General features: G+C 67.0%; 51 protein-coding genes, 1 other RNA gene and 3 pseudogenes (1 of these 55 running past the window's edge). 21 read left to right on the forward strand and 34 right to left on the reverse strand.

All coding sequences use genetic code 11. The features are described 5' to 3' along the window. Positions 1 to 389: FAD-dependent oxidoreductase (locus CDN99_RS05465; protein ID WP_158218764.1), on the reverse strand; the 389-nt coding region annotated here is incomplete at its 3' end. 169 nt (positions 390 to 558) lie between these two features. Here CDN99_RS05465 and CDN99_RS05470 point away from each other — a divergent pair. From CDN99_RS05470 to CDN99_RS05490, 5 genes are all read left to right on the forward strand, one after another. Then, positions 559 to 1,227, forward strand: coding sequence for a Crp/Fnr family transcriptional regulator (locus CDN99_RS05470; protein WP_088383470.1), 669 nt, complete (start codon positions 559 to 561; stop codon positions 1,225 to 1,227). A gap of 116 nt (positions 1,228 to 1,343) precedes the next feature. Then, positions 1,344 to 3,713: a DNA translocase FtsK gene (locus CDN99_RS05475; protein ID WP_088383472.1), complete on the forward strand. Its 2,370-nt coding sequence runs from the start codon at positions 1,344 to 1,346 to the stop codon at positions 3,711 to 3,713. A gap of 245 nt (positions 3,714 to 3,958) precedes the next feature. Further along, the gene (gene lolA, locus CDN99_RS05480) at positions 3,959 to 4,561 is read left to right on the forward strand and encodes an outer membrane lipoprotein periplasmic chaperone LolA (protein WP_088384378.1); all 603 of its coding nucleotides are present in this window, start codon (positions 3,959 to 3,961) and stop codon (positions 4,559 to 4,561) included. 67 nt (positions 4,562 to 4,628) lie between these two features. Next, on the forward strand, positions 4,629 to 6,005 hold the full coding sequence (locus CDN99_RS05485) for a replication-associated recombination protein A (protein WP_088383474.1): 1,377 nt from the start codon (positions 4,629 to 4,631) through the stop codon (positions 6,003 to 6,005). Between the two features lie 6 nt (positions 6,006 to 6,011). Then, positions 6,012 to 7,025, forward strand: a complete 1,014-nt coding sequence (locus CDN99_RS05490; protein ID WP_088383476.1) for an amino acid ABC transporter substrate-binding protein — start codon at positions 6,012 to 6,014, stop codon at positions 7,023 to 7,025. On the opposite strand, the gene CDN99_RS05495 is transcribed toward CDN99_RS05490, so the two are convergent. Continuing rightward, entirely contained in the window at positions 6,940 to 7,986 is a 1,047-nt protein-coding gene (locus CDN99_RS05495) for a LysR family transcriptional regulator (RefSeq protein WP_088383478.1), read from the reverse strand. The genes CDN99_RS05490 and CDN99_RS05495 overlap by 86 nt on opposite strands. Positions 7,987 to 8,131: 145 nt before the next feature. Between CDN99_RS05495 and sugE the strand changes: the two genes are divergently transcribed. Then, a complete protein-coding gene (gene sugE / locus CDN99_RS05500; protein WP_088383480.1) occupies positions 8,132 to 8,452 on the forward strand; it encodes a quaternary ammonium compound efflux SMR transporter SugE in 321 nt (106 codons plus the stop codon). A 59-nt stretch (positions 8,453 to 8,511) separates the two neighbouring features. After that, positions 8,512 to 8,844 (forward strand): hypothetical protein, encoded by a 333-nt coding sequence (locus CDN99_RS05505; RefSeq protein WP_088383482.1) that lies wholly within the window; start codon positions 8,512 to 8,514, stop codon positions 8,842 to 8,844. Positions 8,845 to 8,862: 18 nt separating this feature from the next. Here the strand turns inward: CDN99_RS05505 and CDN99_RS05510 are convergent, their stop codons facing one another. The 5 genes from CDN99_RS05510 to rpsU all read right to left on the reverse strand — a co-directional run bounded on the left by CDN99_RS05510 (position 8,863) and on the right by rpsU (position 12,451). Beyond that, complete coding sequence (locus CDN99_RS05510) at positions 8,863 to 10,443, reverse strand: TRAP transporter large permease (RefSeq protein WP_088384380.1); 1,581 nt, start codon at positions 10,441 to 10,443, stop codon at positions 8,863 to 8,865. Continuing rightward, complete coding sequence (locus CDN99_RS05515) at positions 10,443 to 11,051, reverse strand: TRAP transporter small permease subunit (protein WP_088383484.1); 609 nt, start codon at positions 11,049 to 11,051, stop codon at positions 10,443 to 10,445. Before CDN99_RS05515 ends, CDN99_RS05510 begins: the two co-directional genes overlap by 1 nt. Before the next feature lie 196 nt (positions 11,052 to 11,247). Further along, positions 11,248 to 11,589, reverse strand: coding sequence for a protein tyrosine phosphatase family protein (locus CDN99_RS05520; protein WP_088383486.1), 342 nt, complete (start codon positions 11,587 to 11,589; stop codon positions 11,248 to 11,250). A gap of 53 nt (positions 11,590 to 11,642) precedes the next feature. Then, positions 11,643 to 12,089 carry a GatB/YqeY domain-containing protein gene (locus CDN99_RS05525; RefSeq protein WP_088383488.1) on the reverse strand — a complete coding sequence of 149 codons (447 nt, stop codon included), beginning with the start codon at positions 12,087 to 12,089 and terminating at the stop codon, positions 11,643 to 11,645. 149 nt (positions 12,090 to 12,238) lie between these two features. Continuing rightward, positions 12,239 to 12,451, reverse strand: a complete 213-nt coding sequence (gene rpsU / locus CDN99_RS05530; protein ID WP_012346814.1) for a 30S ribosomal protein S21 — start codon at positions 12,449 to 12,451, stop codon at positions 12,239 to 12,241. Positions 12,452 to 12,894: 443 nt separating this feature from the next. Between rpsU and CDN99_RS05535 the strand changes: the two genes are divergently transcribed. After that, positions 12,895 to 13,911 (forward strand): GGDEF domain-containing protein, encoded by a 1,017-nt coding sequence (locus CDN99_RS05535; RefSeq protein ID WP_088383490.1) that lies wholly within the window; start codon positions 12,895 to 12,897, stop codon positions 13,909 to 13,911. Between the two features lie 50 nt (positions 13,912 to 13,961). Here the strand turns inward: CDN99_RS05535 and CDN99_RS05540 are convergent, their stop codons facing one another. The 8 genes and pseudogenes from CDN99_RS05540 to CDN99_RS05575 form a co-directional block, all read right to left on the reverse strand. After that, positions 13,962 to 14,399 carry an EVE domain-containing protein gene (locus CDN99_RS05540; protein ID WP_238139417.1) on the reverse strand — a complete coding sequence of 146 codons (438 nt, stop codon included), beginning with the start codon at positions 14,397 to 14,399 and terminating at the stop codon, positions 13,962 to 13,964. Positions 14,400 to 14,607: 208 nt separating this feature from the next. Beyond that, positions 14,608 to 14,786: non-coding RNA, 6S RNA (ssrS, locus tag CDN99_RS05545), on the reverse strand. A gap of 30 nt (positions 14,787 to 14,816) precedes the next feature. Beyond that, a complete protein-coding gene (locus CDN99_RS05550; protein WP_088383494.1) occupies positions 14,817 to 15,170 on the reverse strand; it encodes a cell division protein ZapA in 354 nt (117 codons plus the stop codon). Positions 15,171 to 15,280: 110 nt separating this feature from the next. Next, positions 15,281 to 15,469 (reverse strand): annotated as a pseudogene (zapB, locus tag CDN99_RS05555) (cell division protein ZapB); the annotation flags it as partial. 165 nt (positions 15,470 to 15,634) lie between these two features. Next, positions 15,635 to 16,273 (reverse strand): endonuclease III, encoded by a 639-nt coding sequence (gene nth, locus CDN99_RS05560; protein ID WP_088383496.1) that lies wholly within the window; start codon positions 16,271 to 16,273, stop codon positions 15,635 to 15,637. Between the two features lie 14 nt (positions 16,274 to 16,287). Continuing rightward, positions 16,288 to 16,977, reverse strand: coding sequence for an electron transport complex subunit RsxB (gene rsxB, locus CDN99_RS05565; RefSeq protein ID WP_375134417.1), 690 nt, complete (start codon positions 16,975 to 16,977; stop codon positions 16,288 to 16,290). Then, complete coding sequence (locus CDN99_RS05570; RefSeq protein WP_088383497.1) at positions 16,974 to 18,287, reverse strand: polyhydroxyalkanoate depolymerase; 1,314 nt, start codon at positions 18,285 to 18,287, stop codon at positions 16,974 to 16,976. Before CDN99_RS05570 ends, rsxB begins: the two co-directional genes overlap by 4 nt. A gap of 266 nt (positions 18,288 to 18,553) precedes the next feature. Further along, positions 18,554 to 19,756 (reverse strand): amino acid aminotransferase, encoded by a 1,203-nt coding sequence (locus CDN99_RS05575; RefSeq protein ID WP_088383499.1) that lies wholly within the window; start codon positions 19,754 to 19,756, stop codon positions 18,554 to 18,556. A 166-nt stretch (positions 19,757 to 19,922) separates the two neighbouring features. Between CDN99_RS05575 and uvrB the strand changes: the two genes are divergently transcribed. After that, positions 19,923 to 22,091, forward strand: coding sequence for an excinuclease ABC subunit UvrB (gene uvrB, locus CDN99_RS05580; RefSeq protein ID WP_088383501.1), 2,169 nt, complete (start codon positions 19,923 to 19,925; stop codon positions 22,089 to 22,091). A gap of 138 nt (positions 22,092 to 22,229) precedes the next feature. On the opposite strand, the pseudogene CDN99_RS05585 reads toward uvrB, so the two are convergent. The 5 genes and pseudogenes from CDN99_RS05585 to CDN99_RS05605 all read right to left on the reverse strand — a co-directional run. After that, positions 22,230 to 22,601: pseudogene (locus CDN99_RS05585) on the reverse strand (helix-turn-helix domain-containing protein); the annotation flags it as partial. A gap of 3 nt (positions 22,602 to 22,604) precedes the next feature. Next, on the reverse strand, positions 22,605 to 22,913 hold the full coding sequence (locus tag CDN99_RS05590; protein ID WP_088383503.1) for a type II toxin-antitoxin system HigB family toxin: 309 nt from the start codon (positions 22,911 to 22,913) through the stop codon (positions 22,605 to 22,607). Between the two features lie 213 nt (positions 22,914 to 23,126). Beyond that, positions 23,127 to 23,447 (reverse strand): hypothetical protein, encoded by a 321-nt coding sequence (locus tag CDN99_RS05595; RefSeq protein WP_088383505.1) that lies wholly within the window; start codon positions 23,445 to 23,447, stop codon positions 23,127 to 23,129. A gap of 174 nt (positions 23,448 to 23,621) precedes the next feature. After that, a complete protein-coding gene (locus tag CDN99_RS05600; protein WP_088383507.1) occupies positions 23,622 to 24,665 on the reverse strand; it encodes an AraC family transcriptional regulator in 1,044 nt (347 codons plus the stop codon). A 56-nt stretch (positions 24,666 to 24,721) separates the two neighbouring features. After that, positions 24,722 to 25,543: an SDR family oxidoreductase gene (locus CDN99_RS05605; RefSeq protein WP_088383509.1), complete on the reverse strand. Its 822-nt coding sequence runs from the start codon at positions 25,541 to 25,543 to the stop codon at positions 24,722 to 24,724. A 253-nt stretch (positions 25,544 to 25,796) separates the two neighbouring features. On the opposite strand from CDN99_RS05605, the gene CDN99_RS05610 reads away from it, so the two are divergent. Beyond that, positions 25,797 to 26,102: a cyclic-phosphate processing receiver domain-containing protein gene (locus CDN99_RS05610; protein ID WP_088383511.1), complete on the forward strand. Its 306-nt coding sequence runs from the start codon at positions 25,797 to 25,799 to the stop codon at positions 26,100 to 26,102. A gap of 334 nt (positions 26,103 to 26,436) precedes the next feature. On the opposite strand, the gene CDN99_RS05615 is transcribed toward CDN99_RS05610, so the two are convergent. The 3 genes and pseudogenes from CDN99_RS05615 to CDN99_RS28090 form a co-directional block, all read right to left on the reverse strand. Further along, positions 26,437 to 27,303, reverse strand: a complete 867-nt coding sequence (locus CDN99_RS05615; protein WP_238139392.1) for a dienelactone hydrolase family protein — start codon at positions 27,301 to 27,303, stop codon at positions 26,437 to 26,439. Between the two features lie 168 nt (positions 27,304 to 27,471). Then, positions 27,472 to 27,792, reverse strand: a pseudogene (locus CDN99_RS05620) (SDR family oxidoreductase); the annotation flags it as partial. Positions 27,793 to 28,025: 233 nt separating this feature from the next. Beyond that, positions 28,026 to 30,236 carry a hypothetical protein gene (locus CDN99_RS28090; protein WP_141100655.1) on the reverse strand — a complete coding sequence of 737 codons (2,211 nt, stop codon included), beginning with the start codon at positions 30,234 to 30,236 and terminating at the stop codon, positions 28,026 to 28,028. 325 nt (positions 30,237 to 30,561) lie between these two features. Between CDN99_RS28090 and CDN99_RS05630 the strand changes: the two genes are divergently transcribed. Then, positions 30,562 to 31,755 carry a DUF2252 domain-containing protein gene (locus CDN99_RS05630; protein ID WP_375134422.1) on the forward strand — a complete coding sequence of 398 codons (1,194 nt, stop codon included), beginning with the start codon at positions 30,562 to 30,564 and terminating at the stop codon, positions 31,753 to 31,755. Next, positions 31,748 to 33,403 carry a SulP family inorganic anion transporter gene (locus tag CDN99_RS05635; RefSeq protein ID WP_088383519.1) on the forward strand — a complete coding sequence of 552 codons (1,656 nt, stop codon included), beginning with the start codon at positions 31,748 to 31,750 and terminating at the stop codon, positions 33,401 to 33,403. Before CDN99_RS05630 ends, CDN99_RS05635 begins: the two co-directional genes overlap by 8 nt. Positions 33,404 to 33,477: 74 nt before the next feature. Here the strand turns inward: CDN99_RS05635 and CDN99_RS05640 are convergent, their stop codons facing one another. Further along, positions 33,478 to 34,350: a LysR substrate-binding domain-containing protein gene (locus CDN99_RS05640; RefSeq protein ID WP_088383521.1), complete on the reverse strand. Its 873-nt coding sequence runs from the start codon at positions 34,348 to 34,350 to the stop codon at positions 33,478 to 33,480. Positions 34,351 to 34,521: 171 nt separating this feature from the next. Here CDN99_RS05640 and phnD point away from each other — a divergent pair, with 171 nt between their 5' ends. The 6 genes from phnD to phnY are packed head-to-tail and all read left to right on the forward strand — an operon-like array spanning position 34,522 to position 40,892. After that, on the forward strand, positions 34,522 to 35,400 hold the full coding sequence (gene phnD / locus CDN99_RS05645) for a phosphonate ABC transporter substrate-binding protein (RefSeq protein WP_088383523.1): 879 nt from the start codon (positions 34,522 to 34,524) through the stop codon (positions 35,398 to 35,400). Then, a complete protein-coding gene (phnC, locus tag CDN99_RS05650) occupies positions 35,397 to 36,215 on the forward strand; it encodes a phosphonate ABC transporter ATP-binding protein (protein WP_088383525.1) in 819 nt (272 codons plus the stop codon). Before phnD ends, phnC begins: the two co-directional genes overlap by 4 nt. Then, positions 36,215 to 37,030, forward strand: a complete 816-nt coding sequence (gene phnE, locus CDN99_RS05655; protein WP_088383527.1) for a phosphonate ABC transporter, permease protein PhnE — start codon at positions 36,215 to 36,217, stop codon at positions 37,028 to 37,030. Before phnC ends, phnE begins: the two co-directional genes overlap by 1 nt. After that, positions 37,030 to 38,274 (forward strand): phosphonoacetate hydrolase, encoded by a 1,245-nt coding sequence (gene phnA / locus CDN99_RS05660; protein ID WP_193531689.1) that lies wholly within the window; start codon positions 37,030 to 37,032, stop codon positions 38,272 to 38,274. Before phnE ends, phnA begins: the two co-directional genes overlap by 1 nt. 9 nt (positions 38,275 to 38,283) lie before the next feature. After that, the gene (gene psrA, locus CDN99_RS05665) at positions 38,284 to 39,441 is read left to right on the forward strand and encodes an iron-containing alcohol dehydrogenase PsrA (protein ID WP_088383531.1); all 1,158 of its coding nucleotides are present in this window, start codon (positions 38,284 to 38,286) and stop codon (positions 39,439 to 39,441) included. Next, the gene (gene phnY, locus CDN99_RS05670; RefSeq protein WP_088383533.1) at positions 39,438 to 40,892 is read left to right on the forward strand and encodes a phosphonoacetaldehyde dehydrogenase; all 1,455 of its coding nucleotides are present in this window, start codon (positions 39,438 to 39,440) and stop codon (positions 40,890 to 40,892) included. The genes psrA and phnY overlap by 4 nt, the downstream gene beginning before the upstream one ends. A 13-nt stretch (positions 40,893 to 40,905) precedes the next feature. On the opposite strand, the gene CDN99_RS05675 is transcribed toward phnY, so the two are convergent. Beyond that, the gene (locus CDN99_RS05675) at positions 40,906 to 41,388 is read right to left on the reverse strand and encodes a GNAT family N-acetyltransferase (RefSeq protein ID WP_088383535.1); all 483 of its coding nucleotides are present in this window, start codon (positions 41,386 to 41,388) and stop codon (positions 40,906 to 40,908) included. Positions 41,389 to 41,579: 191 nt separating this feature from the next. Between CDN99_RS05675 and CDN99_RS05680 the strand changes: the two genes are divergently transcribed. After that, complete coding sequence (locus CDN99_RS05680; protein WP_088383537.1) at positions 41,580 to 42,128, forward strand: hypothetical protein; 549 nt, start codon at positions 41,580 to 41,582, stop codon at positions 42,126 to 42,128. 238 nt (positions 42,129 to 42,366) lie between these two features. Here CDN99_RS05680 and olsE read toward each other — a convergent pair whose 3' ends face one another. The 3 genes from olsE to CDN99_RS05695 form a co-directional block, all read right to left on the reverse strand. Next, positions 42,367 to 43,302: an ornithine lipid hydroxylase OlsE gene (gene olsE / locus CDN99_RS05685; RefSeq protein WP_088383539.1), complete on the reverse strand. Its 936-nt coding sequence runs from the start codon at positions 43,300 to 43,302 to the stop codon at positions 42,367 to 42,369. Positions 43,303 to 43,309: 7 nt separating this feature from the next. Continuing rightward, positions 43,310 to 44,602, reverse strand: coding sequence for a sensor histidine kinase (locus tag CDN99_RS05690; protein ID WP_238139418.1), 1,293 nt, complete (start codon positions 44,600 to 44,602; stop codon positions 43,310 to 43,312). A gap of 74 nt (positions 44,603 to 44,676) precedes the next feature. Beyond that, a complete protein-coding gene (locus CDN99_RS05695) occupies positions 44,677 to 45,351 on the reverse strand; it encodes a response regulator transcription factor (protein WP_088383543.1) in 675 nt (224 codons plus the stop codon). Between the two features lie 888 nt (positions 45,352 to 46,239). Between CDN99_RS05695 and CDN99_RS28095 the strand changes: the two genes are divergently transcribed. Both CDN99_RS28095 and CDN99_RS05705 read left to right on the forward strand, forming a co-directional pair. Beyond that, on the forward strand, positions 46,240 to 47,028 hold the full coding sequence (locus CDN99_RS28095) for a hypothetical protein (protein WP_141100656.1): 789 nt from the start codon (positions 46,240 to 46,242) through the stop codon (positions 47,026 to 47,028). 175 nt (positions 47,029 to 47,203) lie between these two features. Continuing rightward, on the forward strand, positions 47,204 to 47,590 hold the full coding sequence (locus tag CDN99_RS05705; RefSeq protein WP_088383547.1) for a DUF6869 domain-containing protein: 387 nt from the start codon (positions 47,204 to 47,206) through the stop codon (positions 47,588 to 47,590). An 84-nt stretch (positions 47,591 to 47,674) separates the two neighbouring features. Here CDN99_RS05705 and CDN99_RS05710 read toward each other — a convergent pair whose 3' ends face one another. The 6 genes from CDN99_RS05710 to CDN99_RS05735 form a co-directional block, all read right to left on the reverse strand. Further along, on the reverse strand, positions 47,675 to 48,718 hold the full coding sequence (locus CDN99_RS05710) for an ABC transporter substrate-binding protein (protein WP_375134418.1): 1,044 nt from the start codon (positions 48,716 to 48,718) through the stop codon (positions 47,675 to 47,677). An 83-nt stretch (positions 48,719 to 48,801) separates the two neighbouring features. Then, positions 48,802 to 50,061: a sigma-54 interaction domain-containing protein gene (locus CDN99_RS05715; RefSeq protein ID WP_088383551.1), complete on the reverse strand. Its 1,260-nt coding sequence runs from the start codon at positions 50,059 to 50,061 to the stop codon at positions 48,802 to 48,804. Positions 50,062 to 50,294: 233 nt separating this feature from the next. Next, positions 50,295 to 51,020 carry a class II aldolase/adducin family protein gene (locus CDN99_RS05720; RefSeq protein ID WP_088383553.1) on the reverse strand — a complete coding sequence of 242 codons (726 nt, stop codon included), beginning with the start codon at positions 51,018 to 51,020 and terminating at the stop codon, positions 50,295 to 50,297. Between the two features lie 112 nt (positions 51,021 to 51,132). After that, on the reverse strand, positions 51,133 to 51,723 hold the full coding sequence (locus CDN99_RS05725; RefSeq protein ID WP_088383555.1) for an NAD(P)H-dependent oxidoreductase: 591 nt from the start codon (positions 51,721 to 51,723) through the stop codon (positions 51,133 to 51,135). 110 nt (positions 51,724 to 51,833) lie between these two features. Next, positions 51,834 to 53,462 carry an ABC transporter substrate-binding protein gene (locus CDN99_RS05730; protein ID WP_088383557.1) on the reverse strand — a complete coding sequence of 543 codons (1,629 nt, stop codon included), beginning with the start codon at positions 53,460 to 53,462 and terminating at the stop codon, positions 51,834 to 51,836. A gap of 20 nt (positions 53,463 to 53,482) precedes the next feature. Continuing rightward, positions 53,483 to 55,757 carry the 3' portion of a TonB-dependent receptor gene (locus tag CDN99_RS05735; RefSeq protein ID WP_141100657.1) on the reverse strand. 407 nt of this gene lie beyond the right edge of the window, so only the last 2,275 of its 2,682 coding nucleotides appear in the window; the start codon falls outside the window, past its right edge — the gene reads right to left on this strand; its stop codon occupies positions 53,483 to 53,485.

Here is a 55,757-nt window from a genome sequence, read left to right on the forward strand (position 1 = left end):
ATGAAGGCCTCTTCCGACGGCAGGCCCAGGTACTGGGCCGAGGCGCCGGTGGCCAGGACCACCGCGTCGGCGGTGTAGACGGCGCTGTCGCCGGTCAGCGTGAACGGGCGCTTGGAGAAGTCGACCGAGTTGATGTGGTCGAAGACGATCTCGGTCTGGAAGCGCTCGGCATGTTCCTGGAAGCGCTGCATCAGCTCCGGGCCCTGCACGCCCATCACGTCGGCCGGCCAGTTGTCGACTTCGGTGGTGGTCATCAACTGACCCCCTTGCGCCATGCCGGTAACCAGCAGCGGCTTGAGGTTGGCGCGGGCCGCGTAAATCGCGGCGGTGTAGCCGGCGGGGCCGGAACCGAGAATCAGCAGTTGGGCGTGGCGGGTGTTTTGGCTCATGGCGGACAGATGGGGATGCGCACGGTCGGCGCAAGGGTCGGAAGACTACGGCCTAGACCCTATGAACAACCGTGAACAAATTGGCACAATGCATCCATTCTAGGTGGCGGGCCCTCTGCCATCCTGACAAGCACGATTGACCCCAACCCCCGACAGGAGGTGCCTCTTCATGGCCATGTTGTCCAATCTGGATCTGATCCGCAGGGTTCCCTTGTTCTCCTTGCTGACCGCCGACCAGGCCCAGTCCATCGCGGACAGTGTCGTCAAGCGGCGCTTCAAGCGCGGCGAACTGATCGTCGAGCAGGGCACCAAGTCCAATGCGCTCTTCATCCTGCTCAACGGCCGTGCCCGCGTGCTGACCGCGGACAGCCGCGGCCGCGAAGTGATCCTCGCCGTGCTGCAACCCGGCGACTACGTCGGCGAGATGAGCCTCATCGACAACGAACCCCACTCGGCGACCGTGCGCGCCGAGGTCCAGACCGACATGCTGGTGCTTGGCCGCGCCGATTTCGGGCGTGGCCTGCCGGAGTCGTCCAGCCTGGCCTACGGCATCCTGCGCGGACTGGTCGCGCGGCTGCGCAATGCCGACCGTCAGATCGAGTCGCTCGCGCTGCTGGACGTCTATGGCCGCGTGGCGCGCACGCTGCTGGACATGGCCGAGGAAGAGAAGGGCGTGAAGATCATCCGCGGCAAGGTGTCCCGTCAGGACATGGCCAAGGTGGTGGGCGCGTCGCGCGAGATGGTCAGCCGCGTCATGAAGGACCTGGAGGACAAGGGCGTCATCGAGACGCTCGAGAACGGCTCCGTGGTCATCAAGGAACGACTGCAGCACGACTGACGGCCGCGCCGGCGTCGGTGCGTCGCGGCGCCGGCGTCGCCGCCGCGTCAACGTTTCTTCACCATGCCGCCCCGGTCCGGGACTGAAGCCGGGGGCTTGTGCGTCACAATCGCGGGATGAGTTTTCCCGGTTCTTTGCTGGGCGGCGACGATGCCGCCACCGAGCGCCCCGCGCCCGTTCGCAAGTCCAAGAAGGCGGCCGCCCCGGCTGCCGCGCCAACGCCGCCCAGTCCGCTGCGCACGCCCCTGTGGCTGCTGGTCAGCGGGCTCGTGTGGGGTCTGGTCTTGCTGGCGTTGATCAGCCATGACCGCGCCGACGCCGCGTTCACCACCGCCGGCGGCCAGGACCTGACGCACAACCGCGTTGGCAGCCTCGGTGCCTGGATCTCCGACCTGCTGCTGTTCGGCTTCGGCTACTCGTGCTGGTGGCTGATGCTGGTCTCGCTGCGCAGCTGGCTCGGCGGGCTGGCGCGCTTGCTTCGCGCCGATGGCGGCCACGTGACGACCCTCAAGAGCCGCCTGCCCACGATCGGCGGCGTCGCGCTGCTGATCGCCGCTAGCTGCGCGCTCGAATGGACCCGGCTGTACGGCTGGGAGTCGCGCTTGCCCGGCCACGCCGGCGGTGTCGTCGGTTATCTGCTGGGGCCGCTCAGCATGAAGTTGCTGGGCTTCGCGGGTTCCGGCGTGGTGTGGATCGCGGCCCTGGTGGCCGGCGTGTCGCTGGCGCTGAAGTTCTCGTGGCTGCGCGTGGCCGAGCAGGTCGGCACCTGGATCGAAGGGCTGCGCGAGAAGCGCGAGGTCCGCCGCGAGATCGCCGAGGACAAGCGCGTCGGCAAGGAAGCCAAGCGCGAGCGCGAGGCGGTCGTCGAGGTCGAGCGCCACATCGAGGAAGAGCACCACATCCCCATCGTCATCGAGCCGCCGGTCGTCGAGGTGCCGAAGTCGACGCGCGTCATCAAGGAGCGCCAGCAGACGCTGTTCACCGATCCGACCGACGCCAAGCTGCCGCAGGTGGACCTGCTGGACGCGCCGCCGCCGCGCATCGAGACGGTCACGCCCGAATCGCTGGAAATGACCAGCCGCATGATCGAGAAGAAGTTGAAGGACTTCGGCGTCGAGGTGCGGGTGGTGGCGGCCTCGCCCGGCCCGGTGATCACGCGCTACGAGATCGAGCCCGCCACCGGCGTGAAGGGCTCGCAGATCGTCAACCTGGCCAAGGACCTGGCGCGCTCGCTGAGCCTGACGTCGATCCGCGTCGTCGAGACCATCCCGGGCAAGAACTTCATGGCGCTGGAGCTGCCGAACGCGCGGCGCCAGACCATCCGACTGTCCGAGATCCTCGGCTCGCAGGTCTATGCCGACGCCTCGTCGGCGTTGACCATGGGCCTGGGCAAGGACATCGTCGGCCTGCCGGTCGTGGCCGACCTGGCGAAGATGCCGCATTGCCTGGTGGCCGGCACGACCGGCTCGGGCAAGTCGGTGGGCATCAACGCGATGATCCTGAGCCTGCTCTACAAGGCCGAGGCGCGCGACGTGCGCCTGATCCTGATCGACCCGAAGATGCTGGAAATGAGCGTCTACGAAGGCATCCCGCATCTGCTGGCGCCGGTCGTGACCGACATGAAGCAGGCGAGCAACGCGCTCAACTGGTGCGTCAACGAGATGGAGCGGCGCTACAAGCTGATGTCCAAGCTCGGCGTGCGCAACCTGGCCGGCTACAACAAGAAGATCGCCGACGCGGCCGAACGCGAGGAGAAGATCCCCAACCCGTTCAGCCTGACGCCGGAGGAGCCCGAGCCGCTCGACCGCCTGCCTCACATCGTCGTCGTCATCGACGAACTGGCCGACCTCATGATGGTGGTCGGCAAGAAGATCGAGGAACTGATCGCGCGCCTGGCGCAGAAGGCCCGCGCGGCCGGCATCCACCTGATCCTGGCCACGCAGCGCCCGTCGGTCGACGTCATCACCGGCCTGATCAAGGCCAACATCCCGACGCGCCTGTCGTTCCAGGTCAGCAGCAAGATCGACAGCCGGACCATCCTCGACCAGATGGGCGCGGAGGCGTTGCTGGGCATGGGCGACATGCTCTACATGCCCTCGGGCACCGGGCTGCCGGTGCGCGTGCACGGCGCCTTCGTCAGCGACGACGAGGTGCACCGCGTCGTCAGCTACCTGAAGGAGCAGGGCGGCGAGCCCAACTACATCGAGGGCATCCTGGAGGGCGGCGTGCTCGACGGTGACGGCGGCGGCGACGGCCTGCCCGGCCTGGCGGCCGGCGGCGACGGGGAATCCGACCCGATGTACGACCAGGCCGTGTCGGTCGTGCTGCAGCACAAGCGGGCGTCGATCTCTCTCGTGCAGCGGCACTTGCGCATCGGCTACAACCGGGCAGCCCGTTTGCTGGAGCAGATGGAAAAATCCGGGCTGGTGTCGTCGATGGCCACCAACGGGAACCGCGACATCATCGTGCCCAAGCGCGAGGAATGAGCGGCCCGGTGATCGGTGTCAACCGGCGCCGTGACGCCGACCGTTCCAACCCGAAGATGTTCGCCGGATCGCTTCCCGCCAGAACGTTTCCCGCGAGATCCTCCCCGTTTCTGCAGGACTCCCCCACGCTCATGAGCCAGCCGATGATTTCCTCGACCGCATCGTTCACCGCGTTGTCCACCTCCGCCACGCCGCCGTCCGCGCACGAGGCGCCGCGGCGCTCGGTCGGCCGGGCCGTCGCGCGCATGGCCGCCGGGCTCGCGCTGCTGGGCGCCGCCGCGCTCGCGCAGGCTGATGGGCTGAGCGCGCTGAAGAGCTTCGTGACCGAGGTCAAGAGCGGGCGCGCCACGTTCACGCAGACGGTGACGTCACCCGATGGCAAGCGCAAGAAGAGCACCGCCGGCACCTTCGAGTTCCAGCGCCCCAACCAGTTCCGCTTCAGCTATGCCAAGCCGGCGGAGCAACTGATCGTCGGCGACGGCAAGGAAGTCTGGGTCTACGACCCCGACCTGGCACAGGCAAGCGTGCGCGGCATGGACCAGGCGCTGGGTGCGACGCCGGTGTCGCTGCTGGCGGGCGGGGACTTGACCAAGGACTTCACGCTGACGGCGCAACCGGCCTCGGGCGGCATCGACTGGGTCGAGGCCACGCCCAAGCGCAACGACAGCGGCCTGCAGAGCCTGCGGCTGGGTTTCAAGGGCCGCGAGCTGGCGGCGCTGGAGATCGTCGACGGCTTCGGCCAGCGCTCGCTGATGCAGTTCAGCGCCGTCGAGGTCAACGCCAAGGTGGCGCCCGAGCGCTTCCGCTTCACGCCGCCGGCCGGCGTGGACGTGGCGCGGCAGCCCTGAGCGTCGGGCCCCGCCTCATCCCCCTCAGCCCATCAGATCCCGAGGCGCCGAGTCCGCGGTTCCCGACATGAGCAACGCTTCCCTGTTTCCGGACGAGTTCCAGCCCGTTCCCAGCGGCGGTTCCGCCGCGGCGCCGAGCGCGCACGCGCCGTTGCCCGAACGGCTTCGGCCGCGCAAGCTCGACGAGGTCGTGGGCCAGCGTCATCTGCTGGGCGAGGGCATGCCGCTGCGCGTCGCGCTGGAGAGCGGCCGGCCGCATTCGATGATCCTGTGGGGGCCGCCGGGCGTCGGCAAGACGACGCTGGCGCGGCTGATGACGCAGCACTTCGATGCGCAGTTCATTGCCATCTCCGCGGTGCTGGGCGGCGTCAAGGACATCCGCGAGGCGGTCGAGCGCGCGCAGGCCGCAGCCGGCCAGGGGCGGCGCACGATCGTGTTCGTGGACGAGGTGCATCGCTTCAACAAGGCGCAGCAGGATGCCTTCCTGCCGCATGTCGAGTCGGGGCTGTTCAGCTTCATCGGCGCGACGACGGAGAACCCGTCCTTCGAGGTCAACTCGGCACTGCTGTCGCGGGCGACCGTGCATGTGCTCAAGGCGCTCGACGAGCAGGACATGCGCGAACTGCTGGCGCGTGGCAGCGCCGCGCTCGGCGCGCCGCCGATGACCGATACCGCGGCGCTGCGCATGATCGGCTACGCTGACGGCGACGCGAGGCGGCTGCTCAACACGCTGGAGACGGTGGCCCAGTTGACCCCCGCGGGCACCGCGCAGATCGACGAGGCGCTGCTGGAGCGCACGCTCGGCGAGCAACTGCGCCGCTACGACAAGGGCGGCGACCAGTTCTACGACGTGATCTCCGCGCTGCACAAGTCGGTGCGCGGCTCCAACCCGGACGCGGCGCTGTACTGGCTGGTGCGCATGCTCGACGGCGGCGTCGACGCGCGCTACATCACGCGCCGCCTGATCCGCATGGCCAGCGAGGACATCGGCAACGCCGACCCGCGCGCGCTGCGGCTGTGCCTGGACGCGGCGGAAACCTACGAGCGCCTGGGCTCGCCCGAGGGCGAGCTGACGCTGGCGCAGGCCGTGGTCTATCTGGCGATCGCGCCCAAGTCCAACGCCGTCTACAACGCCTACAACCAGGTCCGAGCGCTGATCAAGCAGGACAACTCACGACCGGTGCCGGTGCACCTGCGCAACGCGCCGACCCGCCTGATGAAGGAGCTCGGCTACGGCAAGGCGTATCGATACGCGCATGACTTCCCCGGTGCCTACGTGGCGGGCGAGCAGTACCTGCCCGACGGGCTGGAGGATCAGCGCTTCTACGAGCCGGTACCGCGCGGGCTCGAACTGAAGATCGGCGCTCGCCTGAACGAGTTGCGGCAGCTCGATGCCGAGGCGCGCGGCGCGGGCGGCGAGCAGGCCGGCGACACCGAGGACTGAGCCGTGATGACGAAGCCCGCAGCGGAATCATTGGGGTGCCAGGGCGGCCGCTTGCGACGCCTTGCGGCGCGGATGGCGGGCGTGGCCGTCGCCGGGGTGCTGGCGCTGGCGGCGGTGCCGTCGATCGCGGCGCCTGCCTCGGCGTCCGGCCCGGCGCGGGGTGCCCAACCGGCCGAAGGCCCGACGCTGACGCGCATCCGTGAAACCGGCGTGGTCGTCATCGGCTACCGACCGGCCTCGCTGCCGTTCTCCTACCTCGACGCGCAACTGCGCCCGACCGGTTACTCGGTGGAGCTCTGCGAGCGCGTCATCAACGCCTTGCGCGTCCGGCTGAAGCTGCCCGACCTGGAAGTCCGCCGCGTGGCGGTCGGCTCGGCCACGCGCATGCCGATGGTCACCAACGGCACGCTCGACATGGAGTGCGGCATCACGACCAACACCGCCGAGCGGGCGCGCAACCAGTCCTTCTCGGTGACGATCTTCGTGGCCGAGACCAAGCTCATGACGCGCCATGGCGAGCGCGTGCAGAGCCTCACCGACCTGCAAGGCCGGCCCGTCGTCAGCACCATCGGCACGACCAGCATCCAGCATCTGGCCAAGGTCAACGAGCAGCAGGGGCTGGGCATCCGCATCGTCGCCGGGCTGGACGATCCGGACGCGTTCCAGCTGCTGCGCAGCGGCCGGGCCGACGCGTTCCTGATGGACGACGTGATCATCCGCAGCCTGCTCGCGCAGCAGGGGGCGGCGGTCTCGGCGGACGACTACGTGATCTCGGACCGGGCGCTGACCGTGGAGCCCTACGCGATCGGGCTGAATCGCGACGATCCGCTGTTCAAGTCCATGGTGGACGAGGTGCTGATCGGCCTGTACCGCAGCGGCGAGATCAACGCGATCTACCGGCGCTGGTTCGAGTCCCCGCTGCCGCCGTCGGGCATCAACCTGAAGTTGCCGATGAGCGCCGCTTTCCGGCGCGTGGTCGCGCAGCCGACGGACTCGCCGGACCCGGAGCGTTACCGTTGAGCGCGGCGCAGCCGGCGCCGCGACCCTCGTCGGCCGAGGATTCCGCGGTGGCCGCGGCTTCGACCTTCCGGCGCTTCAGCGCTTGCAGCAGATCGACGAAACGCCGCGCGGCCAGTCCCAGGGGGCGCTCGTGCGTCCACACCACGTCGACGTAGAGCTGCAGCGCGTTGGTGAAGTTGCCAGCCGGCAGCCTCACGAGCGCGCCTGACGCCAACGCGGCGCGCACGAAGCCCAGCGGCAGCCACGCCCAGCCCAGACCCTGCTCCACCAGTCGCAGCGCCGCCAGCGGGCTGTCCGTGCGCCATTGCAGCCGTGAGATCGCGAGCCGCTTGTCGACCTCGGCGGCGTCTCGCCCGGCCACCAGGATCTGCCGCTCGGCGATCAGGTGCTCGTCGCGCAGCGGCTCGTCATGGGTTCGCGCGAGCATCGGATGGGAGGCGGCGGCGACGGCCACCAGCGTTTCCCGGCCGACTTCCTGAAAGCTCTCGCGCGGGTCCAGGCCGAAGCGCTCGAACACCAGCGCCAACTGCGCGCGGCCGCTCTGCACCAGCGCCAGGGCGTCGGCCTGCGGGGCGGTCAGGACTTCGACCTCCAGCAGCGGGTGCTCCGCCGACAGCGTGCGCAGCGCCTCATGCCACGGCGTGTCGGCAAGCAGTTCCGGCGCCACCGCGAGCGTCAGCGACGGCTCCAGCCCCTGCGTCAGCGAGAGCGCATGGCGGTTGAGCTGCTGCAGCTGCTCGGCCAGGCGCCGCGCTTGCGGCACCAGCGCGAGGGCCTGTGCCGTGGGGACGGGCTCGCGCCCGGTACGGTCGAACAGCGGCAGGTCGAGCTGCGCCTCCAGGTTGGCGATCGCCATGCTGACGGCCGAGGGCACCCGGCCCAAGGCCCGAGCCGCGGCCGAGAAGGAACCGCCATCGACGGCGGCGAGGAATACGCGGAGGTTGTCGAGATCGAAGGCCATGGGTGAGGGGGCTCGGTGGATCCAGCGTCCAACGGATTTTATCTATCACCGATACTGAAGGAATCTGACTTCAAGTATCAGATCGATGCACATACAGTGCAAGCCATCGATCATCAACGGGCCGAGGCCCACGAGGAGTCATGTCATGGTGTGGGGTGTCTTGTTTCTGGCCGGCCTGTTCGAAATCGGTTGGGCCGTCGGCCTGAAGTACACGGAAGGGTTCACGCGGCCCTGGCCGACGGTCGGCACGGTCGCCGCGATGGTGGTGAGCGTGGTGCTGCTGGGCTGGGCGCTCAAGCACTTGCCCGTGGGCACGGCCTACGCGATATGGACGGGGATCGGCGCCGTCGGCACGGCGATCGCCGGCATCGTGCTGCTGGGCGAGTCGGCTTCGCTGGCGCGCTTGGCCTGCATCGGACTGATCGCCGCCGGCATCATCGGCCTGAAGCTGGCGACGCCGCAGTGAAGCCGGTCGGCGAGGCATGACGCTTGCCGATCTGGGTCTCACCCTTCCAGGAGACGCCCATGACCGACTTCAGCAAGCTGCGCGGCGAAACCCGCCCCGCCAACCTCGATCCCGTCGCCGAGGCCGCCTACTGGCGCGAGCACTACGCCAAGCGCCCCTACATCGAGCCCGGCGACACGCACGACGACTTCGGTCCCGCCTATGCCTACGGCGTCGATGCCTTCGCGCGCTTCCCCGATCGGGACTTCGACGACTTCGAGTCGGAGCTGCACCGTGACTGGGGCAGTCAGCGCCAGGGCTCGTCGCTCGAGTGGGCGCGCGCCAAGCCGGCGGTCAAGGATGCCTGGCAGCGCATCAAGGAAGCGTCCAACATGCCGCCGTCGACGCGCTGAGGTCGACGGTCCCGGCGGTCACTTCTTCTCGTCCAGCGCGCGACGGACCGCCTCCATCGGATCCTCCGCCTCCGACGCGGGGGCGGAGGCGCCCGACGCCGCACCCGAGGCCGCTTCGGGCAGGCCGAACAGCTGGTTCGTGTCCGCGTTGGGCTCCTGGCCCCGGTCCGACTGGCCGGCATCGATGCCTTGCAGCATCTCGGTCGCCTTGTTCAGGTCCACCGCCTCTTCCTTGTCCAGGAAGGCGGTCACCGTGACCGGGAAGAAGATGACGATCGCCACCAGGATCAACTGCATGCCCACCCATGGGATCGAGCCCATGTAGATGTCGCTCGACAGCACGCGACGGGGCAGGGAGCCGTTCTTGTGCAGCGTGTCCGCGATGCCGCGCAGGTAGAACAGCGCGAAGCCGAACGGCGGATGCATGAAGCTGGTTTGCATGTTCACGCAGAGCATCACGCCGAACCACACCAGATCGATGCCCATCTTCTGGGCCACCGGGCCCAGCAGCGGCAGGATGATGAAGGCGATCTCGAAGAAGTCGAGGAAGAACGCCAGGAAGAAGATGAACAGGTTGACGACGATCAGGAAGCCGATCTGGCCGCCGGGCAGGCCGGTCAGCAGATGCTCGATCCACTTGCCGCCCTCGACGCCCTGGAACACCAGCGAGAAGGTCCGCGAGCCGATCAGGATGAACACCACCATGGCGGTGATGCGCATCGTGCCGATCATTGCCTCGCGGGTCACCGACCAGTTCAGGCGCCGATGCAGCGCCGCCAGGATGAAGGCACCGATCGCGCCCATCGCGCCGGCCTCGGTCGGCGTGCAGATCGCCGTGTCGATGCCGGGCAGGCCGCCCATCGACCCGAGCACCGCGAAGATCAGGATCGCCGACGGGATGATGCCGCGCAGGCACTTGGCCCACAGCGCCCAGCCGTTCAGCGTGCGGGCTTCCTTGGGAACGCCGGGCACGTACTCCGGCTTGATGCGCGCCAGCAGGAAGGTGTAGAGCGCGAAGATCAGCACCTGCAGGATCGACGGTCCCCAGGCGCCCTTGTACATGTCGCCGACCGACCGCCCCAGCTGGTCCGCCAGCACCACCAGCACCAGCGACGGCGGCACCAGCTGCGTGATGGTGCCGGACGCCGCCAGCACCCCCGTCGCGTAGCGCATGTTGTAGCCGTAGCGCATCATGACCGGCAGCGAGATCATCGCCATCGCGATCACCTGGCCCGCCACCGTGCCGGTGATCGCGCCCAGGATGAAGCCGACGATGATCACCGAGTACCCCAGCCCGCCGCGCACCGGGCCGAACAACTGGCCCATCGAATCGAGCATGTCCTCGGCCAGCCCGCATTTCTCCAGCAAGGCGCCCATCAGCGTGAAGAACGGGATCGCCAGCAGCAGGTCGTTGGACAGGATGCCGAAGACGTTCTGCGGCAGCGCCGACATGAACTCGGGCGGGAACCAGCCCTGGCTCACCGCGAAGAAACCGCAGGCCAGGCCCAGTGCGGCCAGCGAGAACGCCACGGGGAAGCCGATCAGCATGACCACGATCAGCCCCGCGAACATCAGCGGGGGAAACTGCTCCATCGTGATCATTGCAGCGGCCTCTCGTAATGCGTGTCCATCTCCACGCGATGGGCCAGGTAGCCGATCCGCTTGATGATCTCCGACAGCCCCTGCAGGCTCACCAGCGCGAAGCCCAGCGGCAACGTGAGCGCCACCGGCCAACGGATCAGCCCGCCTGCGTTGCCGGACACCTCGCCGCTGCTGATCAACTTCCACAGGTAGCCGCCCAGGCCGAGCGACGCGATGGTGTCGTCGGCGCGCATGCCGGTGGTGAGCTTCACGAGGAAGAAGTCCCACGACAGCCAGCCGGCGTAGATCATCACCGGCAGCAGGAACACGATCAGCCCGAACAGGTCGACGTAGACCTTGCCGTGGCCGCGCAGCCGGGTGTAGACGATGTCGACGCGCACATGCTCGTTGAGCCGCAACACCTGCGCCGCGCCCAGCATCACGCAGGCCGCGAACAGGTACCACTGGATTTCGAGGAAGGCGTTGGAGCTGATGTCCAGGCCGTAACGGATCACCGCATTCGCGGCGCTGATCAGGCACGACAGCAGGACAGCCCAGGCGGCAAGCGCGCCGAATCGGTCCGTCAGCCAGTCGATGCCCTTGGCGAAAGCAAGCAGGGCGTTCATCGACGAGTCCAAGTCTCCATTGAGCCCGCGACGGAAGGGCTCGTTTTTTGTGTAGACGTGGACTGTAGCCAGCGGGCGCTGACCGGGGGCTGAATTCAGGGGGCGTCTGGGGAAAGCCCTGAGGGGCGTCGAGCGGGTGGGGCTTGGCGACTCGGACCGAACGCTTCGGTCCGGGTGCCAGGGGTCCCGCTCGGGGTCAGAGCTGGGTGGCGGCGGCGAACAGCTTCGTCGAGCGCCCGCCGGAGCGGCAGAATGCCAGCACCGGCGTGGGCACTTCGTCCAGGATCGCGCGCATCGCGGCGATCTCTTCGGGCGACTGGTAGTTGCCCTGCACCGGCAGGTGCCGGTAGACGAGGCCCGCCGCTTCCGCCGCCTGGCGGACCTGCTCGCTGGTCGGCTGGTCCGGGCCGCCCTCGAAGTCCGGGCGGTTGTTGATGACGGTCTTGAAGCCGGCCGCGGCCAGCGCGGCCATCGTGTCCGGCGTGAGTTGCGGCGCGACGCAGAAGTCGGGCGTCAGTTGGTTGACGGTCAGTTCCATGAGAGCTCCTGTCTTTCCGTTGTCCGATCTGTCGGGAAGGGCCGGGAGGGCGCTCAGCCCGCCAGCGCCGCCTTCACCGCCGCGGAGACCAGGCCCATGTCGGCCTTGCCCGCCAGCTTGCCCTTGACGGCGCCCATCACCTTGCCCATGTCGGCCGGGCCCTTGGCGCCCAGCTCGGCGACGATGGCGGCGACCTCGGCCTGGATCTCGTCCGCGCTCAGGCGCTGCGGCAGGTAGGCCTCCAGCACCTGGAGCTCGGCGGCTTCCTTGTCCGCCAGGTCCTGGCGGCCCGCGGCCGTGAACTGGCTGATCGAGTCCTTGCGCTGCTTGATCAGCTTGTCGACGATGGCCACCAGCATGACGTCGTCGACCACGACGCGCTCGTCCACTTCCTTCTGCTTCACCGCCGCCAGCAGCAGGCGGATCGTGCCCAGGCGCTCGCTGTCCTTGGCGCGCATCGCGGACTTCATGTCTTCGGTGATCTGGTCCTTCAGGCTCATGTGGGGCTCCTTGCTTGATCTCGCGTAATCATCTGGATTCTGAAAACGAAAAAGCCCGCGGCAGCGTCCTGCGCGGGCTTTCTGTGCTGTCGGGCGGTGGGGACGGTCAGCGACACGATCCCCGGCGCCGAAGCGGTCCGATCAGGCGATCAGTACAGCTTCTTCGGCAGCTGCATGCTGCGCACGCGCTTGTAGTGACGCTTCACGGCGGCAGCCTTCTTGCGCTTGCGCTCGGCCGTCGGCTTTTCGTAGAACTCGCGGGCGCGCAGCTCGGTGAGCAGGCCCAGCTTTTCAATGGTGCGCTTGAAGCGGCGCAGGGCCACGTCGAACGGCTCGTTTTCTTTGACGCGAATGGTGGTCATGAAAAAAGAATTCCTTCAAATAGCGCTCGGTGTTCGCAAAGTAAGTCCACGGACCAGTGACGGCCGTGACCTTCGAAGCGGAGTATCCGGAGTCCACTTCCGAATCGACGCGCAGGGTTTGCCAGCAAAACGAGGATTCTAGCCTTATTTTCGACAGGTCGCCACATTGGGAAGTTGCACATGACCACCCACCCGAAATCGGCGGGTCGTTGGCAACCAGTCGTGACATTTTCACGCACTGCTCCCACGCGCGGTCGAGCGGGCTGCTCTCATCAGAAAGGCAGTCCATGTGCCACCCCGCGCCGAAGTAGGATGCCTGGCCCCAAGCTTAGGGGGAGGGGGGCGAGAACTCCGTCCGCGGCACTTGCCGCCGCCAGGGGCCGCCATCTACATTCGCTCATCCACCATTCGATCGCCAGGGAATCTCTGGCCCGGCCCGCCACATGGAATTACAAGCCGCCGCGATCCCTGCGCCAGCCAGTTTCGATGCCTGGCTGGCATCGCTGGGACCGCAACATGCGCCCGTCGCGGCCGGCCTGCTCGGCTTGCTGGAGCCCACGGGCGCCTGCCTGACGGTCAAGTCCATGGCCACCGGTCGTTATGTCTTCGCCAGCGCCGGCATGAGCGAGCTCTTCGGCCGCGTGGAGTCCGGCATCGTCGGCAACGCCGACGCGGACCTGATGCGCGGCGACGAGGTCCAGGCCATGCGGCGCTCGGAGCAGGCCACGCTGGCGCAGCGGGGGGTCGTGAGTTCGGAGCATCGCCTCGAACTCGCCGGCCGCCGCCGCGAGTTCATGGTCACGCGCATCCCGCTCGGTCAGGAGCACGTGATGGCCCTGTGGAGCGACAAGACCGAGGAGCGCCACCGCGAGACCCACCTGCAGCGCGCGTTGCAGCAGCTGGAGCAGCAGCAGAAGTCGCTCGAGCAGATGCGCCGCGAACTGCAGCAGGGCAGCGGCCGTGACGAGACCTCCGGCCTCTACATGCGCGCGCAGTTCGACGACCAGTTGCTGCGCGAGATCGATCTCTCCACCCGCGAGCATCGCGAGTTCACGCTGGTGCTGATTGCGCTCGATCCGTCCGCGGCCGAGGCCGAGCTCGGCGCCGAGGCGCGCCAGAGCCTGCTCGAGGGCCTGGGCCGCATGCTGCGCGCCAATACCCGCGCGATGGACGCGGCCTGCCGCATCGGCGACGACCTGTTCGCCGTGCTGCTGTCAGGCGTCGGCCTCGCGACCGCGCATGCGCGGATGGAGCAACTGCGCCGGCAATGCCATGCCCAGATCGTCGTGCTGCAAGGGCAGGACCTGGGCCTGTCGCTGTCGATGGGCGTGGCCAGCTTCCCGCACACCGCGTCACGGCAGGAAGAGCTGCTGGGCGCCGCCGAGATGGCGGTGAAGGAGGCGCAGCGCCGTGGTGGCAATCAGGTCGTGCTGGCGTCGATTCCGTTCGGCATGGGCTGAGGTCGGTCCTTCGCGCCCCAGCCGACCCTCGGCGCCCCTGGGCGAGGTGGTCAGCCCAGCAGTTGCTGCAGATGCGCCCACTCCGCGGGCGTCACCGGTGTGATCGACAGGCGATTGCCCGGTTGCAAGGTGCGCATCCCCGACAACGCCGGATCGCGCTTCATCTCCGCCAGGCTCAGCAGGCGCGTCTTGCGCACGAAGCGCACGTCCACGTGTTGCCAGCGCGGCTCCTCGCGCTTGGACTTGGCGTCGAAGTAATGGCTCGCCGGATCGAACTGGGTCTCGTCCGGATAGGCCGTGCTGCTGACCTCGGCCAGGCCGGCGATGCCGGGCTCGGGGCAGGAGGAGTGATAGAACAGCACGCCGTCGCCGACACGCATCACGTCCCGCATGAAGTTGCGCGCCTGATAGTTGCGCACGCCGGTCCATGGTAACTCGCCCGCGGCCTGCAGGTGATCGATGGAGGCCTCGTCCGGCTCGGACTTCATGAGCCAGTACTGGCGCGCGCCGGGGTCGATGGTGGAGCGTGGAGTCACGGTGCCTTCCTCGTCGCTGGTCGATCGCTGGTCGACGCGCATCGCCAATGAAAAGACCGCGTCCGAGACGCGGCCTGTGCGGTGCGATGGCGCTGTGATGTCGCAGCGGTCTCGCGGTGGTGTCGCGGCGACATCGGGTGCCGCGACCGGGGGTGTTGGGGTGTCCACGGCGAACCGTGAGCCGCATTCCTGAACCCTAGGGGTACAGGTGGGCGAGGTCAGCAAAGCTTCGGGTTCATCTGACGCGAGACGCTCACACCAGCCTTGCAATGTTCCAAGCCCTTGCTCGCGAAAGCATCGGTTCAAGGAAATATAAAACTCACGCGAACGCAGTGGACGGTTTGGATTCTACGCGCCGACGCGCGTCGATCACAGCAGTTGCCCGTCTTGGACAAGGGCTTCGTCGAGCCGCTTCATCAACGCGTCAAGATCGGGTAGCGCCTCATTCGGCGTGCCCGCCGCGCCGCCCGCGCCACGCGTGTCACCGGCGCTTGCATCGGTTGCATCGCCGATCGGCGCGTTCGACGTGTCGCTGAGCGAATACGCCAGGTTCAGCGCCGCCAGCACCGCGATGCGCTCGCGGGCCTTGATGCGGCCGGCGTCGCGGATCGCGCACATTTCCTTGTCGACGCGCGACACGGCCTTGGCCAGCGCGGCCTCGCCGCCCTCGGGGCAGCCGAGCAGGTAGCTCTGGCCCATGATCGTGACTTCCATTTGCTTCATGCGCCGGTCTTTCGGGAATCGGGGGTATCGGTGCGGCCACCGTTGACATCGGCCTTGTCGGCCTTATGGGGCTTCTCCGCCGCCTCGGCGCCGTCGACCAGATCGACGACTTCCAGCGGCAGTCGGTCGAGCAGGGCATCCACCCGCGAGCGCGCCGCGGACAAACGCGAGCGCAGGCTGTCGCGCTCCAGCGTGAGTCCCTGCACCTGCTGTTCCAGCAGCGCGTTGGTGCGCTTCAACTCTTCGTGGCGCACCAGCAGGCGCTCCACGCGGTCGACGAGGTCGTTGATGCTAGACATGGCTTCCCAGGCAGGACGAAACGCGGAGATTGTAGGGGCCCGGTCCTGGCGCGCCCGGCGGGGTCGTAGCTGAAAGTAGCGCGTCGACCTCGTGATACGCGGGATGCACGCCTCGATTCGAGGAACGCGGCGACGGTGCCCGTCAGGCGTTCGTCGGCGGTTTCGTCAGAAGGCGGCAGTCATCGGCGCGCTGTCGCATTGGGCGACGACGGCGCAGCGCTCGCACAGCGGGCGGCGCGCCTGGCACACGTAGCGGCCATGCAGGATCAACCAGTGATGCGCGTCGACGAGGAACTCCGGCGGCACGCGCTTGAGCAGTTGCTGCTCGACCTCCAGCACGTTCTTTCCTGGCGCCAGTCCGGTGCGGTTGCCAACGCGGAAGATGTGGGTGTCGACGGCCATCGTCGCTTCACCGAAGGCGACGTTGAGCACCACGTTCGCCGTCTTGCGCCCGACGCCGGGCAGTGCCTCGAGCGCCTCGCGGCTGCGGGGGACTTCGCCGCCGTGTTGTTCGATCAGGATGCGGCAGGTTGCGTAGAGATTCTTCGCCTTGGTCCGGTACAGGCCGATCGTCTTGATGTAGTCGGCCAGGGTTTCCTCGCCGAGCGCCAGGATCTTGGCCGGTGTGTTGGCCACGACGAACAGCCGTCGCGTCGCCTTGTTGACGCCGACATCGGTCGCCTGCGCGGACAGCAGCACGGCGGCCAGCAGCTCGAAGACGCTGGCGTACTCCAGCTCGGTCTGCGGCGACGGATTGGCGGCGCGCAGGATCTCGAAGAACTCGCGGATCTGGGTTTTGTTCATGGCGAGCGAAGGTCTCAGGCGCCGCGTTTGGCACGGGCGCGGGCGAGCGCGGCCTCGATGACCGCGCGCTTGCGGTCGAGCTGGGCGGGCTCGGTGATGCGGGACGCTTCTTCCAGGTGGTCCAGCTTGTCCTGCGCCTTGGCCTGGAGGCGCTCGTCGTTCTCGCGCAGGTCGCGGGCGACGCGGATCTCGTGCCAGCGATATCGATCACGGGCGCGCGCGGCCTGCGCCTCGCTCCAGGCGGACCAGCCGGTGCGGCCGGGGGTGACGTCGGTCAGCGAGATGCAGTCCACCGGGCACACCGGGATGCACAGCTCGCAACCGGTGCAGTCGGCGTCAATGACGACGTGCATCAGCTTGTTGCTGCCGACGATCGCATCGACCGGGCAGGCCTTGATGCAGAGCGTGCAGCCGATGCACCAGTCCTCGTCGATGACGGCCAACTGGCGCGGGCCCTCGGCGCCGTGCTCGGGGTTGAGCGGCAACGGCGCGCGGGCCGTGAGCGCGGCCAGCCGCGCCACGCCCTCGGCGCCGCCGGGCGGGCACTGGTTGATGGCGGCCTCGCCGCGCGCGATCGCGTGGGCGTAGGAGTGGCAGTCTGGATAGCCGCAGCGCGTGCACTGCGTCTGCGGCAGGACCTGGTCCAGGCGCTGGACCAGGGTGTCGATGTCGATGGAGTCGGGCGGAAGGACGGTCGGATTCACTCGGACGATTTGCGCGATCGACGGGCCGGGCTGGCGGCACGTTTCGGCGCGGCTTGCTGGTGCAACGGGGCCGCATCGTACTTGGCGATGAAGTCGCGGACCACCGGGTAGACCTTCTCGCGCCAGCGACGGCCCGAGAAGATGCCGTAGTGGCCCGCGCCGATCGCGTCGTAGTGGAACTGGTCCTTCGCGCCGATGCCGCTGCACAGCTCGTGCGCCGCGCGGGTCTGGCCGGCGCCGGAGATGTCGTCCAGCTCGCCCTCGACCGTCAGCAGCGCTGTCTGGTGGATGTCCTGCGGGCGCACCAGCTGGCCGCGCACGTCCCAGGTGCCGTTGACCAGCGCGAAGTCCTGGAAGACCGTCTTGATCGTGTCGAGGTAGTACTCGGCCGGCATGTCCAGCACGGCGTTGTACTCGTCGTAGAAGCGGCGGTGGGATTCGGCGCTGTCGTCGTCGCCGCGGATCAGGTCGAGGAAGTAGTCGTAGTGCGAGGTCAGGTGGCGGTCCGGGTTCATCGCCACGAAGCCGGTGTGCTGCAGGAAGCCGGGATAGACCTCGCGGCCGGCGCCCGGGTAGGTGGTCGGGACGCGGTAGATGACGTTGTTCTCGAACCAGCTGTAGCTCTTGTTCATCGCCAGGTTGTTGACCGCCGTCGGGCTGCGGCGCGCGTCGATGGGACCGCCCATCATGGTCATCGAGCGCGGCGTGGTCTCGCCGTTGCTCGCCATCAGCGAGATCGCGGCCAGCACCGGCACCGTCGGCTGGCACACCGAGATCACATGGCAGTCCGCGCCGATGTGGCGGATGAACTCCTGGACGTATTCGATGTAGTCGTCGAGGTGGAACGGACCCGCCTCCAGCGGCACCATGCGCGCGTCGGTCCAGTCGGTGATGAAGACCTTGTGGTCCTTGAGCAGCTGCTTCACGGTCTCGCGCAGCAGCGTGCTGTGGTGGCCGGACAGCGGCGCGACGACCAGCACCGTGGGCTGCGCCTTCATCTTGCCCAGCACGTCCAGGTCATCGGTGTAGCGCTTGAAGCGCAGCAGCCGGCAGAACGACTTCTCCAGCGCGACCAGTTCCTGCACCGCCACTTCGACGCCGTCGACCGGCACGCCGCGGATGTCGAACTCCGGCTTCTCGTACTCCTTGGCCAGGCGGTGCATCAGGTCCAGGCCGGCCGACACGCGATGCGACAGCGGCGTGTGCGTGAACGGCGACAACGGGTGGCTGTACAGCTTGGCCGACGCGCCGGCGAACTCGGCGAAGGGGCTCAGGAGCGCGCGTTGGGTTTCGTAAAGCTGATAGAGCATGGCGACCTCGGGAGGGGGAGGGAGGCTGTGGGAATTGAGAACGGCAAACGCTCGAAGGCGCCCGGGACCCGTTGTGCAATGCAGCAATTCTAGGTCCCGGCTGTCTCAAGTGTGTGTCGCCGCACACTGGAGCGCCGTCATCAGGGTGACTCCGAACTGCTGAAATCGCCATAAATGCGCAGGGCCGGCCCGCTTTTCGCGAGGCCGGCCCTGGGGATGGACATGCGCGGGCGATCAGCGACCGCCGCGTGGAGGTGTCCGCGTGCTCAGCCTTTCTTGACCGCCGCGATGGCGGCGGCGACCGGCTTGAGGTTCTTGCTGTTCAGCGCGGCGACGCAGATGCGGCCGGAATCGACGCCGTAGACGCCGAACTCGCTGCGCAGGCGCTGCATCTGCTCGGCGGACAGGCCGCTGTAGCTGAACATGCCCTTCTGGCGGGTCACGAAGCTCAGGTCCTCGGTGATGCCGGCGGCTCGCAGCTCGGTGACGAGCGCCTCGCGCATCTGGCGGATGCGCACGCGCATGCCGGCCAGTTCCTCCTCCCACTGGGCGCGCAGCGCGGGCGTCGACAGCACGGTGGCCACGACTTGCGCGCCGTGCGTCGGCGGGTTGGAGTAGTTGGTGCGGATGACGATCTTGAGCTGGCTCAGCACCTTCGCGGTCTCGTCGGCGGTGGCGCAGACGACGCTCAGGGCGCCGACGCGCTCGCCGTACAGCGAGAAGCTCTTGGAGAAGCTGGTCGAGACGAAGAAGTCCAGGCCGGCGCCCAGGAACTGCTGGATCACCGCGCCGTCCTCGGCGATGCCCTCGCCGAAGCCTTGATAGGCCATGTCCAGGAAGGCGACCAGGCCGCGCGCGCTGACGGCCTCGACGACCTGCGCCCACTGCGCGGGCGTCAGGTCGTAGCCGGTCGGGTTGTGGCAGCAGGCGTGCAGCACGACGACGGTGCCGGCCGGGGCGGCGGTCAGCGCGGCCAGCATGGCGGGGAAGTCGATGCCGCGATGGGCGGCGTCGTAGTAGGGGTAGGTCTCGACCGTGAAACCGGCGTTGGTGAACAGCGCGCGGTGGTTTTCCCAGGACGGATCGGAGATCAGCACCTTGGCCGCGGGGTTCAGCCGCTTCAGGAAGTCCGCGCCGATCTTCAGGCCGCCGGTGCCGCCCAGGGCCTGCACGGTCGCGACACGCCTGGCGCGCAGCACCTCGGCGTCCTGGCCGAAGACCAGCGCCTGCACGGCCTGGTCATAGGCCACGATGCCGTCGATCGGCAGGTAGCCGCGCGGCTTGGGGGCGGCCTGCATCTGCGCCTCCGCGGCGGCCACGCAGGCCAGCAGCGGCAGCTTGCCGTTGTCGTCGTAATAGACGCCCACGCCCAGGTTGACCTTGTCGGGATTCGTGTCGGCGTTGAATTGCTCGTTCAGACCCAGGATGGGGTCGCGGGGGGCCATGGCGACGGCGGCGAACAAGGACATGGGAACGTTCCTGACAGTGCGTTGGCAAGAGAGGGGAAGGCGGTGACCGGTGAAAGCGGTCCGGCTGCGCTACGCTGTCGTGTTCTGACGCCAGCGGCGCCCCGAGGCGCCCAGCGAAGCCTGCCGATTGTAGGCAGGGAATGGGCCTTGCCCCTGGGAAACCCTGATGACCCGATCCACCGCCGCCACGCCCGAAACCCCCGTCGCCAAGGGCCGAAAAGCCGCTTTGGCAGACACGGCCGACACCGTCGTGGCCGAGCCGCCGAAGGGCGAATTCGTCTCTTTCGAAGGCTCGCCGTTCCAGCTGTTCCAGCCCTATCCGCCGGCCGGCGACCAGCCGACCGCCATCCAGCAACTGGTCGAGGGCGTCCAGGACGGCGAGAGCTTCCAGACCCTGCTCGGCGTGACCGGCTCGGGCAAGACCTTCACGATGGCCAACACGATCGCGCGGCTGGGCCGCCCGGCGATCGTCTTCGCGCCCAACAAGACGCTGGCCGCGCAGCTGTACAGCGAGTTCCGCGAGTTCTTCCCGAAGAACGCCGTCGAGTACTTCGTCAGCTACTACGACTACTACCAGCCCGAGGCCTACGTGCCGCAGCGCGACCTGTTCATCGAGAAGGACAGCGCGATCAACGAGCAGATCGAGCAGTTGCGCCTGTCCTGCACCAAGAGCCTGCTGGAACGGCGCGACGTGGTGATCGTGGCGTCGGTGTCGGCGATCTACGGCATCGGCAACCCGAGCGACTACCACCAGATGGTCATGACGCTGCGCGTCGGCGACAAGGTCGGCCAGCGCGACGTGATCGCGCAGCTGGCGCGGATGCAGTACACGCGCAACGAGACCGAATTCACCCGTGGCCACTTCCGCGTCCGCGGCGACACCATCGACGTCTTCCCCGCCGAGCATTCGGAGCTGGCGCTGCGCATCGAGCTGTTCGACGACGAGGTCGAAGGCCTGCTGCTCTTCGACCCGCTCACCGGCCACATCCGCCAGAAAATCCCGCGCTTCACGGTCTACCCGTCCAGCCATTACGTGACGCCGCGCGACCGCGTGGTGGCCGCGATCGAGACCATCAAGGAAGAGCTGCGCGAGCGTGTCGCGTTCTTCATCAAGGAAGGCAAGCTGGTCGAGGCGCAGCGCCTGGAGCAGCGCACCCGCTTCGACCTGGAGATGCTGCAGGAGGTGGGGCACTGCAAGGGCATCGAGAACTACACCCGGCACCTGTCGCAGGCCGCGCCGGGCGATCCGCCGCCCACGCTGGTGGACTACCTGCCGCCCGACGCGCTGATGTTCCTGGACGAGAGCCATGTGCTGATCGGCCAGTTCAGCGCCATGTACAACGGCGACCGGGCGCGCAAGAGCACGTTGGTGGAATTCGGCTTCCGCCTGCCGTCCGCGATGGACAACCGGCCGCTGAAGTTCGAGGAGTACGAGCGCAAGATGCGCCAGGCCATCTTCGTCAGCGCGACGCCGGGCGACTACGAGAAGCGCCAGGCCGGCGCGGTGGTGGAGCAAGTGGTGCGGCCGACCGGCCTGGTCGATCCGGTGGTCGAGGTCCGGCCCGCGGTGCATCAGGTCGACGACGTGTTGCAGGAGATCCGCGATCGCGTCGAGATCAACGAGCGGGTGCTGATCACGACGCTGACCAAGCGCATGGCCGAGCAGTTGACGGAGTACCTGAGCGACAACGGCGTCAAGGTCCGCTACCTGCATTCGGACGTGGACACGGTGGAGCGGGTGGAGATCCTGCGCGACCTGCGGCTGGGGACCTTCGACGTGCTGGTGGGCATCAACCTGCTGCGCGAGGGCCTGGACATTCCGGAGGTCTCGCTGGTGGCGATCCTGGACGCGGACAAGGAAGGCTTCCTGCGCGCCGAGCGCAGCCTGATCCAGACGATCGGCCGCGCGGCTCGGAACGTCAACGGCAAGGCCATCCTGTACGCGGATCGCATCACCGAATCGATGAAGAAGGCCATCGGCGAGACCGAACGTCGCCGCGCCAAGCAGATCGAGTTCAATACCGCCAACGGCATCACGCCGCGTGGTGTCGTCAAGCGGATCAAGGAGCTGATCGAAGGTGTCTACAGCGACAAGCCGGGCCGCGACGACGCCAAGGTGATCCACGACGCCGCCGAGGTCGAGGCGATGAGCGAGAAGGACCTGGGCAAGCGCATCACGCAGCTGGAGAAGCAGATGCTGGAGCATGCGCGCAACCTCGAATTCGAGAAGGCGGCGCGCTTGCGCGATCAGCTGGCGCAGCTCAAGGAGCAAGCCTTCGGCGCCGCGGTGCACGACAACATCGTGCCGATCACGGCGGGGAAGGGTGGGAGGTGAGATTGGCGGGCGGCCGGGGTGGCGCTCGCCGGGATTTCAAGCGGGGGCCGGGGCGGCTTTGTGTGGCCCCCGCGGTTTTCTAGTCTTGGTGGCCGCTCGCGGAGGAGGGGCCTTGCTTGCCCCCGCTTTCGGCGGCGGTGCGGGGGGCATCGACTCGTTCAGGAGCACGTCGCCTGGGATGGACAGTCCCTTGCGCAGCTTGCGCATCATCGCCAGCGTCAGCGGACGGGTGTGATTCAGCACCTCATAGACGCGGTTCGTCGCGCCGATGTACAGCGTCATGTCCTGAATGGACAGTCCGTTCTGTTCCATGCGGAATTTGATCGCCTCGATCGGATCGGGCGGGTCGATCGCGTGATGCTTGCTCTCGTAGGCCTCGACCAGCGCCAGTAGAACTTCGAATCGATCGCCTTCGGCCGTTCCGCGGCGAGGCGGATCGTTGAACAGCCGGGAGACCAACTTCAGCGTGGCCTTGTAGTCGGCCTCATTGCGAATGGGGCGGATGTGCATGGTTCACTCCATCTCTATGGTCGCGGCGTCGATCTTGTCGTACTGCGCGTGCGTACCAATGAACTTCACGTAGACCGAGGCGTAGTCATAGGCGACGGCGACCACGAGCCGGTAGTCGTTGCCCTTGATGTTGAAGACCACTCGGTTGTTGCCAACGAAGCTGGCGTTCCGATACTGGATCTTGATGTCCTGAGGCGAGTTCCACGACGCGCGGGATGCCTCGGCATACCAAGCCTTGAGCGGCTGTTCGGCAGTCCGATGAGATCTGAGACTCCAGAAGTCCGCCAGCGTCTTGCGGGCAACGATGTTCATGGGCGGCGTTGGAAGCGCGGCAGTCCATGATAGTCCCAATTTGGGACTATGGCAACGAAGTGCGCCGGTGATGACGCTCGGGCGGGAGCCCACTGGCGCGGTGCAAGGAGCACTCGTTCGGCGCCGTAGGCCACGACGACATCGTGCTGATCACGGCGGGGCGGACGGGAGGTGAGGCGGGCGGCCGGGGTGGCGCTCGCCGGGATCCCGAGCCTATTGGAGGATCTGCGTGGAGTTCGGTACTGCGCGCGCTGCGCTTGCGCCGGCGCAGTCGCCGTATTCGAAGAAGCGCAGCATCACCTGTTTGTTCGCCGCGAGTGCCGCGGTCACCACGGCCAGGCGCGCTTTCGCTCCACTGTCATTCGCAGGCCCCAGACGAAAGTCCATGTTGTTGAGGGTGACGATCAGGTAACCCTCTTGGGCGCCGTATTCGCCGACCTTCGTGGCCTGCGGGATGCCGGTGCAATTCGTCTCGGCCAATGCCGGCGTCGACGCCAACGCCGTCATGCCAATGGCCATCAGCAATGCCTTCATGGTTCCTCCCTGTTGCGGTGAATAAACCTCGCCGGCCTCTCGATTGGAGGCGGTCAAGTGAAGGCGTTGCTTATACCAGCCATGAAACGGCGCCCGTCAATTCGATCGGGCTCGGCGCTAACTTGGCTCACGGCCCTGGTATTTCATGAAGATCGTTCGGGGTCTCGCAGAAGCCTAGGTCCCCGACACTTCGCGTGCTTCGGCAATCGACGCGATCCTTTCACCTGATTCATGCCCGCGCCGCACCCGATCCGGCGTCGACCCGGTCCATCCCCGGAACGCCCGATGGAATGAGTTCGACTCGTCGAATCCCAGCAGGAACGATATCTCGGCGATGGGCAGCGCCGTCTTCTCCAGATAGTGACGCGCCAGCGCCTCGCGTGTGCCGTTCAGGATCTGCTGGAAGCTTGTGCCCTCGGCATCGACGCGCCGCTGCAGCGTGCGTCGGCTCATCCCCAGCTTGTGAGCGATGTCCTCGATGGTGACGAGGCCGCTTGGCAGCCCTTCGAACAGGGCTGCGCGGACGCGCTGGGTCGTCGTCGCCTGTGCATCGAGGTGGGACAGGCGCTGTCGCAGCTCGGGCTCGAACGCCGTCCAGAGCGGCTCGTTCGATGTCAGGAAAGGCCAAGTGGCGTCAGCGTTCGCGAAGCTGACGAAGTGCCTCTCGCCGCGGACCGGCCGGACGCCCAGGAACTCCTCGTAGGGCGCGATGGGCGATGGCAACTCCTGCGTCTGCACCGCGACCGGCCGGATGGTCTCGCGCGTGCCCATGCGCGCAAGCGTCACGCAGAACAGCAGCTCCATCACCACCAGCGACGCGGGTGGCGATACCGCAGGGTCCAGCCACGAGAACTCGAGGGTCGTCAGGCCGTCCGCCTGGGTGACGTCCAGGCGCATCGGCGCGATCAGCGTCTTGTAGCGCCCAATGCGCTGCGCGGCCACGAGCATGTTCGGGCTGCACAGCGCTGCGAACAACACCGGCGAGAACGACTCGCTGCAGATGGCGCGGCAGAGCCTCAGGGGCAGCAGCGGATCGCCCACCGCGGCCTCGATGCTGTTCCAGAGCCGGTAGAAGTCGGCGGACGCGAGCCGGACGGAGGGCTGAAGCAACAGATCGTCGGGAAGACCCGCCACGCGCAGGACGTCGGCAGGGACGACGCCGAGATCCTTCAGCACCGTTCGCCAGGTGGTGTCGAGTGCGTATCCGGCGGATTCCATGGGTGCGGTGCTCTACTCATGCGCGGCATGCGCCATCGGCGCATGCCGGGGTGCGCTCACGCGCCGATGGAGAATTGTGCCTTCATGCCGCCGAAGAACGCGGCATCGTCCGCTACGCGACGCGTCGCGAGTATCCGGATGGCATCCTCGCCAGCCTCGAAGCGAAGCCGGTCGCCGATGTCCGTCGCCGCGGCGTAGATCACCTCGGCGATCTGTTCCGGCCGCGAGCCGTTCGCCATCATCGGGCCCATCGCGCCCAGCACCGATTGCACCAGCGGTTGATAGGCGTCGAGCGCGAGGTCGTTGTTGAAGTCGAGCGAGCGGCCGCCGAAGTCCGTCAGGGTGACACCGGGCTCGACGACCCTCACGTGCACACCCAGGGGAGCCAGCTCGTACTGCAACGCTTCGGACAGCCCTTCGACCGCAAACTTCGTCCCGTGATAGAGCGAACCGAGCGGAAAGGCCATGCGGCCGCCCATCGACGAGACGTTGACGATGGTGCCGGCGCGGTGCTCGCGGAAGTGCGGCAACACGGCCTGCGTGGTCGCCAGAAGGCCGAGCACGTTGACGTCGAACTGGCGGCGGATCTTTTCCGCCGGTGTCGCCTCAAGCGGTCCGAAGACACCGTAGCCGGCATTGTTCACGAGCACATCGATGCCTCCGAAGCGCGCGATGCCGGCGTCGACCGCCGCGCGGATCGAGTCGGCCTCCTGCACGTCGAGTCGTGCGAGAAGCATGCGGTCGAGTTGACCGAACTCCGTTTCGCGCTCAGGCGTGCGCATGGTGGCAATCACGTTCCATCCTTTCGCATGGAAGTGCTTGGCGGTCGCGCGGCCAAGGCCGCTGGAGGTTCCGGTGATAAGTACGGTGCGGGTCATGGCTGGGGGCTCCGTTGCAAGAGCCTTCAGCGTACGGACCTCGCGACGCCAGCACAGTGGCAATCCGCGCCAATCGGCAATCCGATCGCGCCATTCAATTGCCTTGCGCCAGTACCTGGACGTAAGACCAGAGCAATTTAGCCGGCCTGAACGCGAGCGCTTTTCAGCGGCCACATTGGGCCGGATACGGATGACGGCCTGGCGATGGAGCCGGCCTTCACGAGGCCCCCGCTCCGCTGCCAGAATCCACCTCATGCGAGTTTTCCTGGACGATGAGCGGAGCACTCCGGCGGGTTGGGTCCGAGCCTATTGGCCGGATGAGGTGATCGACCTGCTCGGAACAGGCAGGGTGGTGGAGCTCAGTCTCGATCACGACCTGGGAAACGACGAGCGCGGGACGGGGTATGACGTGGTGCTCTGGATCGAGGAGGCCGTGGCACTTCATGGCTTCCAGCCACCCCTCATCCGGGTCCATTCCGCCAATTCGTCGGCCCGAGAGAAGATGGAAGCCGGCATTCGGTCCATTGAGCGACTGGTACGGGAGCGGCTCGTCGGATGACGGCCTTATATCAGCTTGGCGATATGCGCCTTGCTGGCGCTGGCGAATTGGCCGGGGTTGATGCGCGCGATGAGGAGCCGGGGTTCGTTCTCCTTCGCGCCCCCCTTCCTCGTTGGCGCTCTTGCCAGCCTCCTGCTCGCATTGCATCCGGGGGAGGGGGCGAATGCCTATTGGTGGATACCGTTGCTGCTCGATCCAAGCATTGCATTTGCTCTATGGGGCGGCGTGCTCAATCACCTGAAGCGCCGCGTTCAGCGCAGGCGCTGACGAAGAGTGGCGGAACGCGGTCAGGTCGACCCCGCGCCTGGTCAGATGGCCGCGCCACCAAGACACATCACGAAGTGCCCGGCGTCGCTCCTTCAGGGGCCTTCATCTCCTGCAAAAACCTCAACACCCGCCGCTTCGCATCTTCCCGCGCCTCTGGATTCGGCGCCGTGGTGACACCCTGTCCCGGATGCACGCCATTGGGCACCTCGGTCCTTACTCGCTGGCGCGTGATGCCCGGGTTGTCGAAGTCGTGGTACGTGCCGGGATAGGTGACGATCTCCATCGGACCGCCACGCGCGCGCACCGCGGCGGTGAGCGCCTCGCAGGGCGCGGCCGGAGTCCAATCGTCCGATTCGCCGATGAGGACGAGCAGCGGCGCGTACGGATCGAACGCTGCGGGCCGCTTGGCCGCGGCCGAGCAGCCCGGATAGAACGCCACTGCGCGGGCGAAACCCGCGTCCTGCGTCGGTCGCCGCTTGATCGTCGCGAGCACCGTGCTGCCGCCATGCGACCAGCCGAGCACCGCCACCTGCTTCGCATCGATGTCGCTTCGCGCTCGCATGAACGCGAGGGCCGCATAGGCATCGCCCGCGCGGTCGACGTCCTTCAGCGAGCGCTCGGCGTACTTCTGCGTGCAGATCTCCTTGACCCCGCGCGAGGTGAAGCTGTCGAGCATGAGCGCCACGTAGCCGTTGGCCGCGAGCAAGTCGCCCCACATGAGGTGGCGTGCATTCAGGGCGCCGCTGCGTGCATAGGCGCCGCCGCAGCCGTGCAGCATGACGACCGCGGGATGCGGCCCCGGCGTGGCGGGCTCGAACAGATAGGCCACGAGTGGCGCGGGTGACGAAGACAGCCCGGCCGTGGGGACCGCGACCTGAATCGGCTCCGCGCGTGCCAGCGTGACGGCGGCGAGAAGGAGAAATGCGGTGAGCAAGCGACTTGTCATGTGTGCTTCAGATCGTTGGGTCGGCGTGCCATGGGGCACACGCCCGCAAGCATCGCAAATGCGCATGGTGGGGCGTGTGTGTTGCGACTCGATTGCCGTCGGGCGCCTTCGCCATGAATCGGCGAGAGGGCGATCGCGGCGCCCCTCGTGTGCGCGTCAGAAGGCGCTCTTGACGACGCCCCCGTCTACCCGAAGTGCCGCACCCGTGGTCGCCGATGCCACCGGGCTCGCCACATAGGCCACGAGCGACGCCACCTCCTGCGGCGACGCGAACCGCTTGATCAACGAAGTGGGGCGCATGTTCTCGAAGAATTCCGCTTCCACTTGCTCGAAGCTTTTGTCGCTCGACCGCGCCATGCCTTCGACGAAGTCGCCGACGCCGCGCGATTTCGTGGGGCCAGGCAACACGCCAGAGGGATCCAGCTCCGTCCGCACGAGCGGCTGTTGAAGCGAGACGGGCAACTGTTCCAGGTCGGTGCCGATCTGCAGCTTGCCGGCGCTGTGCAAGCCGACGCGCCAGGTCTCCGCCATTACGGCGACGGGCCCGACGGTCAAGGCAACGACAACGGCGGCCTGAAGGATCGATCTGAATGCGTGGCGGGCCATGATTCCCGTTTTCGGAGGAGTTGCGATTTGCGATGAAGTTGAGCTCTGCCGAAAATCAATGCCATACATCGTCACGGTGGCGAGGAGCTCGCACGGAGCTTGCATCAGACGGTTTGGTGCCAAGACAGAACTTCATCCAGGATGGCTCGCCTGACGATGTTTGCGTCCTTGCCACGAATTAGGAAATCGATGATCGCTCCTTTTGGCGCGAGGATTGAATAGATGTCAATCGCGCTCAATCGCCATCTTGTGATGAGCGTGTCACCGCCATTGAGCATCTCGGTTCGTGTCGCCATTGCCTCTCGATTTTTGTATGCAATTTGGACGTAGGAATCATGCGTCTCCACGATCTTTGAAATCCGTCCGGCCTCCCGGATGTCGATTCCCTGCGCTGCTCTGATCATGAGGCGAAAATTGATCTCCAGCCCTGAGTCCGAATAGTCGTACGTCGCCGGGGATATGAGATCCAAGTTCCCGGTGCTCTTGTAGGCGAGCTCCAACCTGTCCATCTGATATTCAATCATCGCTTCGGGTCGCTCGTGAAACAGGCGCCTGTGCTTTGCCGACAGCTTGAGCAAGGTCTGCATTACAAGCAGCTTGTCACAGTCGGTTCCGATCAATACTTCGGCAGCCCGAAGGCGACGCTCGGGATCTGTCGTTTTCAACGCACGGACTAAAACTTCGCGTACTCGATCAGGAGCGACACGCCAAATCAGCATGCAACGATCTGACGATATGCCAAGCCCATCCAAGTAACGCGTGAGCATCGAGGAAAGCATTTCCATGCACGGATTTCCCAGCGATGCAATGAGAGTCCGCAGAGCTTGCTCTTGGGGTTGTCCCGCTGATTCCAGAATTACTTCGAGCAATTTGGTGTTCAGCGCGTCATGGATGGCGCATTGAACGTCGGTTCTGTCTGCAATGTGCAGTAACCCTCGCGCTGCTACAAGGCGATCCGCGGTACGGCGCTTGAGCATTGCGACTAGATGCGGAACCGCGGCTTGTCGTTCGATTGCTAGGCGTGATAGCGCCAGGATCTCGGCGTTCATTTCCCTATCTGCATTGATTTCAATTCTGAGAATCAACGCGGCCAGGGCGCCCGCGCCGCCGAGGTGGATATTATCGAGCGCAATACGATCGTCTACGTGGGCGACTACCGCCTCTGCTGTGACCGGGCTTTTTGGGAAGTTGGCGACGAGGAGTTTCAATGCAATTCGTCTGCATTCTCGTGTCGAGTTTGAATCAGCCAAGCATTGCTCTATGGGGCCGATTGAAGAGTCTGTGAGATGCTCAAACTTCAGCAGTGCGCGCAGTGCAACTTCTTTGGAGGATGGGTCGCCAAGCCTGATCAATTGTTGATAGAGATGTTCTCTATTTGGCACTGGAATCGTCGAAAAACTTGGATCCGCTTTCACGAGCGCCACCAGATTTTCGAGGGCAAGCTTTACATGGTCAACATTCGATTCCAGCCTGTCGACGCCCGACTTGATTTCTGTCGATGAGTTGGCTATTCCGGAAATTTCTGCGCGAAGCTCTTCTTGTCGGAGTAGATTTGTCGCCCCGTCTTGGATGATCTTCAGCGCCGATAATTCTGACAGAAGGTCCTCTTGATTTTGCTCGATAGTGCGAATTGCATCTAGAACGGTTGTACCCAGGGTCGTGGTGGACTGGCCAATAGAGAACAGATATGAGACGGTCGTTTCGTGACGACTTGTGCTCTTGATCAGCTGTGCAAATTTGGAGAAAACCAGATCTCCGAAGCTCTGTGATTGTTGATTTCCAGCGATCAGAATGCGCCCGTTCGCGGCGTCCTGAAATAAGATGGGGATTTCATGCGGAAGGCGATTTGTCAATTCAGCCAAGACTCCGCTGAACGAAAGGCTGACTTCGGTATTTGGCTCTGTGGGAGTAAATCCAGACAGCTCGGCGGATCCTTGTAGTACGCTCTTGATATGTCGGTCAATTGGCGAGTCTTTTAGTTTTACTTCAACTTCCTGTGCCTCCGTACGAACGTTCTTCGCAACCGAAGTGAACTCCTTGATCAATTCGCCAACGTACGTCGGGCCGTGCAAGGCGTGTGATGGCCAAGGGGCTTCCAGCGTCGGTCGGATTGCATCGAATATTTCCAATGAAGCTTCCGCCCATGAAATGCGCAGTGCGCGCATCAGATCTTCATTTGGCGGGAACTTCCTCAGTCCGAGACTGTCTTGAATCATCGATGCGATGCGGTCGCGCTTCGGGCGAAACCTCTCCAGCTTTGAGGCCGCCAGCATCAGTCCAACAATCTTTTGAACAAACGATATGGTTTCGTTCATTTATGTCTTCAGATTGAGCAATTGATGGTCGGCGCGATACGGCTGAAATGAGCCGAGGCGGGGCCTTCGGGCGGCCCCACAAGAGGCTGGACAGGTCTGAAGACATGGCGGTCCATGACTCCCTTTCCGGAGGAACGGCAATTCGTGGCGGAGATAGGCGCTCGGCAACGCATGCTACCGATGGGTGGCCGATCCGCAACCGAAGGAATCTTCCGAAAAGCTGGCCCGCAGGTGAAGCCTCGGTTAACCCCAACGATCCCGAGCCTCCGGCGGTTAGAGTCGAGCATCCAACAAGATGACTCAAGGGAGGGCCGCCTTGAACGTCGTGCGACGAATCCAGACCTTCAACGCCGGGCGCGACCCCGAGCGCCTGCAGCTGAAGTACCAGGCCCTGCGCGGCAGCACGTTCAGATTCCTGCGCGGCACCTGTCACCTGTTCTATGAACGCCTGCCGCGCGGCGACGTCTTCAAGACGGCGCCGGCCGTCTGGGTCTGCGGCGATCTGCATTTGGAGAACGTCGGCAGCTACAAGGCGGACAACCGGCTCACCTACTTCGATCTGAATGACTTCGACGAGGCCGCGCTGGCTCCGGCTTCCTTCGATCTGGTGCGTTACCTGAGCAGCATCCGCATCGCCGCCGAGGAATTGGCCATCGGCCCCGATGACGCACAGGCGCTGTGCCAACGCTTCCTGGATGCCTACGCCGGGGCGCTGGCTGCCGGCAAGGCCTACTGGGTCGAGCGCGATACCGCCAGCGGCCTGGTGCGCGACCTGCTGGAAGGCTTGCGCGGGCGCCAGCGCGCGGCGTTCCTCGATGCCCGCAGCGCGATGGGCAAGGGCCGCCAGCGGGTGCTGAAGATCGACGGCAAGCGCGCGCTGCCCGTCAGCCCGGTGCAGCGCGAGCTGATCACCGCCTTCATGCACGGGTTCGCGCATTCGCAGCCCAACGCGAGCTTCTACAAGGTGCTGGACGTGGCGCGGCGCATCGCCGGCACCGGCAGCCTCGGCGTGGACCGGTACGCGATCCTGGTCGAAGGCAAGGGCTCGCCCGACGGCAATTACCTGCTCGACTTGAAGCAGGCATTGCCGTCCTGCCTGATCCCGCACTTGAGGCTGCCCCAGCCGGCATGGAGCACCGAGGCCTGCCGCGTCGTGGCGTTGCAGCGGCGGGAGCAGGCGGTGTCGATGGCCTTCCTGCAGCCGGTGATGATGGACGACCGGCCCTATGTGCTGCGCGGCCTGCAGCCGAGCGAGGACCGCGTGGCGCTGAGCGGCTCGCCCCGGGGCAGGGCGGGGCTGGCCGACCTGGTCGAGGTGACCGGCCGCATCGTCGCCTGGGCGCAGTTGCGCAGCGCGGGGCGGCAAGGCTCCGCCACGGCCGACGAACTGATCGACTTCGCGCGCAAGCGCAAGTGGAAGGCGCAATTGCTGGACGCCTCGCAGGAATGCGTGGCGCGCCTGCACGAGGACGCGACGATCTACAACGAAGCCTTCGACGACGGGGCCTTCCGTGTTTGACGGGCAAGACCCGGCCCCGGGGACATCGGCGGCGCTCTGGCGCGACCTCGGCGCGGGCCTGTGCATCGCCGGCCTGCTGTTGCCCGAGGCGGTGGCCTATGCGGGCCTGGCCCGCGTGCCGGTCACGCAGGCGCTGACGGCGGCCATGGCCGGCCTGGCGCTGTATGCCGTCTTCGGGCGCAGCCGCTTCGCCATCGTCGCGCCGACCTCGTCCACCGCCAGCCTGGCCGCGGCGGCCGTGCTCTCCGTGGGCGGACCGGTGCCTTATGGCGAAGCCTTCCTGGCTCTGGTGCTGCTGGCGGGCCTGATGATGCTGGCGCTGGGGTACGCGCGGCAGGGCGCCTTGTCCGGTTTCGTCTCGCGCCCCGTGCTGCGCGGCTTCGCCTTCGCGCTGGCCATCACCATCGTGATCAAGCAGTTGCCCGATGCCTTGGGCCTTGTGCTTCCACCGGGCACCGGCGGCGACCCGCTGCATGTGCTGCTGTATGCCCTCTCACATCCGACGGCCTGGCACCTGCCGAGTCTGGCGGTGGCGCTGCTGGCCGGCGCCGTGGTCACCGTGCTGCGGCGTTGGCCGCAGGTGCCGGCGGCGATGCTGGTCATCGTGCTCGCCATCGTGGCGGCCTGGCAGTTGGGCATCACGACGAGATTCGGCGTGGCCGAGGTGGGGGCCTTCCAGCGTCCGGGCCTGCACTTGAGCCTGCCCCGGTTGCCGCTGTCCGAATGGCTGCGGCTGGCCGAGCTGGCCTTCGGCCTGGTGGTGCTCGTGATCGCCGAATCGTGGGGCAGCATGCGCAGCCTGGCGCTGGCCCGCGGGGACACGCTGGACCCCAACCGCGAGCTGATGGCGCTGGGCGCTTGCAACGTGGCCGCCGGGCTGCTGCAGGGCATGCCGGTGGGAGCGGGGTTCTCGGCCACCTCGGCCAACGCCGCGGCGGGCGCCGTCAGCCGCCTCGCCGGCGTGGTGGCGCTGATCGTCATCACGCTGGCGCTGGTGTTGGCCTTGCCGGCGCTGCATCTGCTGCCGCGGCCGGTGCTGGCGGTGGCCGTGATCAGCGCGTTGTGGCATGCGCTGAATCCGCGCCCGCTGCTGGACCTCTGGCGCATGAACCGGGACCGCGCGCTGCTCGTCGCCGCGGTGGCGGCGGTGCTCGTCCTGGGCGTGCTCTACGGCATGCTGGTGGCGATCGCGCTGTCGGTCGTCGGCGCGCTGCGGCGCTTCAGCCAGCCGGTCGTGCATGAGCTGGGCGAGCTGGGCGACACGCGGAACTTCGTGATGCTGGACGAGCATCACCCCGGCGCAACCGGTCTGCCCGGCCTGCTGATCCTGCGGCCCGAGGAGCCGCTGTTCTTCGCCAGCGCCGACCGCGTGGCGGCGGAGGTCCGCAGGCGCGTCGAGGGCCACGCGGCGCTGAACGTGCTGGTGCTGAGCCTGGAGGAGAGCGCCGACCTGGACAGCACCGCCGTCGAGTGCCTGCTGGAACTGGACCGGTGGCTGGCGGCGCGCGGCGTCCGCCTGGTGCTGTCACGCGTCAAGGAGCCCGTGCGGGCGCTGCTGGCGGGCTGGGATCCACACGGACTGGGCGACGAGGATCGGCTGTTCTGGAGCGTGGCGGACGCGGCCCGGCAGGCGCCAAAGAGCGCCTGAGCCCAGGTCGCTTCGACGCATCGTGCATGGCGCGCCGGTCCACCGTCGCCGCATCGGCGCTCCGTGGCGCCGGCTCAGGACGTCAGCACCTCCGTCGCCAGCACCTCGTAGAACGCCTGGACCATGCGCATCTCCCTGCGCTCGGCGAGGCACACGACGTGGGCATAGGTCCGCACCTGCGCGTCGCTGATGCGCACCGCGTGCAGGCCGGGTCCCGGCACGTACTCGACCTCGGACACCGCCGCCACGCCTACGCCGCGCAGCACCGCCTCGCGGATGATCTCCCGGCTGCCGATCTCCATCACCACCTCGGGCTCGACATCCGCCGCCTTCAAGGCTGCCTCCAGCGCCTTGCGCGTGGTGGAGCCCTGCTCGCGCAGGATCAGCTTCTCGCCTTGCAGTTCCGTGGTCCGGATGCTGCGCCGGCGCGCGAAGCGATGCTCGCTGGAGCAGAAGATCAGCACGGGGTGCTCGCTGAACGGCATCGAGACGAACCGCCGGTCGCTGAAGGTCTGGGCCAGCACGCCGATGTCGGCGCGGTAGTCGAGCAGCCGGTCCAGCACGTCCTGGGAGTTGCCCGTGCTGATCGAGATCTTCACGCCCGGGTAGCGCTGGTTGAAGGGCACCAGCATCTGCGTCACGTGATGCGGCCCGACGGCCGCGACGCGCAGGTGGCCTGAACGCAGTTCGCCCGCGTCGCCGAGCAACTCCACGGCCTCGGCCTCCAGGCTGAAGATCTGCCGCGACACCTGCAGCAGGCGCTCGCCGATCTCGGTCAGCCGCACCTGCCGGCCGCTGCGATGGAACAGCTCCACCTTGTAGCGCTCCTCCAGCAGGCCGACCTGCGTGGTGACGGTGGGTTGGCTGACATGCAGCTTCTCCGCCGCGCGCGTGAAGTTGCCGGCCGTGGCCACGGCGTGGAAGGAACGCAGCTGTGTCAATCGCATGAAGACCCCCTCTCGTTATCCCTTGGCAACTATAGAGCTGCTGAATGGATCGGTGTAGAAACTTGAATTGGCTAAATGGTGCGTCAGCGCCGACAGTCGCTCCGTGCGTCACAGATCCGGCCAAACGGGCATGCGCATGCGGTACTGAAAAGACTTCAACCGGAGACAAAGATGAAGTTCACTCGCCGTTCCATCCTCGCGACGACCCCTGCCTTGTTGGGCGCGCCCTTGTTGACGCTGACGCCGGCGGCCCGCGCGGCCAGCGTGCTGACGGTGGGGCTGATCCCCTCCGAGGATTCCCGGGCCATGATCGCCAACAGCCAGGTGATGATGGATCAGCTGTCCAAGGCGCTGGGCATGCCGGTCAAGCCCTTCGTGGCGGCCGACTACAACGGCGTCATCGAGGCGCTGCGGTCCAGGCGGCTGGACGTCGCCTACCTGGGTCCGTTCTCCTACGTGCTGGGCACGACGGTGGCCGACATCGAGGCCTTCGCGGTGGCCGAGACCAAGAAGGCCGGCCGCACGTCCTACCACTCGCTGATCGTGGCGCACAAGGACAGCGGCATCAAGACGGTGGCCGACCTGAAGGGCCGCACCTTCGCCTTCGTCGATCCGACCTCGACCTCGGGCCACCTCTTCCCCAAGGCGGGCCTGATCAAGGCCGGCTTCAATCCGGACAAGGACTTCGGCCGCGTGATCTTCTCGGGCTCGCACGACTCGAACGCCGTCGCGGTGCAGAACAAGAAGATCGACGCCGTGGCGATCGCCGACCGCATCCTCGACGCCGCCATCGCCAAGGGCCTGGCCAGGCGCGAGGACCTGGTCGTGGTGTGGAAGTCGGACCCGATCCCCGAGTCCCCCACCGTCTGGCGCAAGGACCTGGACGCCGACCTGAAGAAGCGCATCCAGGCGGCCTTTCTCGAGGTCAAGGACATCCCCTGGTCCGACCAGGGCGTGCTCAACGGCTTCCATCCCACCAACGACGCGGCCTACAACATCATTCGCGAGACGGCCAAGACCCTCAACCTCGACCTGAGGGCGATGAAGTGATCAGGATCCGCGGACTGAGCAAGCGCTACGGCGACTTCGACGCCCTCCAGGGCATCGACCTCGACGTGGCACCGGGTGAGTTCCTGGTCGTCCTGGGCCCGTCGGGCGCCGGCAAGTCGACGCTGCTGCGTTGCATCAACCGGCTCTGCGAGCCGAGCCAGGGCGAGATCCACATCGACGGCCGGCGCGTGAGCTCCGACGCCGGCAGCCTGCGCAGCGTGCGCCGGCAGGTCGCGATGATCTTCCAGCACTACAACGTCGTGCCGCGCCTGTCGGTGCGCAAGAACGTGCTGACCGGCCGGCTGGGCACCATGCCCTCGCTGCTGTCGTGGCTGCAGATCTTCCCGCGCAAGGACGTCGACATCGCGCAGGAATGTCTGCGCCGGGTCGAGCTGGCCGAGAAGGCGGAGCTGCGCACCGACACCCTGTCGGGCGGCCAGAAGCAACGCGTGGGCATCGCCCGTGCATTGGCCCAGCAGCCCAAGATCATCCTGGCCGACGAGCCGGTGGCCAGCCTGGACCCGAAGACCTCGCGCACGGTGCTGCGGTATCTGAAGCAGGCCAGCCAGGAGCTGGGCATCACCGTGATCTGCAACCTGCACCAGATCGACTACGCGCGTGAATTCGGCGAGCGCATCGTCGGCGTGTCGGGCGGCCGCATCGTCTTCGAGGGCGGGCCGCAGGGCCTGACGGACGAGGTGCTGCACCGCATCTATCCCGGCCTGGACGAAGGCCACCGGGGGCAGGTCTTGCCCCCGTGCGGCCCGGAGTCCGCGCCGGGCGTGAACGGCTTGATGCTCGAGGAGGCCGCGTGATGAATATCGGTTCCTACACCTTGCTGGTCGCGCGGCCGTCCGGCCGATTCGGCTGGGGTCCGCGCGCGCTGGCCGGCGTGGCGATGGCCGCCGTGCTGTGGTGGGCGGCGCAGGGCGCCCAGGTCAGCTTCGGAGAACTCGCCAAGGGCCTGCCCTGGATCGGGGACTTCCTCAGCCGCATGTTCCCGCCCAACTTCGCCTTCCTGGAGAAGCTGGTGCAGCCCGCCATCGAGACGGTGCAGATCGCCATCTGGGGCACCTTGCTGGCCACCTTGCTGGCCGTGCCGGTGTGTTTCCTGGCGGCGCGCAACCTGGCGCCCAACGCCTTCGTGTTCCACGCGATGCGGCAGGTCTTCAACGTCACGCGCGGCGTCAACGAGATCATCCTCGCGCTGGTCTTCGTCGCGGCCGTGGGGCTGGGGCCGTTCCCCGGCGTGCTGGCCCTGGCGGTGCATGGCGCGGGCATGCTGGGCAAGTTCTTCTCCGAGTCCATCGAGGAGATCGACCAGGGCCCGATCGAGGCGCTGCGCTCGACCGGCGCCGGGCCCATCCAGACCATCATCTTCGGCGTGCTGCCGCAGGTGATCACGGCCTGGATCGCCGTCGTGCTGTACCGCTTCGAGACCAACCTGCGCCAGGCCACCGTGCTGGGCATGGTGGGCGCCGGCGGCATCGGCTTCGAGCTGGTGGGCAGCATGAAGCTCTTCCAGTATCAGGACACCGCCACCTGCATCCTCGTGATCATCGCGATGGTGATGGTGGCCGACTACGTATCGACCCGGCTGCGCGCCTGGATCCAGAAAGGAGCCCGTTGATGAGCACCCCCTCCACCGAAGCGATCGAGGTCAATGGCCGGCGCTACGCGCGGCCCGCGGCCCCCGTCGTCGTCGTCTGCGTCGACGGCTGCGAGCCCGACTACATCACGCAAGCCATCCGGGCCGGCGTCGTGCCCTACCTCGAACGGATGCTGGCGCAAGGCAGCTCGCTGATCGGCGACTGCGTGGTGCCCAGCTTCACCAACCCCAACAACATCTCCATCGTCACCGGCGTGCCGCCGGCGGTGCATGGCATCAGCGGCAACTTCTTCTACGACGTGGAGAACGGCCGCGAAGTGATGATGAACGACCCGTCCTATCTGCGCGCGCCGACCTTGCTGGCCGCGTTCGCGACTGCCGGGGCACGCGTGGCGGTGGTCACGGCCAAGGACAAGCTGCGCACGCTGCTGGGCCACGGGCTGAAGGGCATCTGCTTCTCCGCCGAGAAGGCGGACCAGGCCACGCTGGCGGACGGCGGCATCGAGCAGGTGCCGGCCCTGGTGCGCAAGCCCGTGCCCTCGGTCTACAGCGCCGACCTCAGCGAGTTCGTCTTCGCCGCGGGCGTGAAGCTGATGCAGGCGCACCGGCCCGATCTGATGTACCTGTCGACGACCGACTACGTGCAGCACAAGTGCGCGCCCGGCACGGCCGAGGCCAATGCCTTCTACGCGATGATGGACGGCTACCTGGCGCAGCTCGACGCGATGGGCGCGGTGATCGGCCTGACCGCCGACCACGGCATGAGCCCCAAGACCGACGCCGGCGGCCAGCCCCAGGTCATCTATCTGCAGCAGCAGCTCGACGCCGCGCTGGGAGAGGGCCGGGCCCGCGTGATCCTGCCGATCACCGATCCCTACGTCGTGCATCACGGCGCGCTCGGGTCCTTCGCGACCGTCTACCTGCCCGACGCACGGACCACGGCGAGCGCGCAGGCGGCCATCGCCGCGCTGCCGGGCATCGAGGCGGTGCTGAGCCGCGAGGACGCGGCGCACCGCTTCGAGCTGCCGCCGGACCGCATCGGTGATCTGGTGGTCGTGTCCGATCACCTGACCGTCATCGGCACGCGCGCCGCGCTGCACGATCTGAGCGGCCTGACGGTGCCGCTGCGCTCCCACGGCGGCGTGTCCGAGCAGAAGATCCCGCTGCTGTTCAACCGGCCCCTGCGCGCGTTGCCGCCGACGCGCCGCCTGCGCAACTTCGACGTGTTCGACCTTGCCCTGAACCACGCGGAACCACCCCGCTAAAGGCTCACCATGACGCATGACTACTTCAACCCCGTGCAAAGCGTGTACGGGGCAGGGGCTCTGTCGTCCCTGCCGAGGCTGCTGGCCGGCCGGCGCGCGTTGCTGGTCACCTTTCCGGAGGCGCGCGCGCTGGGTCTGATCGACCGCGTCGAGGCCTTGCTGGGTCCTCAGCTCACGGGCGTGATCGAGGACGTGCGGCCCAATCCGGACGTGGCCGAGCTGCGCCCGCTGTATGAGAGCTTCTGGCGCGACGCCGATGGCGCCAAAGGCCTCGACGGTGCCGGCGGCGTCGATGGCACCGAGAATGCCGGTGGCACCGAAGTCATCATCGCGCTGGGCGGCGGCAGTGCCATCGACACGGCCAAGGCGCTGATGGTCGGCACGGCCAGCGGCACCTTCGACGAGCTGATGGCCTTGCTGAGCAGCGGCAAGCCCTTCGAGCCGGCGCGGATCAGGACCCTGATCGCCGTGCCGACGACGGCGGGCACCGGCAGCGAGGTGACGCCCTGGGCCACGATCTGGGACCGCGAGCGCCAGGTCAAGCACTCGCTGCACCTGCCGCAGACCTGGCCCAGCGTGGCGCTGATCGACCCCGAGTTGATGCTGTCGCTGCCGGCCTCGGTCACCTTGCAGAGCGGGCTGGATGCGCTCTCGCATGCGCTGGAGGCGATCTGGAACGTCAACGCGAATCCGGTGTCCGACACCTTCGCCGTGGCCGCGGCACGCGAGATCCTCGACACGCTGCCGCGCCTGATGCAGCGGCTGTCCGACATCGAGCTGCGCGGGCGCATGGCGCTGGCGGCATTGAAGGCCGGCATGGCGTTCTCCAACACGCGCACGGCCCTGGCGCATTCCATCTCCTACGAGATGACCTTGCGCTACGGCCTGCCGCACGGCATCGCGTGTTCCTTCCCTCTGCCCATGGTCCTGGAGCGCGCCATGGGGCAGCACCCCGACCGCGACGCGGTGCTGGTCCAGGCGCTGGGCGGGCCGCTGTCCACGGCGCCGCGGCGCCTGGCGGCCTTCATCGAAGCCTTGGGCGTCAAGACCCGTTTCGCCGACTACGGCGTCGGCGAGGACCAGGCCGCCCAGATGGTCGCCCACGCGCTGACTGGCGCGCGCGGCCGCAACTTCATCGGCGCCATCACCCGCCAGGAGGCCGCATGAGCACCAGCCCGCACGTCAAGGACTGCGCCCATTTCCGCGCCGAGGGCCTGCGCATCGGTGGCGAGCGCATCCGCACCGACCGCAGCCTCGACGTCCTGAACCCTTTCACCGGCGAGCGCGTCGGCACCGTGGCGATGGCCAGCCTGGCCCACGTGCGCCGCGCGATGGACATCGCCCACGCTTACCAATCGACGCTGTCGCGCTATGAGCGCTCGGCGATCCTCAACCGCGCCGCGGCCCTGCTGCGCGAGCGCACGGCCGAGGCCTCGGACCTGATCACGCGTGAGTCGGGCCTGTCCAAGAAGGACAGCGTCTACGAGATCGGCCGCGTCGCCGACGTGCTGGGCTTCGGCGCCACCGAGGCGCTGCGCGACGACGGCCAGGTCTTTTCCTGCGACCTGACGCCGCATGGCAAGCGCCGCAAGGTCCTCACGACGCGCGAGCCGCTGCTGGGCGTCATCACCGCGATCACGCCCTTCAACCATCCGATGAACCAGGTGGCCCACAAGGTGGTGCCGGCGGTGGCCACCAACAACCGCATGGTGCTCAAGCCCTCGGAGAAGGTGCCGCTGTCGGCCCTGTACTTCGCCGATCTGCTCTACGAGGCGGGCCTGCCGCCGGAGATGCTGCAGGTCGTGACCGGCGACCCGCGCGAGATCGCCGACGAGCTGCTGACCCATCCGCATGTGGACCTGATCACCTTCACCGGCGGCGTGTCGATCGGCAAGTACATCGCGCACAAGGCCGGCTATCGCCGCATCGTGCTGGAACTCGGCGGCAATGATCCGCTGATCGTGATGGACGATGCCGACCTCGACAAGGCCAGCGATCTGGCGGTGCAGGGGTCCTACAAGAACTCGGGGCAGCGCTGCACGGCGGTCAAGCGCATGCTGGTGCACGAAGCGGTGCGCGCGCGGTTCACGGAGCTGGTGGTCGAGAAGACGCGGGCCTGGCGGTTCGGTGATCCGATGGACTCGGGCACGGACATGGGCTGCGTCATCGACGAGGCGGCGGCGCGCCACTTCGAGCGGGTCGTCGACGAGGCGGTGGCGCAGGGCGCGCGACTGCTGGTCGGCAATCGGCGGGAAGGTGCGTTGTACTCGCCGACGGTGCTGGATCAGGTGCGGCCGGAAATGACGGTGGTGCGCGAGGAGACCTTCGGGCCGGTCTCGCCCATCATCGGCTTCCGTGACATCGACGAGGCGATCGCGATCTCCAACGGCACGGCCTTTGGGTTGTCCTCGGGCTTGTGCACGAATCGCATGGATGACATCACCCGGTTCGCGAAGGAGCTGAAGGTGGGGACCGTCAATCTGTGGGAGGTGCCGGGGTACCGCATTGAATTGACGCCGTTCGGCGGCATCAAGGATTCGGGCCTGGGCTACAAGGAAGGGGTGCAGGAGGCGATGAAGTCGTTCACGAATTGCAAGACGTTCACGATGCCTTGGTAGCCAGAGGGGCTCGTTATGCCAGTAGCAGGCCCATCACCCATTCGTCCACGTAGTGGGCGTCGTCGGCGCGTTTGTAGAAGTCCCTGAGCGTGCCCTCGTGGACGAATCCGAGGCGCTGATAGAACGCGAGCGCCTGCGAGTTGTCGCTCTCGGCGTAGAGCTCGACGCGTCGAATGCCGTCGGCGCGGAAGTGGCGAATGGCGTCGTCGATCATGGCGCGGCCGACGCCTTGGCCGTGGAGCTTCGGGTCGACGGCCAGCGTGCCCAGTTGCATGACGTGATGGACGCGGCCTGGATAACGCGTCGCTTTGTAGAAGCCTCCGATCGAGCCGTCGTGATCCCAGATCCAGAAGCATTGGCTCGCGAGCAGTTCTTCAAAGATGGGGACGAATGAATCGAGCGGCATCGGCTCGTAGGTCAGGTAGGGGACGACCTTGGGGTGGGAGTAGATGGCGTAGACGGGGTGGAGGTCGGAGGGGAGGGCGGGGCGGCGCATGTGTCGGTCCGATTGGTGGCACGCGTGGGAACCGCTGCCTGTCTTGGAGAAGTACATCGTAGCGACCTCTCCGGCCGTTGTTCGCCGGCTCATCAGGCTCGGTCACAACACCGCGCATCGATGCGAACCCGGACACAACTCGCCCCTATGATCGACGCGAAGCCACTCCCGCATGCGGTCAAAGGATCAACATGGAGGTCATCGTCTGGATCGTCAAATGGGCCGTCGGCCCTGTGGTCGCGGCCATCGTGACGATCGTGGTACGAGAACCCCTGAAGGAACGACTGGCCCCGCTCGTTCTTCGATTTGGATCCAAGAAGGAGGACGGCATTGCCGGCCTGTGGGAAACCCGGTTCTGGCACGGCGTGCCGGAGACCGAGTACGTCGAGGTCATCGAGGTATCCCTGCTTCTGGGCTCGTATGTTGGGCGCATCGTGCCGCATCCGCTCAATCAAGGGGCGGCGAAACGCGTGGCCGACCAACGGCCCATCCGAGTACGGGGTTCAGTCCTGAACAACCGGCACTTCCGCGGGGAATGGCTGCATCCGGAACGCAGATCCCACTACCGCGGCGCCTTCGACCTCATCATTCGTCAGAACAACGATCGCCTGCAGGGCATGTGGCTCGGATACAGCGAAAGCCAGAATGTCATTCAGGCGGGGAGATGGGAGTGGCGACGCCTCTTGAACGGCGGAGATGTCATCTCAAGAGAGGACTGCAATGTCGACTCGTTGAGTTGAGTCTCATGGAGCTTTCCTTTCTGCGCCCCCAACGCCAGAGCGAGCCGCCCAGCGGACGCCACAGGCAGCGTCAGGTCGATGGATGCAAGCACGGCTTCATGCTGCGAGGCGGGCGCCTCGGAAAAATCTGCTTCGGTGAGTGAGAGGCATCAGCGCATGGCCAGGGTCGGTCCTCATTCCCGATCAACTGACTTTCCGAATCGCTGGCCCGATACCGCTACGGGTGAGGACGTCGCCCTCATTGCCCACGATGAACCGGCGACGTACCCATGATCTGCCTGACGCCCTCGGCCGTCAGCGGCTGCATCAGTTGCGCCAGGAATCCGGTCTCGACATGGCCGTCGATGCCGATGTCTACTGGCGGCCTGTGCCTGGGGCGCAAATAGGTGCCGAACAGCAGATCCCACAGCACGATGTTCTCGCCGTAGTTGCGGTTGCCTTCCTCCAGTACGCGCGAGTGGTGCCAGCGATGCAGCGCGGGCGTGCTGAAGACGCGGTCCAGCCAGCCGGTGCGCAGCTCGATGTTGCAGTGGGTCAGCAGGCCGGTGACCGCGGTCACCGCACCGACCCAGGCGAACACCGCGAGCGGCGCGCCGAGCAGGTACAGCGGTATCTGGCCGAGCACGGCCTTGAAGGCGCTGTCGATCACGTGAAAGCGCCCGGTGTTCAGCACCCAGAGCCGCCGCACGCTGTGATGGAGCGCGTGAAAGCGCCACAGCAGCGGCCATTCATGCGCCGAGCGGTGCGCGACGTAGAGCCCGAGCTCGACGACCACGAGCGCGATCACCACCTGCACGACGAGCGGCCAATGCGTGGGCCACACGCCGATCGACACGCGCAGCGACGGCTGGGCGACCGCCGCCAGGGCCACGGGAAAGCTTGCGGCCAACGCGGCGGCGAGTTGCGCCGAGCCCTTGGTGAGCAGGGTGTGGGCCAGGTTGCAGCGTGTCTCTCCGTCGTCCATGAGCCATTGAGGCTCGTGCGGCATCCAGCGCTCGATCACGGCGATCACCAGCGCCAGGGACATGTACGCGAGGTTGAATCCCAGCAGCGGCGCGGGACTCGCGAAGGCCAGCCCCGCGCCGAGCAGACCCAGTCCGTAGAGACTGGGCCAGAGCATCCACGACAGCGCGGCGCGCAAGCGCGGCCAATTGTGACCAGCAGGTGTTTTCATTCGGTGCTCAGTGTTGGAGAGAGGAAGAGACCCCGGCCAGCGGCAGGCGCATGCGGAACAACGTGCCGCCTTCGGGGCCGTCGTGCACGGAGACCTCGCCGCCGTGCAGATGCACGATCTCCCGTACCAGGCTCAGTCCGAGTCCGGCACCGGGCCCGGTGGCATGCACGCGGTAGAACGGCTTGAAGACATGCGCGCGCTGCGCCGCGGGAATGCCGGGCCCGTCATCGATCACCTCGACCCGACCCGCCGCATCGACCCGCACCACCACGTCGCCGTGTCCGCCCGCATGGTCGATTGCGTTCTGCACGAGGTTGCTCAGCGCGCGCGCCAGCGCATCGCGGTCGCCCTCCGTTTCGACGGACGAGGCCGGCGGATCGAATGAAATCTCGTAACCCGCCGCGAGCGCCAGCGGCGCCATGTCGGCGACCACGTCGCGCGCCATCTCCACCAGGTCGATGCGCTGCCGTCGGTCGCCTTGGCCCTTCATGCGTTGCAGGTCGAGCAACTGGCTCGCCAGCACCGACAGGCGCGCGACGTCGGCCAGCAGGCGGTGCTTGTCGGGGCTGTTGGGCAGGTTCTCCAACCGCGTATTCAGGATCGCGAGCGGGGTGCGCAACTCGTGCGCGGCATCGGCCAGAAAGCGCTCGTGGCGCGCGTGGCCGTCGTCCAGCCGCTGCAGCGCGTCGTTGAAGGCGCTCACCAGCGTGGCCACCTCGCCCGGCACGTCGGTCAGCGGCAGCCGCACGCCGCGCTGGTCGGCGTCGATCTGGCCCGCGCGTGCCGCCGCCGCGTTCAGCCCGCTCAAGGTCCGCTTCACCACGAAGTGCGTGGCCAGCAGCGTTGCCGTGACGGTGATCGCCATGATCGGCAAAACGAGTTCGAGCACGAGCAGCAACAGCGCCAGGCCCAGGTTGCGCCAGGTGACGGGGCTGTCCGGCCCGGTGAGGATCTGCACGTCGCCCGCGGCCGAGTCCACCCAGCGCATGCGCGCTGCCTGCCGCGGTGGGTCGCCCACGTTCCATCCCAGCCGTGCCTGCCGCACCGCATCGAGTGCGTCGCCGATGCGCGCGAACTCGGGCGGTATCTGGCCCTCCATCACTTGACCGCCCTGGTGGTCCCTGATCGAGAACCAGAGATGCGGCACGGTTCTGCGCAGCGCAATCAGGCGCGGGGTCGGCCGCATGGTGAGCTTGCCGGCCGTATCGCGCGCGACCGCCTCCTGCAGGATCTCGACGGTGTTTTCCGGCGAACTGAAATCGATCAAGTGCCCCGATGCCACCAGCGCGCCGATGACCACCAACTGAATCGCGACCTGCAACAGCACGAGTTGGCGAATGAGCCGGCGCTTGAGCGTGGGTGGTGCCGGTGGCGTCATGGCTGCTGCCGCAACAGATAACCGACGCCGCGGACGCTGCAGATCTCCACCCCGGCGCCGGTGTCCGCGAGCTTCTTGCGCAGACGGGACACATGCGTGTCGAGTGCGTTCGACTGGATCTCGGCATCGAAGCCGAACACCGCGCGCTCCAGCGCCCCTCGCAGCACAGTGCGGCCCGCGCGTCGCATCAGGGTCTCGAGCGCCAGCAGCTCGCGGCGCGGCAGCTCCATCCGCTGGCCGGCGACGCTGGCCTCGCAATGCGCGAAGTCGAACGACAGTGCCGCGATCTGAAGGGCGTCTGCCATGGTCTCGGCGGGCCTGCGCAGCAGCGCGCGAAGGCGGGCCAGCAGTTCTTCGACCGCGAAGGGCTTGCCGAGGTAATCGTCGGCACCCGCGTCCAGCCCGGCGACGCGATCGTCCAGCGCATCGCGGGCCGTCAGCATCAGCACCGGCACGGGGTTGCCCGCGGCGCGCAGGTCGGCCACCAGCGTCAGGCCATCGCCGTCGGGCAGCCGGCGGTCGAGCACCAGGGCGTTGTAGGGCGCGGCGTCGACATGGCGCGCGCCGTCGGCCAGCGTTTGAGCGTGGTCCATGAGGATGCCGCGCTTGTGCAACGCGATGCGCAGCACCGACGCCATCTCGGGTTCGTCTTCCACCAGCAGGATGCGCACCGTGCATGTCCTTTCAAAAACTGCCGCACTGCCGGACCACCGGCGTGCCGCACTCTAGGCAGGCTGCATTGCATCAGCATTGCGTCCGCTGACCGGCGCCGACGCCATGTTCATGCCATGGTTGGGGCAGAGGATCTGCTGCATCGCCAACCAACGACGCCCGCGGGCGTGGAGGACAAACGTCATGCGCAGCTTCCATCCGGTCCAGCTTTTCGAGGTCGTCGTGCTGGCGACGGGGCTTCTGCTCGCTTCAGCGGCGGGGGCTCAGGTCATCCCGGTCCACGATCGGGATCTCCCTGTCTACGATCCCTGCCGCGATGGCCGCAACAGCTATGGCAGGGCCATGGATTGCGGCGAGCTGCTGCGGAGAATGGATAGGGAAGAAGAGCGCCGCCGCTTTGAGGCGCGTTACCGTCCGGCATATGACCCTTGCAAGGATGGGCGATACAGCACTGGGCGTCCGATGACTTGCGGGGAGCTGCGGGAGCGAATCGATCGGCGTGCTTGGAGGGAGCGGCGGGAGTGGCGCCGTGGAGAGCCGTTTGGTGATGAGTAGGGCTGCAGGTAGTCGGCAGGCGCGAGCTGATGAATCGATAGGTTGACGTGGGAACAGCGGCGTAGGCAAGACCGCTGCGATAGACCTCTACAACAAGACGATGCAAAGCGGTTGCGAGTCAGGGGCCCTTGAGCGGGTGGGGCAATAGCGAGTAGACCGGGGCAGCTTTAGGCTGACTGCGGGCGTAAGTAGTGGATCTACTGGCAGCCGCTTCCGATTCAACGCGGTCGAGTTCGCCGATAAACTTGGCGTAAGAATGTGAATCATGCTGCATGCGTCTGTGAAAGTGGCGCCAATCCTCTACGTTGATTGAGTATTTGGGAGGTGGGATAATGAAATCTACTAAAAAGAGAAAAAAGAACCGGGCAGGACCACGGAGTGATTGCCTTGTCTTTTCGGCAACTGCTGATGAAAACGGAAGTATTCTTGTCGATTGGAGTGGCCAGAAGGTGCTCGTCAATGGGGTGCCAGCACAGGACGTCAGGGTCGAACGAACTTATCCACGAGTCGACAAGGGCGCTAAAGTGGTGTCTAGTTTTAATTTTGGGGCGAATAATCCTGAAGTGACCGGATACACGTCACAGTGGTCGCCTCACAGGGCGGCGCTGCAGCGGTTTGATTCCTTGGTCTCTGTTGACACGAATACAAGACTTATCAAAGGCGTTTGGGTCTCGGTAACGGCTGCTTGGGCTACAGAATCTGGTTGGAGGGGTGGCGGCAATGAAGGGGGAATCAATCTGAATCTCCAATGCCTATTTTTGGAGTTGCACGCGAGCGCGCCTCTTGACCCTGAGGGGCGCGGCTGGTATTCAGTATTGAATTTTGGCTTGGAACAGAATCAAGATCGCTCTTCAGATCGGCTGATTGGCGTAATCGTCGACTCAAAGCTTGGCGATCATGGAAAGATTAATGATAGAAGTTTGGGTTATTTTTCCAACTTTCTACTGCCACAAGAATTCAGCCTCGTCTACGCCTCTGACCAGTCGGCGGATTCCATCGTCAATACGATGATTAGACTTTGCGACAAATCGGCTGGTGATATTTTGGCCGCCGTCGAAGCTGGTGAAGTTGATATTTCAAACTTAACTCCGCCAATTTTGCTGAAAATTCAGCAAATGTAAATATGGTTGGTGTCGCGAATGCGATCAGGGCTTCATAGGCGTGAACTGGCGATCGTCCGTTCGAGATCTATCACCCAGTGCAGTTGCAAAGCCGACGCGCATCTCAGCCGCCGCCTCCCTTACATCCTGTTTGGCGCGCTCTACATAGGCGCTGACAACCGCGCAGAAATGGCCCATGGCTCTTACCGAAATCGACCGCACCGCATGGATAAGCGCCTATATCAAAGCGCAGTCGTCACCCCAGCCTGTGATCGCGGATCACCCTTGCTGGTGGGCGATCGAGCGATTCATGGACTTGGATCAGCTTGATTCAGCCGAAGACGCATGGTCCGCAATTCTCGGAGTCTTGGAGCGTCGACCCGCCGCGCGCGTGCTTCAGCTATTGGCGGCCGGCCCATTGGAGGACCTCATCCACTACTGGGGTCCGCACTTCATCGAGCGAATCGAGGAGACCGCCAGGGAGAACGCCCAATTCCGCGCTCTGCTCAACGGCGTCTGGCAAAGCAGCACGTCGGACATCTGGAGCAGAGTACGGCGCGCAGCGTTGGGAGACTGTTCATAGCGGGCATTCCTCATTGGTCATTTCCGAATGGCGTGAGCCCGCATCAACGACCGAGGAGCACACCGCGCTCCGCGCCAGTTCCCCTCACAACACCGCCGCCAACCCCTTGCTCAAAGCCCTGGCTCTCTCCAGCAAATCCGGCTCAATCCACTCCCCAATACTGAAGTCCCTCTGAATAAACCCCCACTTCAGCAGAAACGCCTTCTGCGTCTCTAGTGCTCGCACGGAAGTCGCCGCCAGATCGATCCCTTGGCGCCGATGCAGTTCCTGCCCATACGCCCGCCTGACCCACGGCACCTCCCCACCAGTCTCCCGACTGATGTAAGCCAGCGTCTCATCCGGATGCCTTGCGGCCCATTGCTCCACCGCCAGGATCCGCGCCAGGAATCGCGCCGCCAGATCCGGATGCTCATCGATCAACGATTGATGCACGGTGATCGGCCTCGGCGTCCCGTTGTGCGCCCGTACCAGCGGATCCGGATCCCGGCTGATATCGAACACCACCTGCGCGCCCACCTCATGGGTCAATTGCAGTCCGCGGTCCCCCTTGAGATAGATCGCATCCACCTCACCCCGCCGTAGCGCCTGCACCAGCAACTCGTATTCCGTTTGCGAGCTCCGCAGCTGCGAATGCCGCAACTTAGCGTCCGTCACCTCCGCGCCATCGGGCTCGACCGCCACGTCCACCACCTCCACCTGACCCAGCGACAACCCCGCCTGCTCCAGCGCCACCAGAAAACCATGCAGCGCCTCTGACCGCCGACTCTCGATGCGATTGCTGTAGAGCGGCAGCCCGATTCGCCGATCCCGCAGATCCCGCGGCGACAGCACGCCGGACCCCGGCAGGCTCACGATTCCCTGGTATTCATCGAGCCAGTTCAGCCCGACGACCCGACTCGCCGCGCCCTGCGAGCGCGCCCAGATCGCCGGCACATTCCCGCCTTGGCGGAATGAATTGGGCAAGTGGTGGTCATTGCGAGACTGGCGCAGCACCGGGTCCGGCGTCTCCTCCAGCGTGAAGATCTTGATGCCGTCGGCGCGGAACTCGTCGTGGAACCAGCCGAGCTGGGAAGCAAGCCCCAGTGGGGTCGGATTGGGCGTGCGGGTGTACCACAGGATGTCGGGCACGGAGCTCATGGGTGGATGACAGTTTTGGTTGTGTTGAGGGCGCGCGCGATCGACCCGCCGCAGCGGGTGATGCGCCCGTCGGATCAGGCTTCCTCTGCCTGATCCTGTCCGTGCAGGTCGTGGTCCCGCTCGCGCGCCGTGGCGCCGTCGGCGTCCGATCTGCTGTCGGATGCACCGTCCAACCCGCCGTCCGAATCGCCGGCATCCGGGCTCTCCGGCCCGTCGCCGCCCGTTCCATCGCCAATCAGGCCGTGCCGCTTCAGCAGCGTCCGCATCACGTTGCGGGACACCCCCAGCAGCGCGCCCGCCCGCACCTGGTTGCGACCGCTGTGGCGGTAGCTCTCTTCGACCAGCAGGCGCTCGACATCGGTGAACAGTGCCGGCGGCGGCGCGTCGAGCAGCGCGCGTACCGCGCGGCGCAGCAGGTCCGGCGCCGGCTCCTGTGTGGCCTCGGTCGGCGGCGGCGCGGTCACCGCCACCGAGGGCGTCGGCGGCTCGGCCGGCGCGCGATGCCGCACCGGTTGACCGGCCAGCTTCAGATGCTCGGGCCGGATCTCCTGCTCCGACGCGACCAGCAGCGCGAAGTGGATGACGTTCTCCAGCTCGCGGATGTTGCCCGGCCAGTCGTAGGCCTCCAGCGCGCGCAGCGCGGCGTCGCCCAGGCGCGGCTCGGGCAGGTTGAGCCGTCGGCTGTAGAGCGACAGGAAGTGCCGCGCCAGCGGGCCGATGTCGCCGATGCGCTCGCGCAGCGGCGGCAGCCGCACCTGCACGATGTTGAGCCGGTAGAAGAGGTCCAGCCGGAAATGCCCCGCCGACACGGCCTCGCTCAGGTCCACGTTGGTGGCCGTGACCAGCCGGACATCGACCGGGATCGCCTTGCGCGAGCCCAGCCGCACCACCTCGCGCTCCTGCAGCACGCGCAGCAGCTTGACCTGCAGCGACAGCGGCAGATCGCCGATCTCGTCGAGGAACAAGGTGCCGTGGTGCGCCGCCTCGAACCAGCCCTCGCGCCGGCCTTGCGCGCCGGTGAAGGCACCGGCCTCGTGGCCGAAGAGCTCGCTCTCCGCCAGATGCTCGGTGATCGCGCCGCAGTTGATCGCCAGGAAGGGCCCGGTGCGACCGCTCAGCGTGTGGATGTGCCGCGCGATCAGCTCCTTGCCGGTGCCGGAGTCGCCGCCGATCATCACCGGCGCCGTGCTCGGCGCCACGCGCTCGATCAACTGCAGCACCGCCTGCGACGCCGGGTCGACGAAGGCCAGCGACCGCGCGCGGATCGACAGCGGCCCGGCCGTGGCGCCGTCCAGGGTCAGCAGGCCGGTGTTCTCTCCCCCGCGTTCGTGCATGGTCGGTCGTCCTCCAGGAATGGGCATCGGGCACCGCCTCGGCGGCAGCGGCAGAAGGCCATGCTAGGAAAGGACGCGCGCGGAGGAAACGAAGTTTTGCCACGTTGCATATGCGATCCGGCGCGCGTGCGGCGACCAGGGACGGCCCGGGCTCGCGCGCGCCGTGGTGGGCCCGTGCGACGTCCGTGGACATCGGTGGCATCGACAGGGCCGGATCGCGTCGCCTCATGCGCTCACAGGTCGGTGGCGGGCAGCAGGTTCAGCGCGCGGGCCTGCTCGTAGAGCTTGCCCATCTTCCATTGCTGCGCCAGCACGCCGGGGCCCAGGTCGCGCGATCCGCCCAGCGCCTCGGCCAGCGTCTGGATCTGCGCGCCTTCCTCCAGCAGCAGGATGAATTCCGCCGTGTCGCGCAGGCCCTTCGTGCCCCACACCGTGGCGCCGCCGTTGGCCTCCAGGATGGCGGAGGTGTGCGAGTTCTCGCGCAGCTTGTCGAGGATGAAGTCGACCTCCTGCTGGCGCCGGTCGATGTAGATCGGCAGCTCGCGGAACAGCTTGAAGCGCTGCACCGGCACGTAGCGGATCGGCAGCGTGCGGTGCGTCTGCGCCCACGCGCCCAGGTAGGGCGAATGCACGTGCGAGACCGTCGTGATCTCCGGATGCTCGATGAACAGCCGGGTGTAGCGCCCCTGGCCGGCCTTGGCCGCGCCCAGGTACACGGTGCCGTCCAGCCCGGTGACGGTGGCGGTGAGCGGCTTGTGCTTCTCGAACGGGCCCGGGTAGTTGACCGAGACCAGCTTGTCCTCGCCGGGAATGCGCTCGATGAAGCCCACGGTGCCGTTGGCGGTGATGGTGCCGGTGTCGCGGTAGGCCTCGAAGATGACGGCGGCCTGCTGCTTGACGTCGGCGACGAAGGCTTGCGCGGAGTCGCTCAGCGCGGGCGGGGTGAGGATGGCGGACATGGAAATCCTTTCAAGGACGTGAACGGGTCAGGAACGGCCCAGGGTCGGGCCAGGAGCGGACCGGCAACGACCCGGCGGCGGGTCGGGGTCGTGCCGGGAGTGGCAGGCGGGCTCAGGCCGCCAGCGCGGTCAGCGCCGCCGGCGCCTGGATCTCGGCGGCCGGCAGCGCGGGCCAGCCCAGCAGCGCGCGCGCCTGCGCGGCGGCCAGGTCGATGCGCGCCTGGCTGGCGATGCGGTCGGCGGCGAGCTGGTAGTTCTCGAATTCGCTGTCGCGCACGTAGACGCCGGCCGGCACGGTGTGCAGCTCCAGGAAGATGGCCAGCGGACGCCACTGGTGCTCCAGCACCAGCGCGTGGCGGTCGCTGCCGCCGGTGGCCGCCAGCACTGCGACCTTGCCGCTCAGGCGCGTCGGGTCCAGCAGGTCGATGAAGTGCTTGAACAGCCCGCTGTAGGAGCCCTTGTAGACCGGCGAGCCCAGCACGATCACGTCGGCCTGCGCCAGCAGGTCCTGTGCCTCGCGCACGGCGGGGTGGATGTTGTCGAAGCCGGTGATCCCGGCCAGGCTGGGCGCGAGCTCGGCGATGTCGATCAGGTCGACGCGTGCCGGCTGGCCGTCGGCCAGGCGTGCCGCGATGGCGCTGACCAGGGCACGGGTGCGGGAGGGGCGGCTGAGGCTGCCGCTGAGGGCGACGATGCGGGGCATGACAGGGCCTTTCGGAGACAGGGGACGATGGATCGAAGGATCGGTGGGGTCCGCGGATCCGGAGATCGAGGAACGGGTGGATCAGGGCGCGGCGGTCGGGCCGGGCGCGCTCAGGCGAGCCACAACTTGTCGAAGCGCCAGGTCGGGAAGTGCGAGTGCTCGGGCGCCAGGCCGCCGACGTGGGTACTCGCCGCGTCCAGCGTGTTGGCGAAGCCCCAGATCAGCAGGCTGCCGCGCTCCCACTGGATGCGCTGCGCCTCGTGGACCAGCGGCGCGCGTTGGGCCGCGTCGGGCTGCTGCATCGCGGCGGTGACGAGTTCGACGAAACGCGGATCGCGGAAGCGCGTCTTGTTGACCGTCGCCTGCGGACCGTCCGCATGCAGCGCCGACACCAGCCACGCGTGGCCCAGCGAGCCCCCGGTGCTCAGCGGCCAGCTGCTGCGGCGAGGGCCGGCGAAGGTGGCCTGGTCCAGCTGCTTGACGTCGATGCGCACGCCGGCCTGCCGTGCCTGCTCGGCGAAGACCAGCGCGGCGCGCGCGCCGGCCGCGGTGGTGACCAGCTCCACCTGCAGCGACGGATGGCCCGCCGCAGCCAGCAGCGCGCGTGCCTGCGCCAGGTCCTGGCGGCGTTGCGGGATGGTGTGGTCGAAGGTCGGGTCCTGCGGCGCGTACAGGTCGTTGGCGATGCGGCCCTGGCCGTTGAGCGCGCGGTCCACCAGCGCCTGCCGGTCGGCGATCAGGCGGAAGGCTTGGCGCACGCGCACGTCGTCGAACGGCGGCAGCTCGACGTTCATGTCGAAGGACTGCCAGTAGTTGGTCTCCGACACCACCACCCGCAGCCCGGCCGCCTGCCGCAGCAACGGCAACTGCTCGGGAGAGATCGCGTTGACCACGTCGATCTGCCCGTTCTGCAGCGCCTGCAGCCGCGAGGTCTGGTCCTTGAAGTCGATGATCTCCAGCTCGTCCGGGTAGGGCCGGCCGGGCTTGAAGTAGTTCTCGAAGCGCGTGAACAGCGAGCGCTGGCCGGGATTGAATTCCTTGAGCTTGAACGGCCCGGCGCCGACCGGGTTGGTCACCGGGTCGTAGTCGGTCGGCACGATGCCGCCGAAGTTGACCCAAGTGTCGGCCAGCGGCACGTAGCCGCGCCCGTCGCGGAAGGTGATGCGCACGGTGCGCTCGTCCAGCTTCCGGATCCGGTCGCGGTCCACCACCGACACCAGCCCGGCATAGGGGGACGCCAACTGCGGATCGGTCAGGCGGCGGATCGAGAAGATCACGTCGTCCGCGGAGATCGTCTTGCCGTGGTGGAACTCCAGCCCCTTGCGCAGCCGCAGCGTCCAGGTCTTCGCGTCGGGGCTGACCTCGGCCGATTCGGCCAGCGCGAGCTCCGGCGTCATCTCGCTGCTCCACTCCCACAGCTTGCTGTAGAGCGCGAAGCCGCGCAGCGTGGACGCGCCCGCGGTGGGCTTGTGCGCGTCGAGGTTGCCCGCCTGGCTGCCGTCGATCACACCCAGGCGCAATCGGCCGCCGCGACGCGGCGCGCCGCCCGGGACCGAGGCCGCGGCATCGAGGGCGGAAGCGGTCGAGGTCGAGGCCGAGGTCGAGGCGGCGGCATTCGCGGCCGCGCCGGGGCGCGAGTCGCCGCAGCCAGCCAGGCCGATGGCGCCGGCGCCGGACCAGCCGCCCAGCGCGATCGCCTGCGCCAACAGCCGGCGGCGGGACAGGTCGTCTGCTTGCATCGTGGGTGCCTCCGGCGTGATCAGAAGTGATAGGCGAAGTTGACCTGCGCGCTGCGCGAGGGGCTGGGGACCAGGAACTCGTTGGTCGTGCCGGTGAGGCCGGCGCTGTAGTTGCGCTCGTTGGTGAGGTTGCGCACCGTCACGCCGACCTCCCAGCGCGGCTGGCGGTAATAGACGGTCCAGTCGAGCGCGTGTTCCGACGGTACCTTCACCGTCTGCGTGATGCTGGTGAACCACGAGCTGGTCCACCACCCCGAGACCTGCGTGCCCCAGCCGTCGCCGAGCTGGTACTCGACGAAGCCCGACAGCGAGGTCTCCGGAATGCCCGGCGCCTTGATCGCGCCCGGCGCGGCACGCTTGTTGAGCACGTTGCCGTCGCCGAAGACGGTCGCGTTGTCCGGCACGAAGCCCCAGGGCGAGAAGAAGCCGCCCGAGCCGAAGGACGTGTAGTCGTAACGCGCGCGCAGGGCGCTGGCGTTCACGCCGGCGGACCACTGGCTGGACAGCTGCGCGCGCAGCGAGGCTTCGGCGCCGTGGATGCGCAGCCGCGCGATCGAGCCGTCCGGCGCGGGCGACAGATCGCGCTCGGCCTTGTAGTACGCCAGCGAGGCGAAGACCCGGCCCGGGATCAGGTCGGCCTTGGCCCCGACCTCGCGCAGGTTGGACAGGCTGCGGAATGCCAGCGGGTTGAGCTGGTTGTTGGCGCCCCAGGTGAGCACGTCGGCGAAGCCGCCGGTGTTGAGCGCATAGGAGCGGTCGACGGTGGCGTAGACGGTGCTCTGCTCGGTCGGCTTCCACAGCACGTTGACCTGCGCCGCCGGCAACCAGCCGCCGTAGCCGGCCGAGGCCACCTGCGCAGCGGTCACCGCCAGCGGGTTCTCGATGTGGGCGCGGACGTGCGTGGCGCCAAGCCCGACGTTGACGCCGAAGCGCCCGTCGATCAGCGTGTTGATCTGGGTGAAGACGCTGCGGTTGGTCCAGCCGCCGGTGGACGTGTAGGTGGCGCCGCCGACGCTCGCCGAACCGCCGGGCTCGGCATACAGGCCGTCGCCCACCGGGTACATCCTGGGCAGGTTGAGGTAGCCGAACGCGGTCGGCTGCGGCACGCCCGGCGTGCCGATCCACGACCCCGATCCGGCCGGGGCGGGCAGCCCGAAGATCGTCGCGGGCGTCTTCAGCGACAGCGGCGCGGTCAGGTCGTAGGGCGAGGTGAAGAAGTTGTTGTTGGCGGCCAGCGTCGTGTAGCTCTCGCGGCGGTAGGTGCCGCCGGTGTTGCTCTGCACCTCGACGCCGACGCCGCCCAACGAGAAGCGGTGATGCCCGCGCAACTCCAGCCGGTTGTCCAGCAAGTGATCGCTGAATTGCGAGAAGAAGCTGCCGACCGAATCGCCGGTGTCCTTCGAGTCCTGGAACAGCGTGCTGTTGGCGATGCTCCACTCGGGCGAGAGCTCGGCCACGACGCGCAACTGCGAAGTCGCGCGGCGTGCGGTGTTCTTGTCCTCGGGGCGCGAGAAATTCGAGCGCGACAGCGACGTCAGCCCGTTGCCCGGCGTGCCCGGGTCATAGACCCAGCCGCGCACGGTGCCGGGGTTGGCGCCGCTGGTCAGGAATGAGGGCAGGGCGGCGCCGCTGAGCAGCGGACCGGCGATGTACTGGTTGGCCGCGTTGGGCGTGCGTTCGACCCAGCCGGTGACCGCGCTGTTGTAGGCGCCGGAGGCGTAGACCGGCGAGTAGTAGCGCGTCGCGCCGCCGACGGTCTGCGCAATGATGGGCGTCGCGCGGCCGGCCCAGTACTGGCCGCTGTCCGCCAGCTGCTGCGTGGCGCGGTTCCAGCCGTGGATGACGTTGAAGTCGTCGTAGTCGTCGTAGGCCACGTTCCAGTCGACGCGGACGGCGCGTGTGGGCTTCCAGGCCAACGCGCCGTAGATCGCGTTGTAGTTGTTGCGCACGCCGTCGTAGTAGTCGTCGGCGCGCTGCGGCGTGAGGCTGACGCGGTAGGCCAGCGTGTCGCTCAGCGGGCCGGTGGTGTCCAGCGTCAGGCGGCCGGTGTTCCAGCTGCCGTAGCTGCCGCCGAGGGTGGTGCGCTGCGTGCTGAAGTCCGGCTTCTTGGCCAGGTAGTTGGCATAGCCGCCGCTGCGGCTGCTGGGCCCGAAGACCTGCGACGGCGGGCCGGCGACGACGTCGACGCCCTCGAACGCATTGGTGTTGAACGGGTGCCGGACGTTGTAGGTGCGTTGCCCGTCCTGGAACAGCTCCGACGACTGGCCGCGGATCAGCGGCGCGATCGAGACGTTC

The organism is Roseateles aquatilis (assembly GCF_002205645.1).
Lineage (GTDB): Bacteria > Pseudomonadota > Gammaproteobacteria > Burkholderiales > Burkholderiaceae_C > Roseateles > Roseateles aquatilis.

Excerpts from the sequence above, each read along its gene's own strand:
- CDN99_RS05470 (WP_088383470.1), top strand. The coding sequence starts at position 559 with ATGGCCATGTTGTCCAATCTGGATCTGATCCGCAGGGTTCCCTTGTTC.
- CDN99_RS05475 (WP_088383472.1), top strand. The coding sequence starts at position 1,344 with ATGAGTTTTCCCGGTTCTTTGCTGGGCGGCGACGATGCCGCCACCGAG.
- lolA (WP_088384378.1), top strand. The coding sequence starts at position 3,959 with ATGGCCGCCGGGCTCGCGCTGCTGGGCGCCGCCGCGCTCGCGCAGGCT.
- CDN99_RS05485 (WP_088383474.1), top strand. The coding sequence starts at position 4,629 with ATGAGCAACGCTTCCCTGTTTCCGGACGAGTTCCAGCCCGTTCCCAGC.
- CDN99_RS05490 (WP_088383476.1), top strand. The coding sequence starts at position 6,012 with ATGACGAAGCCCGCAGCGGAATCATTGGGGTGCCAGGGCGGCCGCTTG.
- CDN99_RS05495 (WP_088383478.1), bottom strand. The coding sequence starts at position 7,986 with ATGGCCTTCGATCTCGACAACCTCCGCGTATTCCTCGCCGCCGTCGAT.
- sugE (WP_088383480.1), top strand. The coding sequence starts at position 8,132 with ATGGTGTGGGGTGTCTTGTTTCTGGCCGGCCTGTTCGAAATCGGTTGG.
- CDN99_RS05505 (WP_088383482.1), top strand. The coding sequence starts at position 8,512 with ATGACCGACTTCAGCAAGCTGCGCGGCGAAACCCGCCCCGCCAACCTC.
- CDN99_RS05515 (WP_088383484.1), bottom strand. The coding sequence starts at position 11,051 with ATGAACGCCCTGCTTGCTTTCGCCAAGGGCATCGACTGGCTGACGGAC.
- CDN99_RS05520 (WP_088383486.1), bottom strand. The coding sequence starts at position 11,589 with ATGGAACTGACCGTCAACCAACTGACGCCCGACTTCTGCGTCGCGCCG.
- CDN99_RS05525 (WP_088383488.1), bottom strand. The coding sequence starts at position 12,089 with ATGAGCCTGAAGGACCAGATCACCGAAGACATGAAGTCCGCGATGCGC.
- rpsU (WP_012346814.1), bottom strand. The coding sequence starts at position 12,451 with ATGACCACCATTCGCGTCAAAGAAAACGAGCCGTTCGACGTGGCCCTG.
- CDN99_RS05535 (WP_088383490.1), top strand. The coding sequence starts at position 12,895 with ATGGAATTACAAGCCGCCGCGATCCCTGCGCCAGCCAGTTTCGATGCC.
- CDN99_RS05540 (WP_238139417.1), bottom strand. The coding sequence starts at position 14,399 with ATGAAGTCCGAGCCGGACGAGGCCTCCATCGATCACCTGCAGGCCGCG.
- CDN99_RS05550 (WP_088383494.1), bottom strand. The coding sequence starts at position 15,170 with ATGAAGCAAATGGAAGTCACGATCATGGGCCAGAGCTACCTGCTCGGC.
- nth (WP_088383496.1), bottom strand. The coding sequence starts at position 16,273 with ATGAACAAAACCCAGATCCGCGAGTTCTTCGAGATCCTGCGCGCCGCC.
- CDN99_RS05570 (WP_088383497.1), bottom strand. The coding sequence starts at position 18,287 with ATGCTCTATCAGCTTTACGAAACCCAACGCGCGCTCCTGAGCCCCTTC.
- CDN99_RS05575 (WP_088383499.1), bottom strand. The coding sequence starts at position 19,756 with ATGTCCTTGTTCGCCGCCGTCGCCATGGCCCCCCGCGACCCCATCCTG.
- uvrB (WP_088383501.1), top strand. The coding sequence starts at position 19,923 with ATGACCCGATCCACCGCCGCCACGCCCGAAACCCCCGTCGCCAAGGGC.
- CDN99_RS05590 (WP_088383503.1), bottom strand. The coding sequence starts at position 22,913 with ATGAACATCGTTGCCCGCAAGACGCTGGCGGACTTCTGGAGTCTCAGA.
- CDN99_RS05595 (WP_088383505.1), bottom strand. The coding sequence starts at position 23,447 with ATGAAGGCATTGCTGATGGCCATTGGCATGACGGCGTTGGCGTCGACG.
- CDN99_RS05600 (WP_088383507.1), bottom strand. The coding sequence starts at position 24,665 with ATGGAATCCGCCGGATACGCACTCGACACCACCTGGCGAACGGTGCTG.
- CDN99_RS05605 (WP_088383509.1), bottom strand. The coding sequence starts at position 25,543 with ATGACCCGCACCGTACTTATCACCGGAACCTCCAGCGGCCTTGGCCGC.
- CDN99_RS05610 (WP_088383511.1), top strand. The coding sequence starts at position 25,797 with ATGCGAGTTTTCCTGGACGATGAGCGGAGCACTCCGGCGGGTTGGGTC.
- CDN99_RS28090 (WP_141100655.1), bottom strand. The coding sequence starts at position 30,236 with ATGAACGAAACCATATCGTTTGTTCAAAAGATTGTTGGACTGATGCTG.
- CDN99_RS05640 (WP_088383521.1), bottom strand. The coding sequence starts at position 34,350 with ATGCGATTGACACAGCTGCGTTCCTTCCACGCCGTGGCCACGGCCGGC.
- phnD (WP_088383523.1), top strand. The coding sequence starts at position 34,522 with ATGAAGTTCACTCGCCGTTCCATCCTCGCGACGACCCCTGCCTTGTTG.
- phnE (WP_088383527.1), top strand. The coding sequence starts at position 36,215 with ATGAATATCGGTTCCTACACCTTGCTGGTCGCGCGGCCGTCCGGCCGA.
- phnA (WP_193531689.1), top strand. The coding sequence starts at position 37,030 with ATGAGCACCCCCTCCACCGAAGCGATCGAGGTCAATGGCCGGCGCTAC.
- psrA (WP_088383531.1), top strand. The coding sequence starts at position 38,284 with ATGACGCATGACTACTTCAACCCCGTGCAAAGCGTGTACGGGGCAGGG.
- phnY (WP_088383533.1), top strand. The coding sequence starts at position 39,438 with ATGAGCACCAGCCCGCACGTCAAGGACTGCGCCCATTTCCGCGCCGAG.
- CDN99_RS05675 (WP_088383535.1), bottom strand. The coding sequence starts at position 41,388 with ATGCGCCGCCCCGCCCTCCCCTCCGACCTCCACCCCGTCTACGCCATC.
- CDN99_RS05680 (WP_088383537.1), top strand. The coding sequence starts at position 41,580 with ATGGAGGTCATCGTCTGGATCGTCAAATGGGCCGTCGGCCCTGTGGTC.
- olsE (WP_088383539.1), bottom strand. The coding sequence starts at position 43,302 with ATGAAAACACCTGCTGGTCACAATTGGCCGCGCTTGCGCGCCGCGCTG.
- CDN99_RS28095 (WP_141100656.1), top strand. The coding sequence starts at position 46,240 with ATGAAATCTACTAAAAAGAGAAAAAAGAACCGGGCAGGACCACGGAGT.
- CDN99_RS05705 (WP_088383547.1), top strand. The coding sequence starts at position 47,204 with ATGGCTCTTACCGAAATCGACCGCACCGCATGGATAAGCGCCTATATC.
- CDN99_RS05715 (WP_088383551.1), bottom strand. The coding sequence starts at position 50,061 with ATGCACGAACGCGGGGGAGAGAACACCGGCCTGCTGACCCTGGACGGC.
- CDN99_RS05720 (WP_088383553.1), bottom strand. The coding sequence starts at position 51,020 with ATGTCCGCCATCCTCACCCCGCCCGCGCTGAGCGACTCCGCGCAAGCC.
- CDN99_RS05725 (WP_088383555.1), bottom strand. The coding sequence starts at position 51,723 with ATGCCCCGCATCGTCGCCCTCAGCGGCAGCCTCAGCCGCCCCTCCCGC.
- CDN99_RS05730 (WP_088383557.1), bottom strand. The coding sequence starts at position 53,462 with ATGCAAGCAGACGACCTGTCCCGCCGCCGGCTGTTGGCGCAGGCGATC.